Origin of the sequence: Cellulomonas fulva, from assembly GCF_018531375.1 — a bacterium.
Taxonomy (GTDB): domain Bacteria; phylum Actinomycetota; class Actinomycetes; order Actinomycetales; family Cellulomonadaceae; genus Cellulomonas; species Cellulomonas fulva.
In genome coordinates this window covers 634388-675099 of the sequence record NZ_JAHBOH010000002.1, presented here as the reverse complement: position 1 = coordinate 675099, position 40712 = coordinate 634388, and the positions used below count along the sequence as shown (strand labels likewise).

General features: G+C 74.5%; 35 protein-coding genes (1 of these 35 cut by a window edge). 8 read left to right on the top strand and 27 right to left on the bottom strand.

Translation table 11 applies throughout. The features are described from left to right. Positions 1 to 550: 550 nt before the first annotated feature. The 11 genes from tyrS to argC form a co-directional block, all read right to left on the bottom strand. On the bottom strand, positions 551 to 1813 hold the full coding sequence (gene tyrS / locus KIN34_RS16520; RefSeq protein WP_214353076.1) for a tyrosine--tRNA ligase: 1263 nt from the start codon (positions 1811 to 1813) through the stop codon (positions 551 to 553). Between the two features lie 139 nt (positions 1814 to 1952). Next, a complete protein-coding gene (locus KIN34_RS16515) occupies positions 1953 to 2693 on the bottom strand; it encodes a DNA-3-methyladenine glycosylase (protein WP_307858313.1) in 741 nt (246 codons plus the stop codon). A gap of 104 nt (positions 2694 to 2797) precedes the next feature. After that, positions 2798 to 3394 (bottom strand): uridine kinase family protein, encoded by a 597-nt coding sequence (locus tag KIN34_RS16510; RefSeq protein ID WP_214353075.1) that lies wholly within the window; start codon positions 3392 to 3394, stop codon positions 2798 to 2800. 10 nt (positions 3395 to 3404) lie between these two features. Continuing rightward, positions 3405 to 4835, bottom strand: coding sequence for an argininosuccinate lyase (gene argH / locus KIN34_RS16505; protein ID WP_214353074.1), 1431 nt, complete (start codon positions 4833 to 4835; stop codon positions 3405 to 3407). After that, on the bottom strand, positions 4828 to 6066 hold the full coding sequence (locus KIN34_RS16500; protein WP_214353072.1) for an argininosuccinate synthase: 1239 nt from the start codon (positions 6064 to 6066) through the stop codon (positions 4828 to 4830). Before KIN34_RS16500 ends, argH begins: the two co-directional genes overlap by 8 nt. After that, on the bottom strand, positions 6059 to 6652 hold the full coding sequence (locus tag KIN34_RS16495) for an arginine repressor (protein WP_372449566.1): 594 nt from the start codon (positions 6650 to 6652) through the stop codon (positions 6059 to 6061). The genes KIN34_RS16500 and KIN34_RS16495 overlap by 8 nt, the downstream gene beginning before the upstream one ends. Before the next feature lie 5 nt (positions 6653 to 6657). Then, the gene (gene argF, locus KIN34_RS16490; protein ID WP_214353068.1) at positions 6658 to 7593 is read right to left on the bottom strand and encodes an ornithine carbamoyltransferase; all 936 of its coding nucleotides are present in this window, start codon (positions 7591 to 7593) and stop codon (positions 6658 to 6660) included. A gap of 61 nt (positions 7594 to 7654) precedes the next feature. Further along, a complete protein-coding gene (locus KIN34_RS16485) occupies positions 7655 to 8974 on the bottom strand; it encodes an acetylornithine transaminase (RefSeq protein ID WP_237689905.1) in 1320 nt (439 codons plus the stop codon). Continuing rightward, entirely contained in the window at positions 8971 to 9954 is a 984-nt protein-coding gene (argB, locus tag KIN34_RS16480; RefSeq protein ID WP_214353066.1) for an acetylglutamate kinase, read from the bottom strand. Before argB ends, KIN34_RS16485 begins: the two co-directional genes overlap by 4 nt. Next, complete coding sequence (argJ, locus tag KIN34_RS16475) at positions 9951 to 11168, bottom strand: bifunctional glutamate N-acetyltransferase/amino-acid acetyltransferase ArgJ (protein WP_214353064.1); 1218 nt, start codon at positions 11166 to 11168, stop codon at positions 9951 to 9953. Before argJ ends, argB begins: the two co-directional genes overlap by 4 nt. Next, positions 11165 to 12229, bottom strand: a complete 1065-nt coding sequence (argC, locus tag KIN34_RS16470) for an N-acetyl-gamma-glutamyl-phosphate reductase (protein WP_214353062.1) — start codon at positions 12227 to 12229, stop codon at positions 11165 to 11167. The genes argJ and argC overlap by 4 nt, the downstream gene beginning before the upstream one ends. Before the next feature lie 97 nt (positions 12230 to 12326). On the opposite strand from argC, the gene KIN34_RS16465 reads away from it, so the two are divergent. The 3 genes from KIN34_RS16465 (at position 12327) to KIN34_RS16455 (ending at position 15552) form a co-directional block, all read left to right on the top strand. Continuing rightward, complete coding sequence (locus tag KIN34_RS16465; RefSeq protein ID WP_214353061.1) at positions 12327 to 13310, top strand: quinone oxidoreductase family protein; 984 nt, start codon at positions 12327 to 12329, stop codon at positions 13308 to 13310. Beyond that, on the top strand, positions 13307 to 14080 hold the full coding sequence (locus KIN34_RS16460) for a DsbA family oxidoreductase (RefSeq protein ID WP_214353059.1): 774 nt from the start codon (positions 13307 to 13309) through the stop codon (positions 14078 to 14080). Before KIN34_RS16465 ends, KIN34_RS16460 begins: the two co-directional genes overlap by 4 nt. A 167-nt stretch (positions 14081 to 14247) precedes the next feature. Then, complete coding sequence (locus KIN34_RS16455; protein ID WP_214353057.1) at positions 14248 to 15552, top strand: TrpB-like pyridoxal phosphate-dependent enzyme; 1305 nt, start codon at positions 14248 to 14250, stop codon at positions 15550 to 15552. Positions 15553 to 15677: 125 nt separating this feature from the next. Here KIN34_RS16455 and KIN34_RS17545 read toward each other — a convergent pair whose 3' ends face one another. From KIN34_RS17545 to infC, 8 genes are all read right to left on the bottom strand, one after another. Then, positions 15678 to 22856 (bottom strand): ExeM/NucH family extracellular endonuclease, encoded by a 7179-nt coding sequence (locus KIN34_RS17545; protein ID WP_214353055.1) that lies wholly within the window; start codon positions 22854 to 22856, stop codon positions 15678 to 15680. Between the two features lie 266 nt (positions 22857 to 23122). Further along, on the bottom strand, positions 23123 to 25690 hold the full coding sequence (gene pheT / locus KIN34_RS16445; RefSeq protein ID WP_214353053.1) for a phenylalanine--tRNA ligase subunit beta: 2568 nt from the start codon (positions 25688 to 25690) through the stop codon (positions 23123 to 23125). After that, positions 25690 to 26793 carry a phenylalanine--tRNA ligase subunit alpha gene (gene pheS / locus KIN34_RS16440; RefSeq protein WP_214353051.1) on the bottom strand — a complete coding sequence of 368 codons (1104 nt, stop codon included), beginning with the start codon at positions 26791 to 26793 and terminating at the stop codon, positions 25690 to 25692. The genes pheT and pheS overlap by 1 nt, the downstream gene beginning before the upstream one ends. Positions 26794 to 27132: 339 nt before the next feature. After that, entirely contained in the window at positions 27133 to 27759 is a 627-nt protein-coding gene (thpR, locus tag KIN34_RS16435) for an RNA 2',3'-cyclic phosphodiesterase (protein WP_214353049.1), read from the bottom strand. Further along, positions 27756 to 28625: a TrmH family RNA methyltransferase gene (locus KIN34_RS16430; RefSeq protein ID WP_214353047.1), complete on the bottom strand. Its 870-nt coding sequence runs from the start codon at positions 28623 to 28625 to the stop codon at positions 27756 to 27758. Before KIN34_RS16430 ends, thpR begins: the two co-directional genes overlap by 4 nt. Before the next feature lie 174 nt (positions 28626 to 28799). Then, complete coding sequence (gene rplT / locus KIN34_RS16425; RefSeq protein WP_094179845.1) at positions 28800 to 29183, bottom strand: 50S ribosomal protein L20; 384 nt, start codon at positions 29181 to 29183, stop codon at positions 28800 to 28802. Between the two features lie 61 nt (positions 29184 to 29244). Then, complete coding sequence (gene rpmI / locus KIN34_RS16420) at positions 29245 to 29439, bottom strand: 50S ribosomal protein L35 (RefSeq protein WP_013883985.1); 195 nt, start codon at positions 29437 to 29439, stop codon at positions 29245 to 29247. Between the two features lie 90 nt (positions 29440 to 29529). Continuing rightward, positions 29530 to 30609, bottom strand: a complete 1080-nt coding sequence (infC, locus tag KIN34_RS16415; protein ID WP_307858303.1) for a translation initiation factor IF-3 — start codon at positions 30607 to 30609, stop codon at positions 29530 to 29532. Positions 30610 to 30956: 347 nt separating this feature from the next. Here infC and KIN34_RS16410 point away from each other — a divergent pair, with 347 nt between their 5' ends. The 5 genes from KIN34_RS16410 (at position 30957) to KIN34_RS16970 (ending at position 34429) form a co-directional block, all read left to right on the top strand. Then, positions 30957 to 31412 carry a Fur family transcriptional regulator gene (locus KIN34_RS16410; protein ID WP_214353045.1) on the top strand — a complete coding sequence of 152 codons (456 nt, stop codon included), beginning with the start codon at positions 30957 to 30959 and terminating at the stop codon, positions 31410 to 31412. A gap of 161 nt (positions 31413 to 31573) precedes the next feature. Continuing rightward, positions 31574 to 31918, top strand: coding sequence for a DUF1844 domain-containing protein (locus KIN34_RS16405; RefSeq protein ID WP_214353185.1), 345 nt, complete (start codon positions 31574 to 31576; stop codon positions 31916 to 31918). Positions 31919 to 32442: 524 nt separating this feature from the next. Then, on the top strand, positions 32443 to 32934 hold the full coding sequence (locus KIN34_RS16400; protein ID WP_307858302.1) for a hypothetical protein: 492 nt from the start codon (positions 32443 to 32445) through the stop codon (positions 32932 to 32934). Between the two features lie 14 nt (positions 32935 to 32948). Next, positions 32949 to 33803: a S1C family serine protease gene (locus tag KIN34_RS16395; RefSeq protein ID WP_372449565.1), complete on the top strand. Its 855-nt coding sequence runs from the start codon at positions 32949 to 32951 to the stop codon at positions 33801 to 33803. A gap of 71 nt (positions 33804 to 33874) precedes the next feature. Continuing rightward, positions 33875 to 34429 carry a hypothetical protein gene (locus KIN34_RS16970; protein WP_237689902.1) on the top strand — a complete coding sequence of 185 codons (555 nt, stop codon included), beginning with the start codon at positions 33875 to 33877 and terminating at the stop codon, positions 34427 to 34429. Between the two features lie 21 nt (positions 34430 to 34450). Here KIN34_RS16970 and KIN34_RS16385 read toward each other — a convergent pair whose 3' ends face one another. The 8 genes from KIN34_RS16385 to KIN34_RS16350 form a co-directional block, all read right to left on the bottom strand. Continuing rightward, positions 34451 to 35182 carry an SseB family protein gene (locus KIN34_RS16385; protein ID WP_214353041.1) on the bottom strand — a complete coding sequence of 244 codons (732 nt, stop codon included), beginning with the start codon at positions 35180 to 35182 and terminating at the stop codon, positions 34451 to 34453. 2 nt (positions 35183 to 35184) lie between these two features. Next, entirely contained in the window at positions 35185 to 35958 is a 774-nt protein-coding gene (priA, locus tag KIN34_RS16380; protein WP_214353039.1) for a bifunctional 1-(5-phosphoribosyl)-5-((5-phosphoribosylamino)methylideneamino)imidazole-4-carboxamide isomerase/phosphoribosylanthranilate isomerase PriA, read from the bottom strand. A 77-nt stretch (positions 35959 to 36035) separates the two neighbouring features. After that, positions 36036 to 36677, bottom strand: coding sequence for an imidazole glycerol phosphate synthase subunit HisH (hisH, locus tag KIN34_RS16375; RefSeq protein WP_214353037.1), 642 nt, complete (start codon positions 36675 to 36677; stop codon positions 36036 to 36038). A gap of 166 nt (positions 36678 to 36843) precedes the next feature. Further along, positions 36844 to 37998, bottom strand: coding sequence for a GH12 family glycosyl hydrolase domain-containing protein (locus KIN34_RS16370; protein ID WP_214353035.1), 1155 nt, complete (start codon positions 37996 to 37998; stop codon positions 36844 to 36846). Between the two features lie 128 nt (positions 37999 to 38126). Next, positions 38127 to 38726: a hypothetical protein gene (locus tag KIN34_RS16365; RefSeq protein ID WP_307858301.1), complete on the bottom strand. Its 600-nt coding sequence runs from the start codon at positions 38724 to 38726 to the stop codon at positions 38127 to 38129. Further along, complete coding sequence (gene hisB / locus KIN34_RS16360) at positions 38723 to 39337, bottom strand: imidazoleglycerol-phosphate dehydratase HisB (RefSeq protein ID WP_214353033.1); 615 nt, start codon at positions 39335 to 39337, stop codon at positions 38723 to 38725. Before hisB ends, KIN34_RS16365 begins: the two co-directional genes overlap by 4 nt. Next, positions 39334 to 40449: a histidinol-phosphate transaminase gene (locus tag KIN34_RS16355; RefSeq protein WP_214353032.1), complete on the bottom strand. Its 1116-nt coding sequence runs from the start codon at positions 40447 to 40449 to the stop codon at positions 39334 to 39336. The genes hisB and KIN34_RS16355 overlap by 4 nt, the downstream gene beginning before the upstream one ends. A gap of 36 nt (positions 40450 to 40485) precedes the next feature. Then, positions 40486 to 40712, bottom strand: partial view of an NAD-dependent epimerase/dehydratase family protein gene (locus KIN34_RS16350; RefSeq protein WP_307858300.1) — the end only. It continues 793 nt past the right edge of the window; the window shows 227 of its 1020 coding nt (coding positions 794-1020); its start codon lies off the right edge, out of view — the gene reads right to left on this strand; its stop codon occupies positions 40486 to 40488.

Here is a 40712-nt window from a genome sequence, read left to right as displayed (position 1 = left end):
CCCAGCCACCCACGGGGTGGGCACCAGGCCTCCATCTCAACCATCAACCCACCCCGCAACACGGGACAGGCCATATGGCATCGACTACTTGGCACACTGTTGAGTTCTCAAGGAACAGACGCGCATCTCCCCGGGATCTTGCGATCCCGAGCCAGAGGCTTGTGTGTTCTCCCCGCTCGCCGTGGCGATCCGGGGGCTTCCGTACTCTACCCGATCTTCCCGGCCTCCGGAACCACCCTTGCGAGCTTCTCCGTGGCCCGGCTTCCCAGGCAGCCGTCTCGTCCAGGGCGCACGAAGCGCCGCTCGAAGAGTCGGGGTTGGCCGCCTGCGGGACCGACCACCTGCTGCGGATCCTCGCGGATCCGGACTCGGTGTCCGTTCCTCCCTGCCGGGCGACCTGTGGAACATTACGCGGACGTTGCGGCGCTCGGCAAATCGCGGTCGCGTGACCCCCGTCACCACGCGCTGGCAGACCGTTGACCTGCGGAAACGCACCGCCCTCCGGTGGCCGGGCGCCTGCGGAGGGCGGCGGCGGTCCCGCACGCGGGCGTCAGGCCCCCGCGTCGATTACCGCGAGGGTGCGCTTGCCGCGCCGGAGCACAGCCCAGCGACCGTGCAGGAGGTCGTCCGGCGCGAGCACCGCGGCCTCGTCGGGCACGCGGACGTTGTTGACCGACGCCCCTCCCTCGGCCACCGCGCGCCGCGCCTCGGACTTGCTCTTCACCACGCCCGTCGCGGCGAGCAGGTCGACGACGAGGTCGCCGGCCCGTCCGGGTGCGGTCGGCAGCTCGGCGACCGCCGCTCCCAGGGTCGCGGCGTCGAGGTCCGCGAGCGAGCCGCGGCCGAACAGCGCCTGCGACGCAGCGACCACCGCGTCGGCGGCCGCCGTGCCGTGCACCAGCGCCGTCACGTCGTAGGCCAGGGCCCGCTGCGCCTCGCGGGCCGCCGGCCGCGCCGCGACCGCCTCGGCGAGCTCGTCGATCTGCTCGCGCGTGCGGAAGGTGAAGACCTTGAGGTAGCCGACCACGTCGGCGTCGTCCGCGTTCAGCCAGAACTGGAAGAAGGCGTAGGGCGTCGTCATCTCCGGGTCCAGCCAGACCGTGCCGGACTCGGTCTTGCCGAACTTGGTGCCGTCCGCCTTGGTGATCAGCGGCGTGGTGAGCGCGTGCACCGCCGTGCTCTCGACCTTCCGCACCAGCTCCACCCCGGACAGCAGGTTGCCCCACTGGTCGGAGCCGCCCGTCTGCAGGGTCACGCCGTGCCGGCGGTGCAGCTCGAGGAAGTCCATGCCCTGCAGGATCTGGTAGCTGAACTCGGTGAACGAGATGCCCTGCTCGCTGTGCAGCCGCCGGGCGACGGTGTCCTTGGCGAGCATGGTCCCGAGCCGGTAGTGCTTGCCCACGTCGCGCAGGAAGTCGATCGCCGACAGCGGCGCCGTCCAGTCGAGGTTGTTGACCAGGGTGGCGGGGTTGTCGCCGTCGAACCGCAGCAGCGGCGCGATCTGGGCGCGGATCCGCTCGACCCAGCCGGCGACGACGTCGCGGGAGTTGAGGGTGCGCTCGCCCGTCATCTTGGGGTCGCCGATCAGACCGGTGGCCCCGCCGACGAGGGCGATCGGGCGGTGCCCGGCGTCCTGCAGCCGGCGCACCGTGAGGATCTGGACCAGGTTGCCGATGTGGAGGCTCGGCGCGGTGGGGTCGAACCCGCAGTAGAGGGTCACCGGCCCCGCGGACAGCGCCGCGCGCAGGGCGTCGGCGTCGGTGGAGGTCGCGATGAGCCCGCGCCAGGCGAGCTCGTCGAGGATGTGGGTCACGTCGTTCTCCGGTCGTGGTCGTCGCTGGGCGACGGGGGTCGGCGAGCTCAGGCTCGTTCAGGCTCGTTCACGTGGGTGCGGACCGGTCCGGTGGTCGGACGGCACGCGCGGGCGGTCGGTGGCCGACGTCGTCGCCCCGTCACGGGGCGTCTTCCGACGCCGGCTGGCGATAGCCCGCACCCGCGGAGGCTCCGGACGGGTGCCCGGCCCCTCGCGACGAGCGGTACGCCGGCCGGTACGCCGACACGGTGCGCTCGTCGGTCAGCCAGTAGCGCCACGGATGACGCCCCGCGTCGCCGCCCGCACCGGACACGCCCACCCGGGGCCCGCTCGCGTGGGTGGAGATCGTCGCGCCCTCGTGACGGTGCACGACGACCGCGCCCCCGGCCTCCGTGACGTCGGCGCCGTTGGCGCCGAGATCCAGGCCGAGGCACACGGCGAGCCGCGCGGGACCGCGCGCGAGCTGGCGGTGCGAGTCCACGACGCCCACGCTCTCCCGGCGGTGCCAGGCGAGGTCGCTGCCCTCGACCACCTCGCCGGCGCGCAGCAGGACGGCCGACGGCGACCCCGTCGGCTCGGTCACCACGTTGACGCAGTGGTGCAGCCCGAGGTGGCGGTAGACGTACAGCCGGCCGGGCTCGGCGAACATGACGGCGTTGCGCGCCGTCCGACCGCGGAAGGCGTGCGAGCCGGGGTCGTCGGCGCCGCCGTACGCCTCGACCTCGGTGACGCGGACGGTCACGTCACCGTCGGCGGACCGGGAGGTGACGTAGGCGCCGAGCAGGTCACGCGCGACGGCGTGCACGTCGCGGGCGTACCAGACGCGCGCCGGCACCGACACGAAGCGCCGCGGGTCGGCGGCGTCCGGTGTCCGGGGCACCTCGCGGGGCGGGCCGGACACCGGACCGGCGCCGGGCTCGTCGCGCTCCACCACCGAGCCCCCCGCGCGCACGGGCGCCGGGGCAGTCGGGTCGGGTGCGTCGGTCACGGGGTCATCCTGCCAAACCCGTCCACCCGGACATCGGCGCGTCCGCGGGTTCCCTCGCGCGCGAAGTGCGCGGCCTCGTCGGACATCCAGCGCACCCAGTGCGCACGGGCGGCCTGCCCGTCGCGCGCGAGCCCGCGCTCGAGCCGGACGTCGGGCGGCGCCTCCACCCACATGCGGAGCACCGCGAGCGGGTCGGCGGCGCGCTGGGCCGAGCCGCAGCCCTCGAGGACCAGCAGGTCGGGGACCGGGACGTCCACCCAGTCGGCGAACCTCCCCCGCTCCCAGTCGTACCGCTGGAAGCGGCCGGGCCGGCCCCGTCGCAGCGGCTCGAGCACCTGGGCGGACAGCCGCGGCCACAGCGAGCCGTCCAGCCCGTCCCAGCCCTCGTAGAGGTCGTCCAGGTGCACGACGAGGGAGCGCGTGCCGCCACGGGCCGCGCGCTCGGCCACGCCCGCGGCGGTCGTCGTCTTGCCCGATCCCGCGGGGCCGTCCACGCAGACCAGCCGCACGGGGCCGAGGCGGGGGGACGCCGCGAGGGCGCGCTCGACGATCGTCGCGAGCGCGCCCTCGTCGGGCGTCCGGGTCGGTGCCACCGACGGGCGGTCAGGAGGCCCAGGCGCGCAGCTCGCCGGCCCGGTCCCGGGCGCGGCCGAGCTGCTCCGCGACCCGCACCGGAGCGGTGCCGCCGTGCGCCGAGCGCGAGGCGAGCGACCCCTCGACCGACAGCACCGCGCGGACCGCGGGGGTGAGGTGCGGCGAGATCGCGGCGAGCTCGTCGTCGGTGAGCTCCCAGAGCTCGATCGCCGGCTCGTGCGCCTCGCACGCCCGGACGCACTCCCCCGCGACTTCGTGCGCGACCCGGAACGGCACGCCCTCACGGACCAGCCACTCGGCGACGTCGGTCGCGAGCGAGAAGCCCTGCGGGGCGAGCGCCGCGAGCCGGTCGGTGTCGAACGTGAGAGTCGCGACCATGCCCGCGAAGGCCGGGAGCAGGACCGTCAGCTGGTCGACCTGGTCGAACACCGGCTCCTTGTCCTCCTGCAGGTCACGGTTGTACGCGAGCGGCAGGCCCTTGAGCGTCGTGAGCAGGCCGGTGAGGTCACCGACCAGGCGACCCGCCTTGCCGCGCGCGAGCTCGGCCACGTCCGGGTTCTTCTTCTGCGGCATGATGCTCGACCCGGTGGAGAACGAGTCGTGCAGCCGCACGAAGCCGAACTCCTTGGTCGCCCAGAGGATGACCTCCTCCGCCAGCCGGGAGACGTCCACCGCGAGCATCGCCGCGACGAACGCGAACTCGGCCACCACGTCACGCGACGCCGTGCCGTCGATCGAGTTCTCCACGGGTGCGTCGAAGCCCAGCTCCGCCGCGACCGCCGCGGGGTCGAGCCCCAGCGACGAGCCGGCGAGGGCGCCCGAGCCGTACGGCGAGACCGCCGCGCGACGGTCCCAGTCCACGAACCGCTCGACGTCGCGCAGCAGCGGCCACGCGTGCGCGAGCAGGCTGTGCGCGAGCAGGACCGGCTGCGCGTGCTGCAGGTGCGTGCGTCCCGGCATGGGCGCCGCACCCGCCGCGTCGGCCTGGGCGACGAGGGCGTCGACGACGTCCAGCGCCAGCCCGGCGATCGCGCGCGCCTCCCGCCGCAGGTACATGCGCACCAGGGTCGCGATCTGGTCGTTGCGCGAGCGGCCCGCGCGCAGCTTGCCGCCCAGGTCCACGCCCGCACGCTCGATCAGGCCGCGCTCGAGGGCCGTGTGCACGTCCTCGTCGTCCGGCGACGGCCCGAACGCGCCCGACGCGACGTCCGCGCGGAGCCGCTCGAGCGCGTCGACCATGCCCCGCTCCTCCTCGTCGGACAGGAGGCCGGCCGCGTGCAGGACGTGCGCGTGCGCGACCGAGCCCGAGATGTCGACGTCCGCGAGGCGCCAGTCGAAGTGCGTCGAGCGCGACAGGTCCGCCAGCGCGGCGGCCGGTCCGCTGGCGAACCGGCCGCCCCACAGGGCGAGCGGGGCGGCCGCGGACGACTCGTCAGGCATCGATGCCGCCCTGCGAGCCGAGGTCCTCGGCGTTGCCGAACCGCACGTCGCGCGCCGCCGCGAGCTTGCTCGACAGCCCGTAGATCTCGATGAAGCCCTTGGCCGCGGCCTGGTCGAACGTGTCACCCGTGTCGTACGTCGCGAGGTTGAAGTCGTAGAGCGAGGCGTCCGACCGGCGGCCGCTCACGACGGCCCGGCCGCCGTGCAGGACCAGGCGGACGTCGCCCGAGACGTAGCGCTGGGTGTCCGCGATGAACGTGTCGAGCGAGCGCTTGAGCGGCGAGAACCACTGGCCGTCGTAGACCAGCTCGGTCCAGCGCTGCTCGACCTGGCGCTTGAACCGCGCCTGCTCGCGCTCGACGGTCACGTTCTCGAGCTCCTGGTGCGCGGCGATCAGCGCGATCGCGCCCGGTGCCTCGTAGACCTCGCGGCTCTTGATGCCGACCAGGCGGTCCTCGACGATGTCGATGCGCCCGACGCCCTGCGCGCCGGCCCGGCGGTTCATCTCCTGGATCGCCTGCAGCGGCGTGACGGGCACGCCGTCGAGCGCGACCGGGACGCCCGCCTCGAACGTGATGACGACCTCGTCGGCGACCGGCGGGAACGTCGGGTCGTCGGTGTAGGTGTAGACGTCCTTGGTGGGGCCGTTCCAGATGTCCTCGAGGAAGCCCGTCTCCACCGCGCGGCCCCACACGTTCTGGTCGATCGAGAACGGGTTGTGCTTCGTGGTCGCGATCGGCAGCTTGTTGCGCTCGGCGAACTCGATGGCCTTGTCGCGGGTCAGCGCGAGGTCGCGGACCGGCGCCAGGCAGGTCAGGTCGGGGGCGAGGGACGTGATGCCGACCTCGAAGCGGACCTGGTCGTTGCCCTTGCCCGTGCAGCCGTGCGCGACGGTCGTCGCGCCGAACTGGCGCGCCGCGCGCACCAGGTGCTTGACGATCACCGGGCGGGACAGCGCCGAGACCAGCGGGTACCGGTCGAGGTACAGGCCGTTGGCCTGCAGCGCCGGCATGCAGTACTCCTGGGCGAACTCGTCGCGCGCGTCCGCGACGTAGGCCTCCACGGCGCCGCAGTCGAGCGCGCGCTGGCGGATGACGTCGAGGTCCTCTCCGCCCTGGCCGACGTCGACGGCCACGGCGATCACCTCGGCGCCGGTGGCCTCGGCGATCCAGCCGATGCCGACGGAGGTGTCCAGGCCGCCGGAGTACGCGAGGACGACGCGCTCAGTCATGGTGCTCTTCCTTCAGGTTCGTTCGGGAGGGGATGCTCTCGAGGGGGTGGTGCTTGGTCGGTTCGGTGCCGCGCACGTCCGAGGCCAGGGCCAGGAAGCGCGCGGCGAGCGCGGACCCGTCGGGGTCGCGCGACACGACGAGGATCGTGTCGTCGCCCGCGATCGTGCCCAGCGCCGCCGGGAGGACGGAGTGGTCGATCGCGGACGCGAGGAACTGCGCCGCGCCCGGCGGGGTCCGCAGCACGACGAGGTTGCCCGACGACTCCGCGGTCAGCAGGAGCTCGCCGCACAGCCGAGCGAGCCGGGCCGCGAGGAGCTCGGCCGTGTCCGCGTCGGCGGGCACCGGCATCGTGCGCACCGCACCCTCGGCGGGGATCGCGTACGCGAGCGCACCGGACGCGGTGCGCACCTTGACCGCGCGCAGCTCGACGAGGTCGCGCGACAGCGTCGCCTGCGTCACGCTCACGCCCTCGTCCGCCAGGAGCTCGGCGAGCTGCTGCTGGGAGTGCACCGTGCCGCGCGACAGGAGGGCTGTCACCAGCGCCTGCCGCGCGACCTTGGTCTGCGGCACCGTCGTCGGGCTCACGACGCTCACGCCTGGGCCCCGAGCAGGAACGTCAGGAGGGCCTTCTGCGCGTGGAGGCGGAACTCGGCCTCGTCCCAGACCACCGACTGCGGCCCGTCGAGCACGTCCGCGGTGATCTCCTTGCCGCGGTAGGCCGGCAGGCAGTGGAGCACCTGGGCACCGGGTGCGGCCAGGGCCAGGGCGGCCGCGTCGAGACGGAACGGCACGAACGGCGTCTCGCGCTCGGCGGCCTGGCCCTCCTGGCCCATCGACACCCACGTGTCGGTGGCCACGACGTCGGCGCCCGCCACGGCCTCGTCGCGCGACGCGACGACCGTGACCGAGCCGCCCGTCGACGCCGCGACGCGCTGCGCGTCCGCCACGACCGCCTCGTCGGGCCAGTACCCCTCGGGCGCGCCGACGCGGACGTGCATCCCGGCCGTCGCGCCGCCCAGGAGGTACGAGTGCGCCATGTTGTTGGCGCCGTCGCCGACGAAGGCGAGCGTCAGCCCGGCGAGCGCGTCGACACCGCCGCGGTGGCGGGCGACCGTCGCCAGGTCCGCGAGGATCTGGCACGGGTGGAACTCGTCGGTCAGCGCGTTGACGACCGGGACGCCCGCGTGCGCGGCGAGCTCCTCGATGCGCGTCTGCGCGCCCGTGCGCCACACCACCGCGGCGACCTGGCGGCCCAACACGCGCGCGGTGTCCGCGATGGACTCGCGCGTCCCGATCTGCGCCAGGTTGCCGTCGACGACGAGGGGGAAGCCGCCCAGCTCCGCGACACCGGTGCAGAACGAGACCTGCGTCCGCAGCGTCGGCTTGTCGAAGATGATCGCGACCGCGCGCGGACCGGCCAGGGGCGTGCGGACCTGGCGGTCCTCCTGGAAGGCGAGGGCGAGCTCGAGCACGGCCTTCTGGTCGGCGGGGCTGAGGTCGTCATCCCGGAGGAAGTGACGCGTCACGCGAGGCTCCCGTCGTCGAGGCCGCGGAGGGCACTGTCGTCATCCCGGAGGAAGTGGCGCGTCATGCCGCCACCTCGGCGGGGTCGAGCTCGGCCAGGAAGTCGACGAACGTCCCCGCCTGCTCGTCGGTCAGGACGAACGGCGGCGCGAGGCGGATGCTCGTCGGGTTGACGGGGTTGACGATGAACCCGGCCGCGAGCGCGCGCGACGCGACCGCCGGCGCGACGGGTGCGGACAGCCCGATGCCGATCAGCAGCCCCTCGCCCCGGACCGCCTCGACCAGCGGGGTGTCCAGGTCCAGGATCCGCCGGCGCAGCCGCGCACCCAGGCCGGTGACGTGCTCCAGCAGACCGTCGCGCTCGATCACGCCGATGGTCGCGAGCCCGGCAGCCGACGCGACCGGGTTGCCGCCGAACGTCGAGCCGTGCTGCCCCCGTCCCAGCAGCGACGCCGTCGAGTCGCCGAACGCCAGGAGCGCACCGACCGGGAAGCCACCGCCGAGGCCCTTGGCGACCGTGACCGCGTCCGGGACGACGCCGCCGCCGATGTGCGGCAGCTGGTGCGCGAACCAGGAGCCGGTGCGGCCCATGCCGGTCTGCACCTCGTCCAGCACCAGGAGCGTCCCGTGGCGCGCGGTCAGCCGCCGCGCCTCGGCCAGGTAGCCGGGCGGCAGCGGGAGCACGCCCGCCTCGCCCTGCAGCGGCTCGACGAAGAGCGCCGCGACGTCACCGGGCGCGAGCGCTGCCTCGAGCGCCGCGACGTCGCCGAAGGGGACCCACTCCACCCCGCCGGGCAGCGGCTCGAACGGCTCGCGGTAGGCGGCCTTGTGGGTGAGGGCGAGCGCGCCCATGGTCCGGCCGTGGAACGCGCCCTCGAGCGCCAGGATCCGCGGGCGGCCCGTGCGACGCGCGAGCTTGAACGCCGCCTCGTTCGCCTCGGTCCCGGAGTTGGTGAGGAACACGCGCGAGCCGTCGGGCGCCTGCGCCAGCTGCAGCAGGCGCTCGGCGAAGGCGATCTGCGTCGGCGAGCCGAAGAAGTTCGACACGTGCCCGAGCGTCCCGAGCTGCGCGCTGATCGCGGCCGTCAGCGTCGGGTGCCCGTGCCCCAGGCTGTTGACCGCGATGCCACCGAGCAGGTCCAGGTAGCGGTTGCCGTCGGCGTCCCACACGTAGGGGCCTTCGCCCCGGACCAGCACGCGCTGGGGCGGGCCGAACGTGTCCATGACCGCGTGCGTGTACCGGTCGGTCCACTGCGCGACCGAGCCGTCCGCCGCGGCGGTGGGCAGGCCGTCGACGGTCGAGGCCGCCGCGCGCAGCGCGCGGCGCGTGGTCGGCCCGGGCTCGCTCGTCGGGCTGGACGGCGGGCTCGTCGTCTCGCTCATGCGGACACCTCCGGGTGGACGACCGGGACCGGCGCGGTGAACGGCGCGTCCGCGGGCTCTTCGTCGGGCAGGACCATGGTGCCGATGCCGTCCGAGGTGAAGACCTCGACCAGGATCGAGTGCGGCGCGCGACCGTCGATGACGTGCGCCCGCCCGACGCCGCCCTCGACCGCGCGCCAGCAGGCCTCCATCTTGGGCCGCATCCCGGCGTCGAGCGTCGGCAGGACGTCCGCGAGCTGGGACGCGCGCAGGCGGCGCACCAGCGACGAGCGGTCCGGCCAGCTCAGGTAGAGCCCCTCGACGTCGGTGAGCACGATCAGCTTGCGCGCGCCGAGCGCCACGGCGAGCGCGGCCGCGGCGGTGTCCGCGTTGACGTTGAGCACCTGCGTCGGGTCGTCGATGTCCGGCGCGACCGTGCTGACCACGGGGATGCGCCCCGCGTCGAGCAGGTCCTGCACCGCGCCCGGGTTGACCTTCACGACGTCCCCGACGAGGCCGACGTCCACCGGCTCGCCGTCGACGACCGCGGTGCGGCGGCGGGCCTGGAGCAGGCCGCCGTCCTCGCCGGACAGGCCGACCGCGTGCGGGCCGTGCGCGTTCAGCAGGCCGACGAGCTCGCGCGAGACCTGGCCGGTCAGCACCATCCGGACGACGTCCATGGCCTCGGGCGTCGTGACGCGCAGCCCGCCGCGGAACTCCGACTCGATGCCGAGGCGGTCGAGCATCGCGTTGATCTGCGGGCCGCCGCCGTGCACGACGACGGGGCGCAGCCCCACCTGGTGCAGGAAGACCATGTCCTGCGCGAACGCCCGCTTGAGCTCGTCGTCGACCATCGCGTTGCCGCCGTACTTGACGACGACGAGCGCGCCGGTGAACTTCTGCAGCCACGGCAGCGCCTGGATCAGCACCTCGGCCTTCTGGTCCGGGCGCAGGTCCGTGCGGGTGTCGAAGTGGAAGTCGTCGGGCGTGGGCTGGTTCACGTCGAGTACTCGCTGTTCTCCGTGACGTACGCGTGGGTCAGGTCGTTGGTCCAGAGCGTCACGACCTCGTCGCCCGCGTGGAGGTCCACCAGGACGTGCACCTCCCGCTGGCCCGCGAGGCGGACGTCGGTCCGGGGCGCGTGCGCGCCGCCGGCACGGCAGATCATCACGCCGTTGATCGAGACGTCGAGCTCGGCCGGGTCGAACGCCGCGACCTCCTCCGGCACGGTGCCGACCGAGGCGAGGATGCGGCCCCAGTTGGGGTCGTTGCCGTAGATCGCGGCCTTGAAGAGGTTCGACCGCGAGACCGCGCGGGCCACCGCGAGGGCGGCGTCCTGCGTCTGCGCGCCCGCGACCGTGATCGCGATGTCGTGCGTCGCGCCCTCCGCGTCGGCGACGAGCTGGCGCGCGAGCTGGGCGGCGACGGCCGTGACCGCCGCGGCGAACGCGGCCGGGTCCGGCGCGACGCCCGAGGCACCCGAGGCCAGGAGCACGACCGTGTCGGAGGTGGACATGCACCCGTCGGAGTCGACGCGGTCGAAGGTCTGCCGCGTCGCGGTGCGCAGCGCGGCGTCCGCGGTCGCGGCGTCGACCACCGCGTCCGTCGTGATGACGCAGAGCATCGTCGCCAGCCCGGGAGCGAGCATGCCCGCGCCCTTGGCCATGCCGCCCACGTGCCACACGCCGTCGTCGCCCGGGACCGTCATGTCGGCGGTCTTCGCGACGGTGTCGGTCGTCATGATCGCCGTCGCCGCGGCCGGCCCGCCCGTGGTGGACAGCGCGTCGCGCGCAGGCTCGACGCCGGCGAGCAGCGTCTCGATCGGGAGGCGCTCGCCGATCAGGCCCGTCGAGCACACGACGACGTCCCCCGGGGAGACGCCGAGCGCCGCCCCGACGGTCTCGGCGGTGCGGTGGACGTCCAGGAAGCCCTCGGGACCGGTGCACACGTTCGCGCCGCCCGAGTTCAGGACGACCGCGCTCACGACGCCGTCCGCGACGGCCTGCCGCGACCAGGTGACCGGGTGCCCGACGACGCGGTTGGTGGTGAAGACGGCGGCGCCGACCTGCAGCGGGCCGTCGTTGACGACGAGCGCGAGGTCCGGCCGGCCGGACGCCTTGAGCCCCGCCGTCACGCCGCTCGCGCGGAAGCCCTCGGGGGCGGTGACGCCGGGTGAGCGCTGGTCGGCGCCCTCGAGCGTGATGGTCGTCGTCATGGCGCCACTCCGTCCACGGGGAGGCCGAGCGTCTCGGGGAGCCCGAGCGCGAGGTTGAGGGACTGCAGGGCGCCACCGGCGGTGCCCTTGACGAGGTTGTCGATCGCGGTGACGGTCACGACGCGGCCCGCACGCGCGTCGACGGCCACCTGCACCAGCGCCGTGTTGGCGCCGAGGGTCGCCGCCGTCGTCGGCCACTGGCCCGGGGGCAGCAGGTGCACGAACGGCTCGTCGGCGTACGCGGACTCCCAGGCCGCGCGCACCGCCGACGGGTCCGTGCCCGGCGCGAGCCGCGCGGTCGCCGTCGCGAGGATCCCCCGCGCCATCGGGACGAGGGTCGGTGTGAAGGAGATCGTCACCTCCGGCGCGCCGGCGGCGCGCAGGTTCTGCGCGATCTCGGGGATGTGCCGGTGCGTGCCGCCCACCGCGTAGGGCTGGGCCGATCCCAGGCCCTCCGACGCGAGCAGGTGCGGCTTGAGGCTCTTGCCCGCGCCCGAGTAGCCGTTGGCCAGCACCGCGACGAGGTCGGTGGGCTCGAGGACGCCCGCGGCGACGCCGGGCTGCAGGCCGAGCGTGACCGCGGTGACGTTGCAGCCGGGCACGGCGATCCGGGTCGCACCGGCGAGCGCCTGGCGCTGCGCGACGGCGGCGGGCTCCCCCGCGTGCAGCAGCTCGGGCAGGCCGTAGGGCCACGTCCCGGCGTGCTCGCTGCCGTAGTAGGTCTGCCAGTCCCCCGCGTCGACGAGCCGGTGGTCGGCGCCCAGGTCGACCACCACGGTCCGCGGGTCGCGGGCAGCGAGCTCCGCGGCGACCGCGCCGCTCGCCCCGTGCGGCAGCGCGAGGACGACGACGTCGTGGCCGGCGAGCTCGTCCACGGTCGTCGGTGCCAGCACCCGGTCCGCGAGCCCGCGCAGGTGCGGCTGGTGCTCGCCGAGCACCGACCCCGCGGTGGAGTGGGCCGTGACGGTCTCGATGCGGGCCTCGGGGTGCTGCAGGAGCAGGCGGAGGGTCTCCCCGCCCGCGTACCCGCTGGCGCCGGCGACGGCCACGGTGAACGACATGCGCATGAACATACACTCCGACGCGAAGTGATGCACATACGGGTGACTCGAACACACGGCTGGAACACACCGACGCGTCCCACGGTTGCACCCCGTCGTGCGCACCGTCGTCGCGACCGCAGCCGGGGGACCCGAGGTCCTCGCCCTCGTCGACCGTCCCGAGCCGCGGCCCGGCGCCGACGAGGTCCTGGTCCGCGTCGCCGCCGCTGGCGTCAACTTCATCGACACCTACCGCCGCTCGGGCACCTACCCGGTCCCCTACCCGCACGCGCTGGGGTCCGAGGGTGCCGGCGTGGTCGAGGCCGTGGGGTCCGACGTCACGCTCGTCGCACCCGGCGACCGTGTCGCGTGGTCCGAGGCGCCCGGCTCGTACGCCGACCTCGTCGTGGTCCGCGAACGGCACGTGCTGGTGGTCCCGGACGGCGTGACCGACCACGTCGCGGCGGCCCTCCCGCTGCAGGGCCTGACCGCGCACTACCTCGTCACCGCGTCCCACCGCGTGGCGCCCGGCGAGACGGTGCTGGTGCACGCGGCCGCCGGCGGCGTCGGCCTGCTGCTCACGCAGCTCGCCGTCGCGCGCGGCGCCCGGGTGATCGCGACCGTCGGCGCGGCGGACAAGGAGCGGCTCGCCCGCGCCGCCGGAGCGGACGAGGTCGTCCGGTACGACGAGCTCGACGACCTGACCGCCGACCTGCCCGCGCTCGTGCGCTCGCTGACGGACGGCCGCGGCGTCGCGGCCGTGTACGACGGCGTCGGCCGGTCCACGTTCGAGGCGTCGCTCGCCTCGCTCGCGCGGCGCGGCACGCTCGTGCTGTTCGGCGCCGCGTCCGGGCCCGTCCCGCCGGTCGACCCGCAGCGGCTCAACGCCGCGGGCTCCGTGTTCCTCACCCGGCCCACGCTCGGCGACCACGTCGCGACGCGGTCCGAGCTCGAGTGGCGCGCAGCCGAGCTGTTCGGCGCCGTCACGGACGGCTCGCTCGACGTGCGCGTCGGCGCCACGTTCCCCCTGGCCTCCGCGGCCGACGCCCACCGCGCCCTGGAGTCGCGGTCCACCACCGGAAAGGTCCTCCTGCTGCCATGAGCACTGCCCCCGCCCCCGTGACGACGACCGCGCCCGCCCGCGCGCTGACCGTCGAGGTCTGGTCCGACATCGCGTGCCCCTGGTGCTTCATCGGCAAGCGCCGGTTCGCCACCGCCCTCGCGTCGTTCCCCCAGCGGGAGCACGTCGACGTCGTCTGGCGGTCCTACCAGCTGTCCCCCGACACGCCGCGCGGCCCCGGCCGCCCGGAGGCCCAGGCCCTCGCGGAGATGAAGGGCATCCCGCTCGACGCGGTGCAGCAGATGTTCGCGCAGGTCACCGCGGTCGCCGCGGGCGAGGGTCTGGCCTACGACTTCGACACCGTCCTCGCGTTCAACTCCTACGACGCCCACCGTCTGGTGCACCTGGCACGCGAGACGGGCGGCGCCGAGCTCGCCGAGCGCCTGCTCGAGGCGCTGTTCTCCGCGCACTTCGAGCGTGGCGCCGACCTCGGGGTCGCCGACGGTCTCGTCGCGGTCGCCCGCGAGGCCGGCCTCGGCGAGGCCGGGCTCGACGACGAGGCGGTCGCGGCCTTCCTCGCGGGCGACGAGCAGGCGGGTGCGGTCGACCAGGACGTCGCCGAGGCACGCGCGCTCGGCGTGACCGGGGTGCCGTTCTTCGTCGTGGACCGGCGCTACGCCGTCTCGGGCGCCCAGCCCGCCGAGGTCTTCACCCAGCTGCTCGAGACGGGCTGGCGGGAGGCCAACCCGCTGCAGACGCTGGCGGGCGACCCCTCCGCGCAGGCGTGCGCGGACGACAGCTGCGCGGTCTGACCGCACAGCGCTGAGCCTCCCGGGCGCCGGCGACCCTCGTCGTCCCACGGTGCGCGGCACCCGCGACCTCGTCCCCTACGCTGCCCCCAGCGGATCCACGGCGTCGTGGCACTGACACCCGTCGGCGTGGCCGCACCGCACCGCGACGCGCCCCGGGAGGCACACCCATGACGACATCCCCCGACGTCCGCCAGCTCCGCACCGACCCGGTCGGCACCGTCGTGCCGTCGGCGGTGCCGACGCACTGGTACAACCTGGCCGCCGACCTGCCCGAGCCCGCGCCGCCGGCCCTGCACCCGGGCACGCGCGAGCCGCTCGGTCCGCAGGACCTCGCGCCGCTGTTCCCCATGGCGCTCATCGCGCAGGAGGTCAGCACCGAGCGGTACGTCGAGATCCCGCAGACCGTGCGGGAGATCTACGCCCTGTGGCGGCCGTCGCCGCTGGTCCGCGCGCTGCGCCTCGAGCGCGCGCTCGGGACGCCCGCGAAGATCTACTACAAGTACGAGGGCGTCTCGCCGGCCGGGTCGCACAAGCCCAACACCGCGGTCGCGCAGGCGTACTACAACGCGATCGAGGGCACGACGAAGCTGACCACCGAGACCGGCGCCGGGCAGTGGGGCGCGTCGCTGACCTTCGCGTGCTCGCTCCTCGGGCTCCAGTGCGAGGTGTGGCAGGTCCGGGCGTCGTACGACGCCAAGCCGTACCGGCGGATGCAGATGGAGACCTACGGCGGCGTGTGCCACCCCTCGCCGTCGGACCTGACCGCGGCCGGCCGCGCGATGCTCGAGGCCGACCCGACGACGACCGGGTCGCTGGGCATGGCGATCTCCGAGGCGGTCGAGGTCGCCGCGCAGGACCCCGACGCGCACTACGCGCTCGGGTCGGTGCTCAACCACGTCCTGCTGCACCAGAGCGTCATCGGGGTCGAGGCGCTCGCGCAGCTCGACGAGATCGGGGAGCAGGCGGACGTCGTGTTCGGCTGCGCCGGCGGCGGCTCGAACCTCGCGGGCCTGAGCTTCCCGTTCATCGGGCGCAACCTGCGGGACGGCACCGCCACGCGCGTGGTCGCGTGCGAGCCCGCGGCGTGCCCGTCGCTCACCCAGGGCGAGTACCGGTACGACTTCGGCGACGTCGCGGGGCTGACGCCGCTGCTCAAGATGCACACGCTCGGCAAGGACTTCGTGCCGCCGCCCATCCACGCCGGCGGCCTGCGCTACCACGGCATGGCGCCGATGGTGTCGCACGCGCTGAACCTCGGGCTGCTCGAGGCGGTCGCGGTCGAGCAGGAGACCGCGTTCGCGGCGGGCATCGAGTTCGCCCGGGCCGAGGGCATCATCCCCGCGCCGGAGTCCACGCACGCGGTCGCCGGTGCGATCGCGCACGCGCGGGCGGCGACGACCGACGAGACGATCGTCATCGGCCTGTCCGGCAACGGCGTGCTGGACCTGCCCGCGTACCACGCCTTCCTCTGAGCACGTCCGTCCCGGTCCCGCCCGATGCGACGAGCGGCGCGGGGCGGGCGGGAGACGACGGGACGACGAGGGGCCCCGCACCGGACGGTGCGGGGCCCCTCGTCGTGCGTGCGCGTGCCGTCAGGTCACCGCACGGTGAGCCGCCGGGACGCCGAGGCGGCCGTGTACCCCGCGTCGCCCCCGTAGGTCGCCTGCACGGTCACGGTGCTCGTCACCCGGGGCAGGGTGAAGGTCACCGCCCCGTCCTTCAGGGTCCCGACGAGCCGCGTTCCGCCCGCGGTCAGCGTGACCTTGCCGGTCGGCTCCGGCGCGCCAGGCTGGCCCGCCACCGCGACCGTCACCTCGGGGCGGCTCCCCTTCTTCACCGACCAGCGCGCGGTCGTGAGCGACACCTTCGACCTCGCCTTGACCACGGTGAGCGTCGCCGTGCCCGAGGACCCCGCGACCTGCGACGAGCCCGTGAAGGTCGCCGTCAAGGTGTGCTCGCCCGCGGCGAGCGTGCGGGGCAGGGCGATCGTCGCGCGCGCGGCCTTCCCGCTCCCGACGAGCGTGCCGGTCGCCACGAGCCGGCCGTCCGCACGGAGCTGCACGGTGCCCGACGGCGTCGCGCTCGCGCCGGTCACGACCACCCGGGCCGTGACCGCCGCGCCGTACCGGACCGTCCCGGGGGTGAGCGTCACGGACGTCGTCGACGACGAGCGCGCGATCGTCGTCGTGAGAGTCCCCGTCGACGCGCCCCACTGGCCGAGGGTCGGCTGGAAGACCGCCCGCAGCTGGTGGGTGCCTGCCGAGAGCTGGACGCTCGTCGTCGCCGTGCCGAACCGGACCGGGACCGTGTCGAGCCACAGCGCGCCGTCGAGGAACGTGACCGTGCCCGCGACGCCCGCGGTGTCGATCCGGGCCGTGAGCACCTGCGTGCTGCCGACGACGCGCTCTCCCATCAGGGTGAGCGTGGTCGTCGTCGGCATCGTGGCCTTGACGGTCAGCGGGATGCGCACGGCCGTGCCGCTGGGTGCGGCGACGAGCGTGAGCTCGTGCTCGCCCGGCGTGACGTCGCCGGGGACGACGACCGCCACGGTGGCCGCGCCGTCGGTGACGGTGGCGCCGCCGATGGACTCGCCGTCCAGCCGGATGTCGAGCGACGTGTTCCGCGGCGAGCCAAGGCTCGTCAGGTCGAGCCGGCTGACGTCGAACGTGACGGCGTCGCCCGCGAAGACCTCCGACGGCTGGTCGGTGACCGCCACCGCGTGCCGGGCGAAGTCCGGCGCGAGGTCGTCGTGCGACTGCAGGTAGGCGATCCACGCGTCGCGGTCGATCAGACCCGAGTCGCGGGCGTCGGCACCCTCCGTGAACACCCGGAAGTTGTCACCGCCGGTCGCCAGGAAGGAGAACGTGCCGATCCGGTACTCGGCCTCCGGGTCGAGCGGCTCACCGTCGATCGTGACCGACGTGATGTGCTCGCCCTGACCGGCGGCCGGGTCGTAGGTGTAGGACACGTTGTCCGAGAGGCCGAGCTGCAGGTACGGCCGCGACGGCACGGTGCCGTCGGGGTTGGTCTGCCACTGCTGCTCGAGCATCGTGACCACCTGGTCACCCGTGAGCGTGGTGGTCCACAGGTTGTTCACGAACGGCAGCACCGCGTTGGCCTCCGCGTAGGTGACCACACCGTCCTGGGTCTCCGCGCCGCTGCGCGCGTAGAGCAGCTCGCCGCGCAGACCACCGGGGTTCACCACGCCGATGTCCGCACCACCGCGAGCCTCGTCCGCCAGCGTCTCCCGCAGCGAGTTCGCCACCAGGTTCCCCAGCGTCGACTCGCTCGCCCGGTCGTCACGCCCCGTCGTCGTGCCCGGAGCCGACCCCACGTACTTCCCGTCGACGTACGACCCACCGGTGAACGCGGTCGTGATGTCCGCCGTGACCGACCCGACCGGCTGGCCACCGACCTCCGCCGCGTACGCGAGCGCCTCGTCGACGATCGACTTGACCTCGGCGACGCGCTCGAACTGCGCGACCAGGTCGGCATCGGCGGTCGTCGTGCGGGCGACGTTGGTCTCAGTGTGCGCGACGACCTCGTCCGACGCCACGTCGTACGTCAGGACGACCTTGCCGACGAACTCGCCGTACGAACCCGTCTGCAGGACGGGACGCGTGGCGCCGTCCTCGCCCGGGACCGGGGCCGACCACGCGTACTGCTTGTGGGTGTGCCCGGTGAAGATCGCGTCGACCGCGGCCGAGGTGTCCTCGACGATCGAGGCGAACGCACCGCCCGCGTCGATCTCCTCCTCCAGGGTCGCGCCGTCCGGCGTCCCCGCGCCCGCGCCCTCGTGGTACTCGGCCACGATCACGTCGGCCTCGCCGTTCGCCGCGTCACCGTCCGTGAGCTGCGCCGCGACCCGGTTCACCGCCTCGACCGGGTCACCGAACTCGAGGCCCTCGATGCCCGCGGGGGTCACCAGCGACGGCGTCTCCTGCGTGATCGCGCCGATGACGCCGACCGTCACGCCGTCCATGTCGAGCAGGGCGTACTCCGGCAGCACCGGGGTCGTCGTGCCCTCCTGGTACACGTTGGCACCGAGGTAGTCCCAGCCCGCGTTCTCGTCACCCTCGGCACCGATCACCCGGTCCCGCAGGTCCGCGAACCCCTTGTCGAACTCGTGGTTGCCCACCGCCGACGCCGACAGGTCCAACGCGTTCAGCACGTCGATCGTCGGCTGGTCGTCCTGCGTCGCCGACGCGAACAACGACGCCCCGATGTTGTCACCCGCCGACAAGAACGCCACCGGCCCCGTCGCCGCAGCCCGCTGCTGCTCCACCGTCCCCGCGAACCGCACCGTGTTCGCATCGATCCGACCGTGGAAGTCGTTGATGTTCAGGAACGTCAGGTCGACCTGACCCCCGTTCCCGGCCTCCACGACGAGCGGGACCGTGACCGTGGTTCCGCTCGGCTCCGCGACGAGGGTGAGCACGTGGCCGCCCGCGGACGTCTGCGCCGGCACCGTCACCGTGACGGTGGCCGCGCCGGACGTGACGGTGGCCGTCCCGATCGACGCGCCGTCGAGCCGGACGTCCAGCTCGGTGTTCGCCGGCGAGCCGAGGCTCGTCAGGTCGAGCTTGCTGACACCGAACGTGAGCTCCGCACCCGCCTCGACCGTGGCCGGCAGGTCCGTGACCGCGACCGCATGCCGGGCGAAGTCCGGCGTCAGCTCCGGGTTGGCCTGCAGGTAGGCGATCCAGGCGTCCCGGTCGACGAGACCCGAGTCTCGGGTGTCCTCGCCGTCGGTGAAGACGCGGAAGTTGTCACCGCCGGTCGCCAGGAAGGAGAACGTGCCGATCCGGTACTCGGCCTCCGGGTCGAGCGGCTCACCGTCGATCGTGACCGACGTGATGTGCTCGCCCTGACCGGCGGCCGGGTCGTAGGTGTAGGACACGTTGTCCGAGAGGCCGAGCTGCAGGTACGGCCGCGACGGCACGGTGCCGTCGGGGTTGGTCTGCCACTGCTGCTCGAGCATCGTGACCACCTGGTCACCCGTCAGCGTGGTGGTCCACAGGTTGTTCACGAACGGCAGCACCGCGTTGGCCTCCGCGTAGGTGACCACACCGTCCTGGGTCTCCGCGCCGCTGCGCGCGTAGAGCAGCTCGCCGCGCAGACCACCGGGGTTCACCACGCCGATGTCCGCACCACCGCGAGCCTCGTCCGCCAGCGTCTCCCGCAGCGAGTTCGCCACCAGGTTCCCCAGCGTCGACTCGCTCGCCCGGTCGTCACGCCCCGTCGTCGTGCCCGGAGCCGACCCCACGTACTTCCCGTCGACGTACGACCCACCGGTGAACGCCGTCGTGATGTCCGCCGTGACCGACCCGACCGGCTGGCCACCGACCTCCGCCGCGTACGCGAGCGCCTCGTCGACGATCGACTTCACCTCCGCGACGCGGGGGTAGGTCGCCACGAGCGACGTGTCGCTCGCCGTGGTCCGCGCGACGTTGGCCGCGCTGTGCGCCACGACCTCGTCGGCGGCGGGGTCGTACGTGAGCACGACCTTGCCGACGAACTCGCCATAGGAACCGGTCTGCAGGACCGGTCGGGTCGCCCCCTCGACACCCGGCACCGGCGCGTCCCACGCGTACTGCTTGTGGGTGTGGCCGGTGAAGATCACGTCGACCGCGGCCGAGGTGTCCTCGACGATCGAGGCGAACGCACCGCCCGCGTCGATCTCCTCCTGCAGGGTCGCGCCGTCCGGCGTCCCCGCGCCCGCGCCCTCGTGGTACTCGGCCACGATCACGTCGGCCTCGCCGTTCGCCGCGTCACCGTCCGTGAGCTGCGCCGCGACCCGGTTCACCGCCTCGACCGGGTCACCGAACTCGAGGCCCTCGATGCCCGCGGGGGTCACCAGCGACGGCGTCTCCTGCGTGATCGCGCCGATGACGCCGACCGTCACGCCGTCCATGTCGAGCAGGGCGTACTCCGGCAGCACCGGGGTCGTCGTGCCCTCCTGGTACACGTTGGCACCGAGGTAGTCCCAGCCCGCGTTCTCGTCACCCTCGGCACCGATCACCCGGTCCCGCAGGTCCGCGAACCCCTTGTCGAACTCGTGGTTGCCCACCGCCGACGCCGACAGGTCCAACGCGTTCAGCACGTCGATCGTCGGCTGGTCGTCCTGCGTCGCCGACGCGAACAACGACGCCCCGATGTTGTCACCCGCCGACAAGAACGCCACCGGCCCCGTCGCCGCAGCCCGCTGCTGCTCCACCGTCCCCGCGAACCGCACCGTGTTCGCATCGATCCGACCGTGGAAGTCGTTGATGTTCAGGAACGTCAGGTCGACGGTCTCCGGCGCGTCCCCGCCCGCCGCGAGCCCGACGACCACCGGGTCGTGGTCCGACGAGCGGTACGGGTCCGGCGCGTAGTAGAGCGCGCCGTGGTAGTTGTACCGGCTGTACTCGAGCGCGATCGACTCGGGCGAGTTGATCTCCCAGACGTCGGCTCCCGTGGCCCGGTCCAGTGCCGCCTCGTTGAGCAGCACGTGGTCGAGCGAGCCCGCGAGGCCGCTGAACGAGTACGAGTACTCCCCGGGCGCCAGCTCCTCGGTCGCGTCGGCGTAGCCGGCCGCGTAGAGCACCTGGAGCGGGTCCTCCTGGGTGTAGGAGTTGAAGTCGCCGACCAGCGCGACCGAGTCCACGCCGCCCTGGATGGTCGGCACCCAGTCCCGCAGCGCGGTCGCCTGCGCCACGCGCGACGCGTTCGACGCGCCCTGGCCGTCCTTGGCGTCCTCGTCGCCCGGAAGGGGTCCCGCGGAGCCCTTGGACTTGAAGTGGTTCACGACGACGAGCAGCGGCTCGCCCCCGGCGACGGGCTCGAACGCCTGCGCGATCGGCTCGCGCGCGTTGCCGAACGGCTCGCTGCCGGTCGACAGGGTGCCGAGGGCGCGCGACGGCCCGCGCCGCTCCACGGCGGCCGGCTGGTAGATGATCGCGTTGGTGATCACGTCCTGCTCACCGACCACGGGCAGCTCGCCCGAGGACGGCACGTAGGCCCAGCGGGTCTCCCCGGCGGCTGTGTTGAGCGCCCCGACGAGCGTCGCGAGCGCCTCGTCCGGCACGCCGTCCACCTTGAGCGAGTTCTCGATCTCGAGCAGGCCGACGACGTCGGCGTCGAGCGCGTTGATCGCGGCGACGATCTTGTCCTGCTGCCGCGCCAGGTCCTGGGCGTCCCACGCGCCGCGCTGGTTGCACCCCTCGTCGACGGTCACGCCGTCACCGGTGCGGTCCTTGTACGCGACGCAGCTCGCGGAGTCGGTGCCGAGCGTCGTGAAGTAGTTGAGCACGTTGAAGGACGCGACCGTGACGTCGCCGCCGACGGCCTCGGGAGCGGCCGTGCGGGTGTTCTCGAACGAGACCGGGCTCCCTGCCGTGCCCGAGACGGGGCCGGTGGGGTCGAGCTTCCACGTGTCGTTCAGGTAGGTCACGACGACGGGCTCGTCGAAGGTGACCGCCGCACCGACCCGCACCGGCTCGGTCAGCGAGACGTAGGACGGCTCGAGCGACTGGTTCGCCGTGCTCAGGAAGTTCGTGGTCGCCCCGTCGTCGAGCACCACGCCGCGTGCGGCGTTGTCGTCCTTGACCGCCTGGATCGCCGCGGTGTCCTGCGCGTCGGCGACCTCGGTCCACTGCAGCAGCGGCTGCGTGCCGGTCGCCAGCCCGACCTCGCCGTACAGGTTGGTCGAGTAGGTGTTGGACACGGTGAGGTCACCGGTGGGCAGGAAGAGCATCGACTCGATCGCCTCGCGCGCATCCGCCGTGGCCGGCCACGCGCCGGTGAGCGGCTCCACGGACCCGGTCTCGTCGAGCACCTCGAGGCCCGCGGCGCTCGTGACCGTCAGCTGCGTCTGGCCGAACCGCTCGCTGACCGCGCCCGTGACCTGCACGACGTCGCCGATCTCCACCGACGCCACGGTGCTGGGCGAGTACACGAACACGGCGTCGGACGCCGTCCGCTCCCCGAGCGCACCGCCGGTGCCGGCGGTCTGGATCGCGTAGCCGCCACGCCCGCCGGTCGGGTACGCCGCCGTGACCACGCCGGTGGTCGTGACCGTCGCCCCGACGAGGGGCGACTCGTCGCCCGTGCCCTGGATCTCCGCGATCGTGACCGGGTCCTCGGGGTCCACGGGCTCCTCGGGCGCGACGAGCCCGCCGCCGAGCGGCGTCGGCGTGCCACCCGTGAAGTCCGCCGCGTTGTCGGCCGTGTGCGCGTGCGCCGTCCGCGCGACCGAGGTCGTGTTGCTCGCTCCCAGCGCGGGTCCGGTGCCGGCGTACGACGAGGCGGTCGCCCCGAACCCGACGAGGTCGACGACCGTCGCCGCGCTGTCGCACCCCGAGGCGCAGGTCAGCGGCGTCGTCGAGCTGACGAGAGCGACCTTGCCCGCGCCCGCGCCCATCGCGATGCCGCCGTCCACGTCGACCGTGATCGCGGCACCGGTGCTGCCGCTCGCGCCGCCGACCAGCACCGAGCCACCCGCGGCGATCGACCCGCTGAGCGGCGTGGTGTTGCTCCAGCTCGAGCCGGTCGCGGACGCGTACTGGACCGACCACCCGGCGAGCGAGACCGGCTCGCCGCCGGGGTTGTAGAGCTCCACGAAGTCCCGGTTGAACGGGGCGCCCGAGTTGCCGCCGCCCCCGTAGACCTCGTCGATGATGACGGGCGTCGTCGTCGAGACGCCGGCGGAGGCCGATGCTGCTGTCACCACCGATCCCGTGAGTGCCACGGCGAGGGCGGCGAGCCCTCCGGTGATCGATCTGGTGCCAGCGCGCACGGCGGGGCTCTCCTTCGTCGGGGAACACGCGTTCGGCCGCCGTGTCGGCGGCCGACGCTCACCCTCGCCCGGATGTCCGATTCGCCGCAACTACTGGCAAGTAACAATGCGGTGAACTCATCGGACGACCGATGTCGCGCGCGTGTCCGGCGGCCGCGATCCGCCCGTACCGGACAGCCCGACGACGCCGCCGACCTGGCACGACGTCCCCCGGCTCTCGACGAGCAGGGGCACGCGCACCAGGTCGGCGGCGGGCGGGACCGGCGTCAGGCCCGCAGCGTGGCGCCGAACCGCGCCGACGCCTCGGCGACCACGGCGTCGCGCACCGCAGCCGTCTCGGCGGCCGTCAGGGTGCGGTCGGCCGCACGCAGCCGCAGCGCGAACGCGAGCGAGCGGTGCCCCGCGGGCACCTGCTCACCGACGTACTCGTCGAACAGCCGCACGTCCTCGACCACGTCGCCGGCCGGGCTCGCGACCGCGCCCGCGCGCACCGCCGCGAGGACGTCGGCGGCCGGGACCTCGACGGGCACGACGAGCGCGACGTCCTCCTTCGCCGCGGGGAACGTCGAGATGCCGCGAGCCTGGAACGCGTCCCGCGGCGCGGCCGCGAGCAGGACGTCGAGGTCCAGCTCGAACGCGGCAGAGCGCGCGGGCAGGTCGTGCGCCGCGACGACGTTCGGGTGCAGCTCGCCCGCCCAGCCGACGACGAGGCCGTCCGCCGTCTCGAGGCGCGCGCAGCGGCCCGGGTGCCACGGCGCCCGGTCCGGGTCCGCGACGACGCGCAGCGGCGTCCCGACGACCAGAGCGGCCCGCTGCGCCGCGGCGATCGCGTCACCGTGGTCGGCGCGACGGCCCGCACCCCACAGCCCGGCGGGCTCGACCCGCCCGGCCAGGACGCCGGCCACGTGCCGCGGCTGCGGCGGCACCGCGGCGTCGATCGCCGCGAGCTCGTCGTCGGACGGCCGCACAGCACCCGGCAGCGTGGGCGCGGCGCCGGACCCCGCGACCGGGAGGGTGACGAGGCCCACCTCGTACACGCACACGTCCGCGGTGCCGCGTGCCACGTTGCGGCGCGCGGTGTCCAGCAGGGTCACGAGCAGGTTCGTCCGCAGGAGCGGCTGCGCGTCGGACAGCGGGTTGACCAGGCGCACGGCCCGGCGCCGCTCGTCGTCGGCGGGCAGCCCGAGCGTCTCGACCTGGTCCTCGCCCACGAACGGGTAGCTCAGCACCTCGACGAGGCCGGACTCCGCGAGGGAGTCCGCCACCGCGCGGCGGGCCCGCTGCTCCCAGGTGAGTCCCAGCCCGGCCGGCGCCGGCGGCACCACGGACGGGATCGAGTCGTAGCCGCGCAGGCGCGCGACCTCCTCGACCAGGTCCACCGGGACGGCCAGGTCGGGTCGCCAGCTCGGCGGCGTGACGAGCGCTCCGCCCTCGGGCAGGTCCTCGACCGTGCAGCCGATCTCGAGCAGCACCGAGCGCACCTCGTCGTGGGTGTACGGCACGCCGACCAGACGCCCGGGCAGGTCGAGGTCGAGGGTGATCGCGGCGGGCACGCTCGTCCGGTCCACGTCGGTCAGCGCGTCGTCCGCGGTGCCGCCGCCGTGCTCCGTCAGCAGCTCGACCACCCGCGCGACCGCGACACGGGCCAGGCGCGGGTCCACGCCACGCTCGAACCGCTTCGCCGCCTCGCTCGGCAGCTTGTGCCGACGTGCGCTGCGCGCGACCGTGACCGGGTCGAAGTGCGCGGCCTCGACGAGGACGTCCGTCGTCGTCGGACCGACCTCGGTGTCGCCGCCACCCATGACCGCCGCGAGACCGACCGGCCGCGAGCCGCGTCCGTCCGGGCTGTCCGCGATCAGGAGGTCCTGCGGGTCCAGCGCACGGACCTGGTCGTCCAGCGTCCGCAGACGCTCCCCCGCACGCGCACGCCGCACGACGATCGGCGCGTGCAGCGTCGCGAGGTCGTACGCGTGCAGCGGCTGGCCCAGGTCGAGCATGACGTAGTTCGTCACGTCGACCGCGAGCGAGATCGGGCGCATGCCGGCCTGCTGCAGACGACGCTGCAGCCACGCCGGCGACGGGTCGTTCGCGCGCACGCCGCGGACCACCTGGGCGACGAACCGGTCGGCACCCGGCACGCCGTGGATCGGCGCGTGGTCGTCGATCTCCACCGCGAAGCCCGCGGGGCGCACGTCGAGCGGCTCCGGCAGCGCCGGGTCGGTGAACGCGGCGCCCGTGGAGTGCGCGTACTCGCGCGCGACGCCCCGCATCGAGAAGCAGTAGCCCCGGTCCGGGGTCACGTTGATCTCGAGGACCTCCTCGCCGAGCCCGAGCAGCTCGCGGGCGTCGGCGCCGACCGGCGCGTCGATGCCGAGCTCGGACAGCACGATGATCCCGGCGTGGTCCTCGCCCAGCCCGAGCTCGCGCGCCGAGCAGATCATGCCGTCCGAGACGTGGCCGTACGTCTTGCGCGACGCGATCGGGAACGGTCCGGGCAGCACCGCGCCGGGCAGCGCGACGACGACGTGGTCGCCGACGTCGAAGTTGTGCGCACCGCACACGATGCCGCGAGGCGCACGGCTGCCGTCCTCGAGGACCTCGTTGTGGTCCGCGCCGACGTCCACACGGCACCAGTTGATGGTCTTGCCGTTCTTCTGCGGCTCGGGGGTGCGCTCGACGACGCGACCGACGACGAGCGGGCCGGTCACGGCGGCGGCGTGGACCGCCTCCTCCTCGAGCCCGACGCGGACGAGGTCCGCCGCGAGCTGCTCGGCCGTGAGGCCCGCCGGAAGCTCGACGTGCTCGCCGAGCCAGGACAGAGGGACGCGAGGCATCAGATCACCGCCTGGAACTGGGTGGAGAACCGCACGTCGCCCTCGACCATGTCGTGCATGAGGCCGATGCCGTGGCGGAGCATGAGGGTGCGCTCGATGCCCATGCCGAACGCGAAGCCGGAGTAGACGTCCGGGTCCACGCCGCACGCGCGCAGCACGTTGGGGTTGACCATCCCGCAGCCGCCCCACTCGATCCAGCCGGGGCCGCCCTTCTTCTGCGGGAACCACAGGTCCATCTCCGCGGACGGCTCCGTGAACGGGAAGTACGACGGCCGCAGGCGCGTCCGCGCGTCCGGGCCGAACATCGCCTTGGCGAAGTGGTCCAGCGTGCCCTTGAGGTGCGCCATGGTCAGGCCCTCGTCGATCGCGAGGCCCTCGACCTGGTGGAACACGGGCGTGTGCGTCGCGTCGAGCTCGTCGGTGCGGAACACCTTGCCCGGGCACGCGATGTAGACCGGCACGCCGCGCTCGAGCAGCGAGCGGGCCTGCACGGGGCTCGTGTGCGTGCGCAGCACCAGGTTCGACGGCTCGTCGGACCCGTCCGGGTGCGCCACGTAGAACGTGTCCTGCATCTGCCGCGCCGGGTGGTCGACGCCGAAGTTCAGCGCGTCGAAGTTGAACCACTCGGCCTCGAGCTCGGGACCCTCCGCGATCTGCCAGCCCATCGCGACGAACACGTCCGCGACGCGCTGCTGCAGCACCTCGAGCGGGTGGCGGGCGCCGCGCGGGTGGCGGTCGGCGGGGAGCGTCACGTCGACGGTCTCCTCGACGAGCACCCGCGCGTCGCGCTCGGCCTCGAGCGCCGTCTGGCGCGCGGCGACCGCGGCGTTGACGCGACCGCGCGCCTGGCCGACGAGCCGCCCCGCGACGCCCTTGTCGGCGGGGGCGAGCCCGCCGATCGCGCGGTTGGCGAGGGCGAGGGGGCTGCGGTCGCCGGTGTGCGCGAGGCGCACGGACTTCAGGGCGTCGAGGTCGGCGGCTGCGGCGACGTCGGCGAGGGCCGCGTCGACCGCGGCCGCGACGCCGGGCTCGTCGAGCGGGGACAGGCTGGGCAGCTCAGGGGTGACCGCGCCGTCGTCGGGCGCAGCGGGGTTCTCGGACATCCGAACCTTCCGGGGGTGGGCTCATCGACCGGCGACGCGCGGGACGCCGCCAGCCGTGGGCGGCGCGCGCGGCGCGCCGACCAGCGGGCAAGTCTAGGGCGCCCGTCCCGGGTCCAGGGTGGAGGTCCACCGCGGTCTGCCGTCCGGGGACGACGAGGGTGCGGGGATGCTCGCGTGCGCGTCAGCGCGGCCCGGGGACGGGCCGCGGAAATCGGCGACCAGCCGCCGCGCGTCGTGCGATCACCGGCCCAGCATGGCACGCCGCGTCGCCGCGGACCCAGCCGATTCCCGGCCGGCCACGGCTCGGGTCACCGGCGGTCACCGGTCCGACCCGGCGGCTCAGCCGCCCAAGGGAAGCCGGTCGACCGTCCGGTACAGCGGCCCGCCGCCGCGCCCCGCGCCCGGGACCGACTCGACCAGGCGCACCTCGGCCACGGTCCACTGCGGTCCCCGGTACACCGCGAGCGCGCGCACCAGCCCCGCGACGGGGTCGTCCGGCGCGGCCTCGCGCACCGAGTCCCGCGGGCGCGACGACCGCCGACGCGGCGGACCGCTGCCGGGTCGTGCCCGCCCGACCGTGAGGTGGGGCCGGTCCCGCGCGCGCCCGTCGTCGTGCGCCCCCAGCTCGAGGCCGACCTCCCGGCATGCGCGTGTGACGGACGCGTGCTCGTCGAGACCGCCGCCCGCCCCGACCCAGAGCGTGCGGTGCGAGAACACGCCGGCCCCGCGCAGCGCCAGCGGGTACGGCCGCAGGTCCGCGCACGCCTCCCCCAGCGCCTCGCCGAGCGCGGGCACCAGTGCGTCGGGGAGGTCGCCGTAGAAGGCGGTGGTCAGGTGCCAGGTCTCGCGCGCGGACCAGCGCACGTCCGACGAGCGACCCGCCGGGCCGCCGCGCGCGGTCGCGAGGGCGAGGTCCAGGTGGTCGAGCACCTCCTCGGGCGGCCACACGGCCGCGAAGGTCCTCACGCTCCCCCGTCGGCACGGACCCGCTGCGCCGGGACGCGCTGCGCCCGCGCGCTCGCGTACAGGCACACGGTCGCGGCCGTCGCGAGGTTGAGCGACTCCGCGCGGCCGTGCAGCGGCACGCGCACCACCGCGTCCGCGAGCGCGCGGTCCTCGTCCGGCAGCCCCCACGCCTCGTTGCCGAACAGCCACGCCGTGGGCGCGGCGAGGTCGGGGACGCCCGCGGGGGCCCGGCCCGCGACGTCGAGCAGGTCGTCGATGTCGTGCTCGCCCGTGCCGTCGGCCGCGAGGACCGTCAGACCCGCGGCGCGCAGCCGCTCGACCGCCGCGCGCGGCTCGACGTCGTACGCGACCGGCACGTGGAACAGCGAGCCGGCGGTCGAGCGCACCGCCTTGGGGTTGTGCACGTCGACGCTCGCCGTGGTCAGCACCACCCCGCCCGCGCCCGCGGCGTCGGCGGCCCGGATCACCGTCCCCGCGTTGCCCGGGTCACGGACCCGGGCGAGGACGGCGACGAGCCGCGGCCCGCCCTCGAGCACGTGGCCCAGGTCCGGGTCGAGCAGGTCCGCGACCGCCACGACCCCCTGCCCGTCGGCGCTCATCGCCGCGAGCACCTCGTCGTCGCCGATCGTCGTGCGGATCCCGCGCGCCGCGGCCGCGGCCACGATCTCGTCGTACCGGTGCGCCCCCGCACGCGTGAGGTACAGGTCCCGCACCCGTGCGCGCGAGCCGGCGACGGCCTCGCGCACCGCCTGCGGCCCCTCGACGAGGAACCGTCGTTGCCGCTCGCGCACCGATCGTCCGGCCAGCGCGCGCACCGCCTTGACCCGGTCGCTCCGCGGGTTGGTGAGCAGGTCGTGTCCGTCCACGCCCCCATCATCGCGGGTCCGCTGCGGCAGCTCCGCCGAGCAGCGCACGCGGAGGGACCGGCAGGCGGGTGAGGACCGAGCGGGATGGGCGGCGGGGACGGCGAAGCCCCCGGCGCCGCGGGGGGCGGCGACGGGGGCTTCGACGGTCGGGCTACGCCCGGATGACGCTGGAGGTCACGCCGCCTTGGGGGCGTTGACGTCGGCGGGAAGGGCGTCCTTGGCCGCCTTCACGAGCGTGTTGAATGCCGCGACGTCGTTGACCGCGAGGTCCGCGAGGACGCGACGGTCCACCTCGATGCCCGCGAGCTTGAGGCCCTGGATGAGGCGGTTGTAGGTCATGCCCTCCGCGCGGGCCGCAGCGTTGATGCGCTGGATCCACAGCTTGCGGAAGTCGCTCTTGCGGGCCTTGCGGTCGCGGTACGAGTAGACGAGGGAGTGGGTGACCTGCTCCTTCGCCTTCCGGTACAGGCGCGAGCGCTGGCCGCGGTAACCGCTGGCCCGCTCGAGGGTCGAACGACGCTTCTTCTGGGCGTTGACCGCCCGCTTCACGCGTGCCACGTGATGCTCCTTGCTGGTCTAGGGCCGGCGTGGACCCCGGGTGCCGAGGCACCCGGTCGGTTCACTTGCCGAGCAGCTTCTTGATCTTCGGGGTGTCGGCGGCGGAGACGACCACGTCGCCGGCGATGCGGCGCGTGCGACGGCTCGACTTGTGCTCCAGCAGGTGTCGACCGTTGGCCTGCTCACGCATGACCTTGCCGGTTCCCGTCACGCGGAAGCGCTTCTTGGCACCGGAGTGCGTCTTGTTCTTCGGCATGGCTGCCGTGTCTCCTTGTCGTTCGCATCGCACGGGTTCGTGCGACTCGTTCTGAGGCCGGTCCGTGGGGACGGACCGGCGGTCGGTCGGTCAGTCCGACGAGCGGGGTGCGCTCGGCCGGGGCTTGGGTGCCGGTCGCGGTGCCGCCGGCTTGGCGGCCGCGGTCGGCTTGGGCGTCGCGCTCGGCTTCGGCGCGGCAGCCGGCTTCGGTGCGGCAGCCGGCTTCGGTGCGGCGGCGGGCTTCGTCGCCGCCGCGGGGCGGGGCGCCGAGGTGGGCCGGGGAGCGGCAGCCGGACGGGCCGACGCGGTGCGCGCCGCGGGACGCGGTGCGGGCGCCTCGACGGCAGGGGCCTCAGCAGCGGGAGCCTCGGCAGCCGGAGCCTCGGCAACAGGAGCCTCAGCAGCCGGAGCCTCGGCAACAGGAGCCTCAGCAACAGGAGCCTCAGCAGCCGGCGCCTCCGTCACGGGGGCCTCGGCAGCCGGGGCCTCGACCACGGTGGCCGGCGCCTCGACTGCAGGGGCCTCGACGTCGTCCTCGGCGGCCGGAGCCGTCGCGGCCTTGGTCGCGTTCGCCTCACGCGCGGCGGCGGCCTGCGCCTGGCGGCGCTGCTCCTGCCGCTGCTCGGCCTTCTTCTTGTGCGGGCCGAGCACCATGATCATGTTGCGCCCGTCCTGCTTGGGCATGCTCTCGATGAAGCCCAGCTCCGCGACGTCGGCAGCGAGGCGCTGGAGCAGGCGCACACCCATCTCCGGGCGCGACTGCTCGCGGCCACGGAACATGATCATGACCTTGACCTTGTCGCCGGCCGCGAGGAACCGCTCGACGTGACCCTTCTTGGTCCCGTAGTCGTGCGGGTCGATCTTGAGCCGGAACCGGATCTCCTTGAGGACCGTGTTGGCCTGGTTGCGCCGGGCCTCACGCGCCTTCATGTCGGCCTCGTACTTGTACTTGCCGTAGTCCATGATCTTGACCACGGGCGGGCGCGCGTCGGGGGCGACCTCGACCAGGTCGAGGTCGGCGTCCTGGGCCAGGCGCAATGCGTCTTCCACGCGGACGATGCCGACCTGCTCGCCGGCAGGGCCGACCAGGCGGACCTCGGCGACGCGGATCCGATCGTTGATGCGGGGCTCGCTGATGGGTGCTCCTCCAGGTTCGTCGTGAGCGACCACCAGGAACGAAGAAGGCCTCCGTCCTGAGCACAGGAGGAGGCCTCGTCACAACCCGACGCGCAGCACGCACCGCGCACCCCCGACGACACGCCGGGTGTGCGGACGGCATGCCACCCGCGGACCGAGAACCCGGTCCCAGTCACCGGCCGTGGCCGGTTGTCGGGACCCAGGTGGGAGAGGACTCCACTTGTGCACCTGCGCCGACCGCCGCGCGAGCGGACGGATGGCACAGGTCAGTCAGCGGACAAGGCTACCAGACGCGCCGGAGAGCCCCGGAACGCTCTCCGACGCGACGCCGCCAGCCACCCAAACTTGAACCATTCCAGAATTCATGGTTCGGTCGGCCCATGGACGACCCCGACCTCCTGCGCAGCCGCGGCCTGCGCGTCACCGCACCGCGCCTCGCCGTGCTCCAGGCGCTCACCGACTCGCCCCACGCGGGTGCCGACGACGTTCTGCGCGGCGTGCGCACGCGCATGCCGTCCGTCTCCGTCCAGGCGATCTACGACGTGCTGGCCGCCCTCACCCAGGTCGGGATCCTGCGACGCATCGAGCCCGCCGGCCACCCTGCCCGGTACGAGCGCCGGGTCGGCGACAACCACCACCACGTGGTCTGCCGGGGCTGCGGGGCGGTCCAGGACGTCGACTGCACGGTCGGCCACGCGCCCTGCCTGACGCCGAGCTCGACCTCGGGCTTCGCGGTCGAGACCGCCGAGGTCACGTTCTGGGGCCTGTGCCCCGACTGCCAGGCGCAGGACGTCGAGCAGGGAGTCGAGCAGGAACCGGCCACGGCGGCGGGCTGACCGCAGCCCTCGCGGGGCACCGGGCACGCCACCGTCGCGCCACCGGCGCGCGGACGCCCTCGTCGTCCGGGCCTGCGCACGGTGCGAGGATGGGCGCCATGACCGACGAGCGTGAGCAGCCCCTCGACGAGCCGACCGCTGACGGCGGCACCCCCCAGCCGATGGACGCCACGCCCGCCACCCGGGACATCGCGGAGGTCGCGGCGGTCGAGGTGATCGTCACCGCCGCGGTGCACCTGATGAGTGCGGCGGCCGTCAAGTGCGGCCTCGCCGAGGACGGCCCGCAGGGGTCGGGTGCGCAGTACCTGGACCTCGACGAGGCCCGCAAGCTGATCACCGCGCTCGCCGCGCTCGTGACCGCGTCCGCGCCGGACATCGGCAACCAGCACGCACGCTCGCTGCGCGACGGCCTGCGGTCGCTGCAGCTCGCGTTCCACGAGGCGTCGCCGTACCCCGACGCGCCGGGCGAGGGCCCCGGCGAGAAGTTCACGGGTCCGGTCCGCTGAGGGCGGCCCGGACCTCCCGACGCCTCGGCGGCCCTCGTCGCCACCTGGTCCGGCCGAGGCCGACGTGATCCTGCGCACACCGCGCGTCGTCGCCCGCCTATCCTGAGGCCGTGCCGCTCGAGGACACCCGAGCCGACGGGACCGACCGCCGGGGTACCCCCGGCTGGGTGGCGCGCCCGCAGGACGGCGTCCCGGCGCCGGTCCCTCCCCCGGTCCCCCGCCCGCCCGTCGTCGCGGGGTCGACGACGGGCGCGACGACCGCTCCGACGACTGCTCCGACGACTGCTCCGACGACTCCTGCGGCGACTTCTGCGGCGAGCGCTCTGCCGGACGGCGTCCCCGGGGTCGGCGAGCACCGGGTCGACGATCAGGGGGTCGACGATCAGCGGATCGGCGAGCAGAGTGCCGACGATCAGGGGGTCGACGAGCGGGTCGGTCCACCCACGGTCGACGCGCCGGGGGTCGGCGCGCCGACGGGCGGTCGGCAGGTGGCGCCCGCGCGCCGGCGGTCACGTGCGGCACGGGTGCTCGCCGTCGCCCTCGTCGTCGTCCTGCTGGCGGCGGGCGCGCTCGTGGCCTACCTCTGGCGCACCACCGACGCGTGGCGGGCGTCGAGCGCCGACTGGGAGGAGCTCGCGCGGGACTCGTCGTCCCGGCTCGCGACGACGCGGGCGGACCTGGCCACCGCCCAGGACCAGCTGACCGAGACCACGGAGCAGCTCACGGTCGCGCAGGACCGGATCACGGAGCTCGCGGACGAGAAGGCGCAGCTCGGTGACGACTCCGCGGCGCAGCAGCAGCTCGCCGACTACCAGGCGCGCGTCTCGCAGGCGGCCGGGCAGGTGGCGACCGCGCTCGCGACGTGCATCGACGGGCAGCAGCAGCTCATCGGCTACATGGAGGCCGCCGACGAGTACGACCCCGACGAGCTCGAGCGCTTCCGGCAGGACGTCGACGACCTCTGCGCGCAGGCGACGGACGCCAACAGCCAGCTGCAGACCGAGCTCGAGCAGTGACCAAGGTGACCGAGGTGACCGAGGTGACGCGAGCGACCGCGCTCACGGCAGCGACCGCACTCGCCGCAGCGACCGCCGCGGAACCCGCCGCCGCACGCCCGCGCTCGGCGCGGCGGGCCACGCGCGCGCTCGTCGGGCTCGCCGGGCTCGTCGGGCTCGTCGGGTGCCTCGCCGGGTGCGGCGTGCTGCCGCCCCTGCCGGAGGCCGTCCCGACGTCGCTCGAGGCGACCCCGAGCATGTCCGCCGCCGCAGGCACCGACGCGACGCCCGCGGCGGTCGGGACCCTGTCCCCCGACGGCTTCGACGCCGCGCAGCGGATGGCGGTGCGCATCCGCAACGTGGGGTGCGGGTCGCTGTCCACGGGCTCGGGCTTCGCGATCGACGACCACACCCTGGTCACCAACCGCCACGTGGTCGCGGACTCCGCGTCGCTCGAGATCAGCACCTACGACGGCCGGGACGTGCAGGCCCAGGCGGCCTCGACGACGCCGATCGCCGACCTCGCCCTCGTCCGCACCGTCGACCCGCTGCCCGCCGCCGCCGGGCTGGCCCCGACGGACCCGCAGCGCGGGGCGTCGGTGACGGTCGCGGGGTACCCGCTCGGCAGCCGGCTCACGTTGACGCGCGGCAACGTGATCGGCGCGACCACGGACCCGCTGCACGACAACCTCGGCGAGGTCCTGGTGACCGACGCGGTCGTCGAGCCGGGTTCGTCGGGCTCGGCCGTGCTGGACGCCCAGGGGCGCGTGGTGGGCGTCGTGTACGCCAAGGGCGAGGACGGGACGAGCTTCGTGGTGCCGGTCAGCACGTTGCGCGCCATGCTGGACGACGAGGCGGAGGTGACGCCCGCTCCCACCTGCACGCAGTGATCCTCGGCAGTCCCGTCGGCGCTCACGGGCGCCGGCGCATCCCGCACGTCCGGTCCCACCAGGAGGCTCCCATGGCATCCGTCCCTCGATTCGACGCCGACCGGCTCGCCACGGCCGCGAACGAGATCTTCACCGTCCGCCGCGTGTTCGGCGAGGCCTACGAGCGCGACGGCGTGACCGTGGTCCCCGTCGCCAAGGTCTGGGCCGCGACCGGCATGGGGCAGGGCGACGGCGAGGGCGGCGGCGAGATGCCGCACGGCGCCCACGTGCGCGGGTGGTGGCGCGACGCCCGGCGGACCTGGCGTCCGGTCGACGAGGAGGGTGGGTCCGAGGAGGGCACGTCCGGCTCGTCCGCCGACGAGGACGAGCCGTCGCTCGGCGCCCCCGGCGGCTACGGGGGCGGTCACGGCGGTGGCGGCGGCTACGGCGTGCGGGTCAAGCCCGTCGGCGTGTACGTCCTCGACGCTGGCGGCGTGCACTGGCGCCCCGCGGTCGACCTCAACCGCGTCGTGCTCGGCGGGCAGGTGGTCGCGGCGACCGCGATCACGGCCCTCGCCGGTGCGCTGGCGGTCAAGGCGGTCGCCACGGCGGTCTCCACGGCCGTCCAGGCCATCGCCGACCGCTGACCGCGTCAGGGGAGCTCTTCGTCAGGGCGCGCGGCGCAGCCGGAGCTCGAGGGAGTCGACCCGCTCGGCGACCACCTCGTCGGCGGCCAGCGCGGCGTTGACGGCCGCGACCACGGCCTGCAGCGCGGCCTGGTCGAGGCCGTCGACCAGCGTCACGACGACCGCCACCTCGGCGCGCTCACCCGGCACCGCCTCGACGCCGACCACCGCCCCCGCGGGTGCGAGCGCGCGCTCCACCGCCCGGGCCACGGCGGGGTCGACCGCACCGGAACGGACCGCGGGGTGCCACTCCTGCTGCTGGGCGAGCGCCCACACGGCCGTGCGCGGGAGCAGCGCGGTCACCGGGCCGCCCGGGTCCACGACGACGACCTCCCAGCCCTCCTGCACCGCCGAGAGCGCGGCCCGCGCCATGTCCGAGGGCACGGGACGCGCGTCGTGACGCCATGCCGTCATGCTCGCCATCGACGTGAAGACGGGCAGCGCGGTGCGGCCGTCCGGCGCCCGCAGCGCGACGATCCCGGCCGACGCCTCCTTGTCGACCGTGTGCTCGTGCCCGTCGTGGACGACCGTGTCCGCGACCTCGAGCTCGGCGAGCACGGGCACCAGCACGCGCGTGCCCGCGAGCGCCGCGACCACGCCCGTCAGGTCCCCCGTGCCGGCGCCGAGCGCCGCGAGGGCCGAGGCGACCGCGGGGTCGACGCTGCCGTCGTCGCCCGCGAACGGCGACGTCGGCGGCAGCTCGCGGCCCGCCACGGTCAGCGGCCGGTCGGCTCGTCGCCGCGAGGCGCGGGCCGGCCCGCGACGTCGAGCGCCTCCGGCAGCGTGAACGCGCCCGCGTAGAGCGCCTTGCCGACGATCGCGCCCTCGACACCGACCTCGACGAGCGTCCGGAGGACCTTCAGGTCGTCGAGGCTCGAGATGCCGCCCGACGCCACGACCGGCGCCTGCGTGCGGGCGCACACGTCGCGCAGCAGCTGCACGTTCGGGCCGCGCAGCGTGCCGTCCTTGGTCACGTCGGTCACGACGTACCGCGCGCAGCCGGCGTCCTCGAGCCGCGCGAGCACCTCCCAGAGGTCGCCGCCCTCCTGCGTCCAGCCGCGCGCCGCCAGCGTGGTGCCGCGCACGTCCAGGCCGACCGCGACCTGCTCGCGGTGGGAGGCGATGACCCGCGCGGTCCACTCCGGGTCCTCGAGCGCGGCCGTGCCCAGGTTGACGCGCGTGGCGCCCGTCGCGAGCGCACGCTCGAGCGACTCGTCGTCGCGGATGCCGCCCGAGAGCTCGACCTTGACCCCCTTGCCGGACAGCTCGGCCGTGACCTCGGCCAGGAGCGGGGCGTTGCTGCCACGGCCGAAAGCGGCGTCCAGGTCGACCAGGTGGATCCACTCGGCACCGCCGGCGTGCCAGTCCAGCGCGGCGGACAGCGGGTCGCCGTAGGACGTCTCCGAGCCGGCCTCGCCCTGCACCAGGCGGACGGCCTGGCCGTCGGCGACGTCGACCGCGGGCAGCAGCTCGAGGCGGGGGTCGGTCATGCTTCTCGGTCCTCCAGGGATCGGGCGCGCCCGCCGGTCGGCGGGGTGAGTTCGGGCGGGGCGTTCGGGGAGCGGCGTCAGCGCAGCGAGCCGAGCCAGTTCGTCAGCAGCTGGGCTCCGGCGTCGCCGGACTTCTCGGGGTGGAACTGCGTCGCGGACAGCGGGCCGTTCTCCACCGCGGCGACGAACCGGTCGCCGTGCTCCGACCACGTGACGAGCGGCGGGGTGAGGCGCTCGGCCGGCGCGTCGGTGAGCGGGAACGACCGCGCGGCGTACGAGTGGACGAAGTAGAAGCGCTCGTCGGCGAGCCCGGAGAACAGCACCGAGCCCGCGGGCGCCTCGACGGTCGCCCACCCCATGTGCGGCACCACGTCGGCCTCGAGCTTGTCGACCACGCCCGGCCACTCGGCGAGGCCGTCCGTGCGCTTCCCGTGCTCGACCCCCTCGGCGAACATCACCTGCATGCCGACGCAGATGCCGAGGACGGGCCGGCCGCCCGCGAGGCGGCGGTCGACCACCTGGTCGCCGCCCACGCCGCGCAGCCCGGCCATGACCGCGGCGAACGCGCCCACCCCGGGGACGACGAGCCCGTCCGCCTCGCCGGCGGCGGACCTGTCGGCGGTGAGCTCGACCTCCGCACCCACGCGCTCGAGCGCGCGGACCGCGGAGCGCACGTTGCCGAAGCCGTAGTCGAGGACGACGACGCGAGGACGGGGCACGCGCCCAGGTTACCCGCGGACGCGCGGCCTCCCGGGTCGCGGGACCAGCACGCGAGACCAGCACGCGAGACCAGCACGCGAGACCAGCACGCGAGACCGGCACGCGTCCCCCGACGAGCGCGGCGGCGCGGCACCCGGGGGTGCCGCGCCGCCGGTCACTGCGGGCTCACGCGCACGTGAGGGCCAGGGACGTCGGTGCCGGGCCGCTGCCCACGAAGCCGAAGGTCGTCGACGCGCCCGCGCCGAGGCTGCCGTTGTAGCCCTCGTTCGCCACCACGAGGCTCGAGCCGGCGGACGACGAGCGGCCGTTCCACAGGCTCTGGACGCCGGCGCCCGACGGCAGCGTGCCGCGCACCGTCCAGCCGTTCACCGGTGCCGAGCCGGCCTTGACCGTGACGGTCGCCTGGAAGCCGCCCTGCCACGACCCCACCAGCGCGTAGGACGCGGTGCACGAGCCCGAGGGGTTCGTCGTCGGGTTCGTCGTCGGGTTCGTCGTCGGGTTGGTCGTCGGGTTGGTCGTCGGGTTCGTCGTCGGTGACGAGCCCGTCGTGACGGAGAAGTCCGTCACGGCCAGACCCGTCCCGCCCACCCACGGCTCGAACCCGGCCTGGATGCTCGTCAGGTACCACGCGTTGGAGCCGTACCCCCGGGCGACGACGTCGTCCCAGAACGTCTTGACGTTGAAGTCCAGCGAGCCGGTGCCCTGCGTGCGGACGTAGGAGATGACGTTCCAGCCGGTGTTGCCGAACCAGACGTCCCACGTCCCGCCCGCGAGCGAGACGGTCGCGACCCTGGAGCCGATCGGCTGGATCGGGCCCGCCTTGTTGAGCCAGACCATGAGCTCGGCACCGTCGTTCTGCGCCGTGGACGCGCTGGGGCGCGAGCGGTGGAACCAGATGTCGTAGGCGGCGTCGTAGGTGCCGCTGGCCGGGTAGGTCATCGAGACGCTCGTGCGCACCTGCGCGAAGCGCGGGTCGCTCGCCTGCAGCCCGTTGGGGCCGATGACGTCGTTGCTGGTGCACGTGCCGTAGTGGCAGCCCAGGAAGACCGACGGGTAGGACTTCGGGGCACCGCTCGTCGAGGTCGAGCCGTCGGCGCGCGTGACCCGGAACCCGCGGTCGGTGACGGAGATGCACTGGGGCTCGCTGATCCCCCAGCGGTTGTTCTGGACCACGTACCGGCCGCCGGCGATCGCCTGGCTCCCGTACTGGTCGCAGATCTCGGTGTCCGCCGCGGCGGACTGGGCGGTGGCGATGGCGGACAGGCCGAGCAGCGCGCTCAGCGCGAGCGACAGGGCCAGGAGTCGTGGACGGCGACCCATGGTGGCTCCTTCCGGTCGACGCCCGTGCCCTCGTCGGCGCGGGCGGGCTCGATGGTCGAGCGACCGCGATGCAACCACCGCTCGCCCTGCACCCGCCCCGCGAGAAACGATTAGCCCCGCAGGACCGGTCAGCGCTTGCGGCCGCGCGCGAGGGCGCGCATCGCCTTCCACCGGGACATGCCGACGCTCGTGACCACGCCGGGCACCGCGGACGGCTCCGTCGACCCGAGCAGCAGGTCCTCGAGCACCCCCGGCGCGTCGGAGAGCACCAGGCCGGGCGGCAGGTCGTCGTCGTGCCGGCCGCCCACCCACCGGGCCGCGGAGATCTGACCCTCACGACGGGTCAGCAGCACCACCGGGAGCTGGCGGAGCAGCTGGGAGATCGCGCCCGCGCCCGCGAGCGCCGCGGCCGGGTCCCGCAGCACGGCGACCGCGCCCACATCGGTGGGGACCGCGTCGACCGCGACGTTCGCGAGGGCGCACGCGGCCGCGAGCGGCTCGGGGGCGGCCACCTGCGTGACCACGAGCGCCACGCTCGGGTCCTCCTGTGCTGCGTCGAGCAGGCCGGACAGGTCGTCGGGCACGACGACGTCGAGCTCGTCGTCCGGCACGTCCGCAGGCAGGTCGTCCGGCCGGTCGTCGGGCCCCGCTCCGGGCGCCGCGTCCGACGCGGGCTGCTCGCTCGGCTCGTCGGACCCGGCGTCTCGCGGCGCGTCGGGGCCGGTCACAGCGCGCCCTTCGTCGACGGGATCCCCTCGACCCGCGGGTCCCGCTGCACGGCGAACCGCAGGGCGCGGGCCAGCGCCTTGAACTGCGCCTCGACGATGTGGTGCGGGTCGCGGCCCGCGAGCACGCGGACGTGGACCGAGAACGCGGCGTGGTGGGCGATCGACTCCAGGACGTGCCGCGTCAGCGAGCCCGTGAAGTGGCCGCCGATCAGGTGGTACTCCTGCCCGGGAGGCTCCCCCGTGTGCACCAGGTACGGCCGGCCGGAGACGTCGACCACGGCCTGCGCGAGGGCCTCGTCGAGCGGGACGGTCGCGTCGCCGAACCGGGAGATGCCGCGCTTGTCGCCCAGGGCCTCCCGCAGGGCCTCGCCCAGGCAGATCGCCACGTCCTCGACGGTGTGGTGCGCGTCGATGTGGGTGTCGCCGGTCGCCTTCACCGTGAGGTCGATCAGCGAGTGCTTGCCGAGGGCCGTGAGCATGTGGTCGTAGAACGGCACGGTCGTCGAGATGTCGGTCGTCCCCGTGCCGTCGAGGTCGACCTCGACGACGACGCTCGACTCGCTCGTCGTGCGCTCGATGCGCGCGGTCCGCGCCGACTTCGCTGGGCTCACAGTCCCGCCACCTCCACCAGGGCGTCCTGGAACGCCCGCGTCTCCTGCGGCGTGCCGACCGACACCCGCAGCCATCCTGGCGGGCCCACCTCGCGGATGAGCACGCCACGGTCGAGCAGACCCTGCCACACCGCGTGCCGGTCGGAGAACATCCCGAAGAGCACGAAGTTCGCGTCGGAGTCCGCGACGGTCAGGCCGCGCTCCCGCAGCCAGACGACGAGCGCGTCCCGCTCGTCGCGCAGCGAGCCGACCTGCGCCATGAGCTCGGCGCTGTGGGCGAGCGCGGCGCGGGCGACCGCCTGCGTGACCGCCGACAGGTGGTACGGCAGCCGCACGACGCGCAGCGCGTCGACGAGCTCGCGCGACGCCGCGAGGTAGCCGACGCGCGCACCGGCGAGACCGAACGCCTTGGACATCGTGCGGCTCACCGCCAGGTGCGGGTGGTCCGCGAGCAGCTCGAGCGCGCTCGGGACGCCCCGCCGGCGGAACTCGCCGTACGCCTCGTCGACCACGACGACGCACCCGCCGGGCACCTCGGCGGCCGCGGCGAGCACGACCTCCACGGTCGCGGCGGGCAGCGCCGTGCCCGTCGGGTTGTTGGGGCTCGCGAGCAGCACGACGGACGGCTGGTGCTCGGCGACCGCGGCGCGGGCCGCGGCCGGGTCGAGGCTGAAGTCCTCCTCGCGGCGTCCCGCGACCCATGCCGTGCTCGTGTCCCGGGCGTACTCCGGGTACATCGAGTACGTCGGGGCGAACGACAGCGCGGTGCGGCCCGGACCCCCGAAGGCCTGGAGCAGGTGCAGCATGACCTCGTTCGAGCCGTTGGCGGCCCAGACCTGGCTCACGTCCAGGGCGACTCCCGACTCGGCGGCGAGGTACGCCGCCAGGTCAGCGCGCAGGGCCTCGAAGTCGCGGTCCGGATAGCGGTTCAGCCCGTGCGCCGCGTCGGCCACCGCCGCCGCGATGTCCGCGACGACCTGCGGCGAGGGCGCGTACGGGTTCTCGTTGACGTTGAGCAGGTGCGGCACGTCGAGCTGCGGCGCCCCGTAGGGCTCGAGCCCGACGAGCTCCGGCCGCAGCGGCAGCGCGGGACGGGAGAGGTCGGCGGTCACGGTGCCGAGTCTAGGGACGTGCCGTCCCGGGCTCGCTCACCGGTCCACGGCCGACGCGGAGGCCGCGAGGCGGGCCAGGCCCTCGTCCAGGCTCACGCGCGGCTCCCAGCCCAGCGCCTCGCGCGTGCGGCGCTGGTCGAACCAGTGGGCGGTCGACAGCTGCTCGGCGACGAAGCGTGTCAGCGGGGGCTCGCCCGGCAGCGGCAGGCGCGCCCAGGCCGCGTCGAGGCCCGCGCCCGCGGCACGCGCGAGCGCCGCCGGGA

Bases quoted from the DNA above. Each gene is read 5' to 3' on its own strand.
- argH (WP_214353074.1), bottom strand. From the start codon at position 4,835: ATGCCTGACGAGTCGTCCGCGGCCGCCCCGCTCGCCCTGTGGGGCGGC.
- KIN34_RS16500 (WP_214353072.1), bottom strand. From the start codon at position 6,066: ATGACTGAGCGCGTCGTCCTCGCGTACTCCGGCGGCCTGGACACCTCC.
- KIN34_RS16485 (WP_237689905.1), bottom strand. From the start codon at position 8,974: ATGAGCGAGACGACGAGCCCGCCGTCCAGCCCGACGAGCGAGCCCGGG.
- argJ (WP_214353064.1), bottom strand. From the start codon at position 11,168: ATGACGACGACCATCACGCTCGAGGGCGCCGACCAGCGCTCACCCGGC.
- argC (WP_214353062.1), bottom strand. From the start codon at position 12,229: ATGTCGTTCACCGTGGCCGTCGCCGGCGCCAGCGGGTACGCGGGCGGG.
- KIN34_RS16460 (WP_214353059.1), top strand. From the start codon at position 13,307: ATGAGCACTGCCCCCGCCCCCGTGACGACGACCGCGCCCGCCCGCGCG.
- KIN34_RS16455 (WP_214353057.1), top strand. From the start codon at position 14,248: ATGACGACATCCCCCGACGTCCGCCAGCTCCGCACCGACCCGGTCGGC.
- pheT (WP_214353053.1), bottom strand. From the start codon at position 25,690: ATGCCTCGCGTCCCTCTGTCCTGGCTCGGCGAGCACGTCGAGCTTCCG.
- pheS (WP_214353051.1), bottom strand. From the start codon at position 26,793: ATGTCCGAGAACCCCGCTGCGCCCGACGACGGCGCGGTCACCCCTGAG.
- rpmI (WP_013883985.1), bottom strand. From the start codon at position 29,439: ATGCCGAAGAACAAGACGCACTCCGGTGCCAAGAAGCGCTTCCGCGTG.
- KIN34_RS16410 (WP_214353045.1), top strand. From the start codon at position 30,957: ATGGACGACCCCGACCTCCTGCGCAGCCGCGGCCTGCGCGTCACCGCA.
- KIN34_RS16405 (WP_214353185.1), top strand. From the start codon at position 31,574: ATGGACGCCACGCCCGCCACCCGGGACATCGCGGAGGTCGCGGCGGTC.
- KIN34_RS16970 (WP_237689902.1), top strand. From the start codon at position 33,875: ATGGCATCCGTCCCTCGATTCGACGCCGACCGGCTCGCCACGGCCGCG.
- priA (WP_214353039.1), bottom strand. From the start codon at position 35,958: ATGACCGACCCCCGCCTCGAGCTGCTGCCCGCGGTCGACGTCGCCGAC.
- KIN34_RS16370 (WP_214353035.1), bottom strand. From the start codon at position 37,998: ATGGGTCGCCGTCCACGACTCCTGGCCCTGTCGCTCGCGCTGAGCGCG.